Origin of the sequence: Providencia sp. PROV141 (assembly GCF_028481645.1) — a bacterium.
GTDB lineage: Bacteria > Pseudomonadota > Gammaproteobacteria > Enterobacterales > Enterobacteriaceae > Providencia > Providencia rettgeri.
On record NZ_JAMPPR010000018.1, the window covers coordinates 57,672 to 114,139 of the forward strand.

Here is a 56,468-nt window from a genome sequence, read left to right on the forward strand (position 1 = left end):
GGAAAGCAAATTCTACCAAGCTGGCTAACTATCAATGAGCAACCACATTTAATGGGCGGATTAGCATCATCACCTTTTGATAGCGAAGGTGTTCGCACTTGTGAACGCAATATCATCGAAAATGGTGTTCTACAAACGTGGTTGATGACCAGCTATTCAGCAAGAAAACTAGGTTTACAAAGCACTGGCCACGCAGGTGGCATCCATAACTGGCGTATTGCAGGCCAAGGGCTTTCATTTGATGCATTGCTGAAACAAATGGGAACAGGGCTAATCGTTACAGAGTTAATGGGCCAAGGGGTGAGTGGGATTACAGGCGATTATTCTCGTGGTGCTTCAGGTTTTTGGGTCGAAAACGGTGAGATTCAGTATCCAGTGAGTGAAATTACTATTGCTGGAAACCTAAAAGATATGTGGGCGAATATGGTGACTATCGCTGATGATATTGAAACTCGCAGTAATATTCAGTGTGGTTCGGTATTGATCCCAGAAATGAGTATTGCAGGAGAGTAACTCCTTTTGTTCTTCCTCTGTGTTGTGTGAAACAAGGCGCCTTATACATTTGTTATTGGGCGTTTTTTATTCTATAAAATAGTATTTATCACTGTCACTGCGGTGTCGTCGCTCTGTCGTCATGCTGTCGTGGTCATGATTGCATTATGCTGACAGTATAGCCATCTCCTAAGATCATTCGATTTTTAAGGTAGGTTATGATGGAAAATAAAATTAAACAATTGAGATTAGCGCGAGCTTGGTCTCAAGAACAGCTCGCTCTACTATCATCACTGAGCACAAGAACTATCCAACGAGTTGAAAACGGTGAAGTACCTAGCTTAGAAACACTCAGTGCATTAGCATCAGTATTTAATGTGAGTGTGTCTGAACTGACATCTACACCTTTACCCGAAAGTATTGAGCTAGATAATCGGATAGAAGAGGCTAAAAAGCGGGTAAGAAATGAAACAAAGTTACTTAAAAATATAATAACAGCGATTATTGTATGCGTAATACTGTATACCGCTAATTATATTTATGCACCAGAGAGCTATTGGCCTATTTGGGTTAGTGCTATTTGGGGCGGGCTGTTAGCGATAAAGGTAATCAAACTATTTTTATTGGATAAGCTCTTTCACCAATGGGAACATAATAGATTGATAAATATGACTAAAAAGCACTAGCTTATATCCTTACTACCTATTAAAACAAAAAAGGCACTCAATTGAGTGCCTGAATAGGTTAGAAGGCTTACTAGAGTTTTTTAAATAAAACTTTTTTCGCTAAGCCTTCTTTAATTCAGCCGTTGTCGTGATTAACGGTGGAACTCACCAGCCGCTTCTGGCTGATAAACGATTTCAAGTACACGAACACGTGTTTGAACACCGTTTGGTAGCTCCCAGCTGATTTCATCGTTTACATGCAAGCCCAACAAGGCTGCACCAATCGGAGCCATCACAGACAGTTGCTCCGCACTATCTTTCAGTGACGCAGGGTAAACTAAGGTACGTGTGCGTTCTTCGTTGCTGATTAAATCTAAAAAGCGAACGGTACTGTTCATCGTGACCACATCGGCAGGAATTTCTTGTGGGCTAAGAATATCCGCACGGTCAAGTTCATCATTGAGCGCTTCGGCAACCGGTGTGCCCGCATAAGCCGGCTGTTCCATCAGTGCATCTAAACGTTCAGCATCTAAATCATTGATAATAATTGTTGGCTTTGTCATACCACACTCCAATAGAGACATACAAAGCAAACACCCCCCACCCATAAGGTAGGGGGTGTCGCTAGAAATAAGTTTGTGTAAAATATTAGGCGCTATACGCTTTAAAGGGAAGAGATCATGATCACGATCTCTAAGCCTGCCTAGATAAAAATCTACTGATTGATATGCTATAGCTAGCTTGAAACTCTGCTATTTTTCATCATTTCATCAACTATTCTTCGTCAAACCTGTTTTCGAATAGGTTGATAATTGCGGACAAGGCCTGATTTTCATCCGGACCGCTAACCTCGATATCAATCTTACTGCCTTGTTCTGAGTCTAACATCAACATCGCAATAACGCTATCGGCCTCCGCCTCAATTTGATTATTATTACGCAAAATAACTCTAGAGTTAAATTGTTTAACTAAATCATAGAGTAACATGGCGGGTCGTGCATGCATCCCAAGCCGATTTTTGAGCGTTATTGTGGCTTTTACGGTCATTGCTGTTATTTGCGCTTTTCCAATGTTCTGTGGCGTGACTGCACATTTTTACCACGGGAACGGAAATAGTCAGCAAGTTGTTCTGCGACGTATACTGAACGGTGTTTCCCCCCCGTACAGCCAATCGCGACAGTTAAATAGCTACGATTATTGGTTTCTAGCATCGGTAGCCATAACTCTAAATAACTACGAGTTTGGTAGATGAAGTTATGGACTTCAGTATGCCTATCTAAGAATGCAGCAACGGGCCGGTCAAGACCTGTCATTGGGCGTAATTTCGGATCCCAGTGTGGGTTTGGTAAAAAACGCACATCGAATACATAATCGGCATCAATAGGAATACCATGTTTGAAACCAAAGGATTCAAACACCATTGTCAGCTCACGCTCGCGTTTGCCCATCAAACGTGTTCTTAGCATTTCCGCTAATTCATGAACGGACATTTCTGAAGTATCAATAACTAAATCAGCACGAGAGCGTAAAGGTTCAAGTAGCTCATTTTCCTCATCTATTGCGCTTTCAAGCGAAAGATTTTTACTTGAAAGTGGGTGCAACCGACGAGTGTCACTGTAACGACGTATAAGCGTGTTACGGTCGGCATCTAGAAACAATAATTGAGGAGAGAAGGTTGATGGTAATTTATCAATCGCTTCTTCGAAAATCTCTGGATTGTCGGGCATATTACGCACGTCGATGCTTACCGCTGCTGAAATATTACGATCAGCCAGTGAATTCGCTAACTCCGGCAGTAATACAACCGGTAGGTTATCTACGCAATAGAAACCCATATCTTCCAGCGCACGTAAGGCAACGGATTTCCCCGAACCGGAACGGCCGCTGACTATCATCAGCACCATGAGCTTGCTCCCTTTTGTTTCCTAATAATGTGTTTCTTGAAAAGCAGTACTTGCCAATTAATATTACTTAGAAACCATAACAATATCATTTGCATATGGCAAGATACATAATTTATCACTTACTCTGTAATTATGCTGTATAGCTCTTCATCACTTTGTGCACTGCGCAGGCGTTTACAGAGCGTTTTATCAGCTAGTTTTTTGGCGATAAGCGACAACGTATGCAGGTGCGTTTTACATTGGTCTGATGGCACGAGTAAAGCGAAAAGCAAGTCAACAGGCTGATTATCAATTGCATCAAACGCAATCGGTTCTTCTAAATGTAAAAAGACACCGACAGCACGGCTACTTTCACCTTCGTTCAGCTTCCCATGAGGAATGGCAATACCGCCGCCAATACCTGTTGTGCCAACTTTTTCTCTGGTTAATAACGCTTCAAATACCGTATTTTCAGGTAATTCCAATTCAACGGCAGCCAGCTCACTAATAATTTCTAAAGCTCTTTTTTTACTGGTGCACACAATATTATTACGTGTACAGGCTGATGATAAAACAACGTTTAACTGGATTTCTATATCACTATTCATTTTATTGTTCACTTAGGACTACAAAACCAGATGATGTATTCCATCATCTGGTTTGAAACATTATTCGGCTAATTAATAAGCCGCATCAATGTATTAATGTTGTCTCAGTTTTTCTTTGTGTTTGGTTAATTGGCGCGACAGTTTGTCTACGAGTATATCTATAGCAGCGTACATATCGTTTTCTTCCGCTGATGCGTGGAGCTCCGCTCCATTGACTTGCACGGTTGCTTCTGCAATTTGCTGAACTTTTTCAACTTTCAAGACAACTTGGATACCATTAATACGATCAAACAATTGTTCCAATTTTTTGAGTTTTTTCTCAACAGTCTCGCGCAATGCAGGAGTAACTTCAATATTGTGTCCAGTAATCTGAAATTCCATACAATCTTCCTTATTTTATCAATTAAACCAGCTGCTTACGCTGGTTAGAGGGCGGAATGGATAACGATTCTCGATACTTAGCAACAGTTCTGCGAGCGACTTGAATGCCTTGTTCTGCCAGCATACTCGTCAATTTACTGTCACTCAATGGTTTTGCTGGGTTTTCAGCAGCAACCAGTTTTTTCACCAATGCTCGAATTGCGGTTGAGGAGGCTTCGCCGCCTGTGTCCGTATTAACATGGCTGGAGAAAAAATACTTCAACTCAAAAATGCCTCGTGGGCTATGGAGAAACTTTTGAGTTGTTACTCGTGAGATAGTTGATTCATGCATGTCCACTTGATAGGCGATATCGGCCAGTATCATCGGTTTCATGTATTCCTCACCTAGCTCAAAGAATTCTTGCTGCTGTTCTACAATACAAGTCGCGACTTTTAAGAGTGTCTCGTGGCGACTCTCAAGGCTTTTAATCAACCATTTTGCATCTTGCAGATGACTACGAATATATTGCGAGTCATCTTCATTTGCTGAATTATTTAGCATTGAAGCATAATGGTTATTAATACTTAGTTTAGGGATGCTATCTGTATTTAACTCAACTTGCCAGTGCCCAGCAATTTTTTTCACTAAAACATCAGGAATGACGTATTCCGATTCCCCAGTATTGATGGATTGGCCGGGTTTTGGATTCAGCGTTAAAATCAGGTCTATCGCAGTTTTTAGTGCATCTTCTTTTAAGCGAGTTAATTTACTCAACTGGCGAAAATCACGGTTAGCCAGCAAATCAATATGGTTACTAATAATGCGCTTTGCATCTTGTAGCCCATCAGTTTGCTGAGGATACAGCGACAATTGGATTAATAAACACTCTTTTAAATCTTGTGCTGCAACACCCAGTGGGTCGAAATGCTGAATACGCTTTAGGACAGCAATGACTTCTTCTATGGTAATTTCAGGGTTATCAATCCCTTCATGTATATCAGAAATTGCTGTTGTCAGATAACCGGAATCATCTATTGAATCAATAATGGCGGTGGCGATTGCCCTGTCTGTGTCAGTAAACGGGGTCAGTTCAGCTTGCCACGTTAGGTAATCTTGCAACGTTTGTGTTGTTTCACCTTGATAAACAGGTAGTTCATCAAAACTATAATCGTTACTGGTCCCTGACGGTGTTCCTGCCGTATATATTTCATCCCAATCAGCGTCTAAAGGGAGCTCATCTGGCATATCATGATTTTCAAGAGCGTCTTTGGTGTCGAGTTCACTGGTATCGGTATTTTCATTTAGGGAGTCAATAGATTCGGACTCAGAATTTAACTCTTCTTGTTCAAGAAGTGGGTTGGTTTCCAAGGCAAGTTGAATTTCTTGCTGAAGCTCAAGTGTAGACAGCTGCAACAAGCGGATAGCTTGCTGCAATTGAGGGGTCATTGCAAGTTGTTGACTGACTCTAAGCTGCAAACTTTGCTTCATGAATCTGTTTTATTCTCCCTAAAAAATGACAACACGATAATTTATAACCGGAAGCCTTCACCCAAGTATACACGTTTCACTTGTTCGTTCTCTAAGATCATGGTTGGTGACCCATGAGCAATTAAGTGCCCCTGACTGACAATATAGGCTCTTTCACACACATCTAAGGTTTCCCGCACATTATGGTCGGTAATTAAAACGCCGAGGCCGTAATCTCTTAAGTGCTGAATGATTTTTTTGATATCTAAGACGGAAATAGGGTCAACACCCGCAAAAGGTTCGTCTAATAAAATAAATTTTGGGTTAGCAGCCAGTGCACGCGCAATTTCCACACGGCGGCGTTCCCCTCCGGATAGCGACTGCCCCATACTGTCTCGAAGATGGGTGATACTAAATTCTTCCATCAATTCTTCAGCACGTTCTTTACGTTGCTGGGAACTCAAATCTTCGCGAATTTCTAACACAGCCATTAAGTTATCATAAACGCTGAGGCGGCGAAAAATTGAGGCTTCTTGAGGAAGATAGCCAATTCCACGGCGAGCACGTTCATGTAGCGGTAGAAGGCTGATATCTTCACCATCGATCATAATTTTGCCAGCATCCCGCTGAACAATACCCACAACCATATAAAAGGTCGTGGTTTTACCGGCACCGTTTGGTCCCAACAAGCCAACGATTTCACCTGATTTAACTTCCAGGCTGACATCTTCAACGACCTTACGTTTTTTATAGGCTTTAGCTAGATTTTCAGCGGTTAGTGTCGCCATAACAGTTATTTACTCTTACTTGCTGATGAATTTTTATTCGCTGCAGGGCCTTTTTCTTGCAATTGGGCTGGCAGTATTACAGTGGTGACGCGTTTGCCTTTATCACTAAATGCTTCCATTTGCTGCGTTGGCACTAAATAGGTAATTTTGTCACCTTGAATATTGCTGTCTAATTGCTCAAGATAGGCATTGCCTGTTAAGGTGACGAGCTGTTTATCGACCTCATAACGGGCTTTGCTGGCATGGCCTTTAATCGGTTTGCCATCATCCTGTAATTGGTAAAAGGTAACCGGGGTACCAAAGGCCTCAATCACAATTTTATCCGAGTCACTACTTGGACGTGTTACAACCACTTTATTGGCTCTGATATCAATAGAACCTTGTTTAATAACAACATCATCAGTAAAGGTGGTGACGTTTTTTTCTAAATCAAGAGATTGTTTGACCGAATTAATCGTCATTGGCTGCTGCGTATCACTTTTTAATGCCATCGCAGGTAGGCTAAGAGCCAAAATTGCACTGGCAACAGCTCCTTGAATAAAACGTTTCTTAGTTACTTGATTCATTTTAATGCTCTTCTGGTTGTAACACATAATGAGTTTTAACATCTTCGATTAATTCAGCCGTTCTTGTACGAAGGTTTCCCTTCATTTTCATACCGGTAGAATTGAGACCTTGTCCAATAATGGTCACTTTATCATCAGATGAAACGTCTTGTGTTGTCAAATTGACAACTGCACTTTCAGTTGTAATTCGTTGGATCTGCGAGTCTTTGGTCAAGCTATCAACCTGAACATCGCTATATAAATAGAGAATTCTATCGTTCGTTAACCTGGCCTTGAAAGCCTTAACCGTCCAGGTTGGCTCGCCCGCTTCGTTATAAGTGGTTAGAACCGGTTTTGAAAACCACGTGATTTTTCCTTCAGTGTAGTTATCTATTTTATCTGAAACGAGTTTATACGCTAAATTACCCGTTGGATTATAGACAAAAGTCACTGAATCATCAGTTTGATAATTAGGTTGCCCATCATTAATTACTTTATCCTCTGGGTTGTCAGAATCACTACCCGCTAAATTCCAACCGATAAGCCCTAATACAACCAAGGATAAAATAATAATTAACCACTTCTTCGCATTGCTCATGAATTCAATCTATTCGTTATATTGATAAACCTTTTGCTTCTTCCAGTTTGCCTTGAGAAAGCAAAATAAGGTCACAAAGTTCGCGGACTGCGCCTTTTCCTCCGCCAATGCGAGTCACATAATCCGCTCGCGGTAATAACAAAGGATGGGCATCCGCGACCGCGACGGATAAGCCTACTTTGGCCATAACAGGCCAGTCAATCAGATCGTCCCCAATATAAGCTATTTCTTCAGCTGATAATTGTAGTGTATCTAACAGTTCGTGATACGCCAAAAGCTTATCGCTTTGACCTTGGTAAAGATATGTAATGCCTAATGTTTGAGCCCTATCTTCAAGAAGCTTCGCTTTTCTTCCTGTAATGATGGCGACCTCAATACCGGAAGTTAATAAGCAACGTACTCCATAGCCGTCACGGACATTAAAGGCTTTGAGTTCTTCGCCATTATTTCCCATATAGACCAAGCCATCAGACATGACACCATCAACATCGCAGATCAATAATTTGATTTTTTCTGCTTTGGTTAAAACAGTATTGGCAACAGGGCCATAGCAGGTTTCCAACAAGGTAGACGTCATGGTATTTCCTTATGTTATACAACACCTGCTTGTAGCAGATCATGCATATGTAGCACACCAACTAATTTGTTATCATTTGCAACTAATAACGAAGTCACATGCCGAGATTGCATTAAATTAAGCGCTTCAACCGCTAACATGGTTGGTGATACTCGAATTCCACCGGGGGTCATTAAATCAGCAATTTTAGCGTTATTCAGGTCGATTCCCATATCAAAGATACGGCGTAAATCCCCATCAGTGAAAATACCTTCAATATTCATATCATCATCACAAATAACGGTCATCCCCAGTTTCTTGCGGGTAATTTCCACTAAAGCCTCGCGTAAAGACGCACTTTTAGGAATATGGGGGATTTCATCACCCGTATTCATTAAATCACGAACGAGGAGTAAAAGTTTGCGCCCAAGTGCGCCACCCGGATGTGAAAGTGCGAAATCATTCGCAGTGAAGCCGCGGGCGGTTAATAAGGCTATCGCTAATGCATCTCCCATCACGAGTGTAGCTGTTGTACTCGTGGTAGGAGCAAGCCCCAATGGACAGGCTTCTTGAGGGACTTTGATACATAAATGAACATCTGCATATTTTCCCATATTACTTTCAGGATTGTTAGTCATACAGATTAAAGGCACTTTAATTCTTTTTAAAACAGGGAGTAAGGCTAAAATTTCTCCTGACTCACCAGAATTAGAAATGGCTAACACAACATCGTTATGAGTAATCATCCCAAGGTCACCGTGGCTGGCTTCTCCTGGATGAACAAAAAATGATGGTGTTCCTGTACTCGCTAGTGTAGCGGCAATTTTACGGCCAATATGCCCCGATTTCCCCATTCCCATTACGACGACTTTGCCTTCACAGTTAAAAATAAGCTGGCAAGCGAGGTCAAAGTCAGTATTGATATATTGTTCTAGGTTTTTTAAACCTTTGTGTTCGATATGGAGAACTTCTTTACCTACTTTCTGAAAATCGAAGTTTGACATTTCTAGTTCCATGCGTAGCTTTTAAGTTAATCGGATTAGCGAAATTAAATTGTATAACGAATACTTGGTATCAGTAAGTATTTTGTCAGTTAAGCTATTTTTAATGTTAGTTTTATACTTAATGAGTATTTTTGGGCACTTCGATGTAGAATTTAATACGTACAAGACGGTTTCATTAGCATCTTGAACCAAAAATGGATAGGCAAATTCGCGTATCCTCAAGCTAGGTAACATCACAACATTCTAAGAGCTATCTGCTGTTAATAGTGAAAGCTTTTGCTGACTATAAGTAAATTATATTGTTTTTTCTCTGTTTCGCTTAGATAAAAACAGAGTTGTAACACTAAAAGTCATATTTTCGACGCTATAATACTATAAATTCTATTTTGTTGTGATATTTGACGATTTTCAGTTTATCTTTCGGTAACATCTGAACGGATAAAATATATTTACGCGTGGTGTATAACGAGTTATTTAACAATGCAAGCACAGACAGACAATTTAATTGAAGTACGGAACATGTCCTTTACTCGAGGAAATCGGAAAATATTTGAAAATATTAATCTGACCGTTCCTCGTGGAAAAATTACGGCAATTATGGGGCCATCAGGGATTGGTAAAACCACATTACTGCGCTTGATTGGTGGGCAATTACGGCCAAATGAAGGTGAAATTTGGTTTGATGGCGATAATATTCCAGCGCTGTCACGCTCAAAGCTGTATCAGTCTCGTAAAAAGATGAGCATGCTGTTTCAATCCGGGGCGTTATTCACGGATATGAACGTATTTAATAACGTGGCTTTCCCTCTACGTGAGCACACTAACCTGCCAGAATCATTGATCCATACGACGGTGATGATGAAACTAGAGGCAGTTGGCTTACGTGGTGCTGCTCAATTAATGCCATCTGAGTTGTCAGGGGGTATGGCACGGCGCGCCGCGTTAGCGCGTGCTATTGCACTTGACCCAGATTTAATCATGTTTGATGAACCTTTTGTCGGCCAAGATCCCATTACGATGGGTGTTTTGGTTAAATTGATTGATGAGCTTAATCAAGCACTGGGTGTCACTTGTGTCGTGGTTTCCCATGATGTTCCAGAGGTATTGAGTATCGCAGATAATGCTTATATTGTTGCGCAGCAGCATGTCATTGCTCAGGGAACGGGTGAAGAATTGCGAGAAAACCAAGACCCTCGTGTGCGACAATTTCTTGATGGTATTGCTGATGGGCCTGTGCCATTCCGTTTTCCCGCCAATGATTATCTGGCTGATTTATTAGGGTAAAATAAGATGATATTAAAGGCGATAGCAGGCTTCGGGCGCCGATGGATTGATATATTTTCCGCGTTTGGTCGAGCAGGTTACATGCTGTTTCGCGCCTTACTCGGTAAACCAGAGTTTCGTAAACAATGGCCATTATTGATGAAGCAATTGTACGCCATTGGTGTGCAATCATTACTTATCATTGCTGTTTCCGGTTTATTTATCGGAATGGTATTGGGGTTACAAGGCTATTTGGTTCTCACCACTTTTAGTGCTGAAGCTAGCTTAGGTATGATGGTCGCACTTTCATTGTTACGTGAGCTAGGCCCTGTTGTAACCGCATTATTATTTGCTGGCCGTGCGGGCTCTGCATTAACAGCTGAAATTGGCTTAATGAAAGCGACAGAACAGATTTCTAGCCTTGAAATGATGGCAGTTGACCCTCTAAGGCGTGTCATCGCGCCACGTTTTTGGGCTGGTTTTATTAGTATGCCATTGTTATCTCTAATTTTTGTTGCTGTCGGCATTTTAGGTGGCGCACTAGTTGGGGTTGACTGGAAGGGGATTGATGAAGGCTTTTTTTGGGCTTCAATGCAATCTTCCGTTGATTGGCGACTAGATTTAGTAAACTGTGTGATTAAAAGCTTAGTCTTTGCTATCACAGTTACTTGGATCGCATTATTTAATGGCTATGATGCCATCCCAACTTCGGAGGGGATAAGCCAAGCGACAACTAGAACAGTTGTGCATGCGTCATTGTCTGTTTTAGGACTGGATTTCGTACTTACCGCACTGATGTTTGGGAACTAAGTCATGCAAAGTAAAAAAAGTGAAATATGGGTTGGTTGTTTTATGTTGCTGGCGATTGCCGCAATTATCTTTTTGTGTTTAAAAGTTGCTGATTTAAAATCGATAGGAAGCCAATCCACCTATCAAATTTCAGCATCTTTTGAAAATATTGGTGGCTTAAAAGAAGGCTCGCCAATCAAAGTGGGTGGTGTGGTGATTGGGCGAGTTGCCAGTATCACGCTAGATAAAAAGAATTATGTTCCTGAAGTTAAAATTGATTTATTAAGTGAGTACGACAATATTCCTGATTCGAGCTCACTGTCAATTCGGACGTCAGGTTTGTTGGGTGAACAATATATTGCGATGAATATTGGCCCTGATGACGAAGAATTAGGTATCGCAATCTTAAAAAATGGCGGGCGTCTTGAAGATACTAAGCCGGCTATGGTATTAGAAGACTTAATTGGCCAGTTTTTATATAAAAGTGGTGATAGCCAAGGTGCAGAGCCAGAGTCAACTGCGCAGTAATTTGATGCTCCCTTTGAAGAATAAAGGAATGAATTATGTTTAAACGTTTAATGATGGTTGCTATGTTGGCAATCGCGCCATTTGCCATGGCAGTAGACCAAACCAACCCTTATAAGTTAATGGATGAAGCGGCGGCGAAAACGTTTAACCGCTTGAAATCAGAGCAACCGAAAATTAAGCAAGACCCCGAGTATCTTAGAACAATTGTTCGTGAGGAATTATTACCTTATGTACAAGTTAAATATGCTGGGGCTTTGGTGTTAGGAACCTATTATAAAGGGGCAACTCCAGCACAGCGTGAGGCTTATTTCAACGCATTTGAAGATTACCTTGAGCAAGTCTATGGTCAAGCTTTAGCAATGTACCATGGCCAAACGTATCAAATAGCCCCAGAACAACCGTTGGGAGATAAAAACATTGTTGCCATTCGCGTGACTATTGTTGATACCAATGGACGTCCTCCTGTCCGTTTAGATTTCCAATGGCGTAAAAATAGCAAAACAGGTTACTGGCAAGCTTACGACATGATTGCAGAAGGCGTGAGTATGATCACGACTAAGCAAAATGAGTGGGGTGATATTTTACGTAAGCAAGGTGTCGATGGTTTAACAAAACAGTTAGAAATCAGTGCAAAAGCGCCAATTACTTTAGAAGAGAAAAAGTAATATGAGTCAGTTGTTAGCATGGGAACTCAATGAAACAACACTTTATCTCACCGGGACGTTAGACCGTGATTCGCTAATGTCGTTTTGGGATAAAAAAGACTCATCGCTGGAACGCATTGAAAATATAGATGTTTCTGGTCTCAAGCATGTTGACTCAACAGGCTTGGCGATGCTAGTTCGCTTAAAAGGTGAATTCCAAGCTAAAAACCGTTCACTGAATATAACTGGTGTCAGTGATAACTTGAATACATTGATTGAGCTATACGGGGTTCAAGAGATTATCCTCAATTAGGTTAAATATCCTAAATTGGGTCAAGTTATGTAAAAATAAGCGCCTCTATGTGCTTTTCGGCACGAGAGGCGTTTTCTTTGGTTTAAGTGTTAAGCCTAATCCTTTAGGATAGAGGATTGAGCTCTGACTGTTCTTATTGCGATGTCTCTGTACGCTATGCATGCAATTTGCACTATTTAGAGTAAAATTATAAATCACAAATAATTAATAAATTGAGTCATTATGGATACCAACGAAATTAAGCAAGTATTGATGGAAAAATTGTCTCTGAATGAGGCTATTGTTACTGGTGATGGTAGCCACTTTCAGGTTATCGCGGTCGGTGACATGTTTGACGGTATGAGCCGTGTTAAGCAACAGCAAGCAATTTATGCGCCTTTAATGGAGTATATTGCGGATAACCGCATTCATGCTTTGTCTATTAAAGCGTACACCCCTGCGCAATGGGAGCGCGATCGTAAACTTAGTGGCCTTTGATTACAAAGCCTAAGCGAACAGACTGTAAAATTCGACATACGAGAATACTTGAATGGATAAGTTTTTAGTTAAAGGACCAACCCGTTTACAGGGTGAGGTCACTATATCTGGCGCAAAAAATGCGGCATTACCAATTCTGTTCGCTGCTCTGTTGGCTGAAGAGCCAGTAGAAATACAGAATGTCCCTCATTTGAGGGATATCGACACAACGATTAAATTACTGAATCAACTTGGTACTAAAGTAAAACGCAATGGCTCAGTGTACGTCGATGCAAGTACTGTAACGACATACTGTGCACCTTATGACCTTGTTAAAACCATGCGTGCATCCATTTGGGCTTTGGCGCCATTGGTTGCTCGTTTTGGTCATGGTGAAGTTTCTTTACCAGGTGGCTGTGCTATCGGTGCTCGTCCAGTTGATTTACATATTTCAGGTTTAGAGCAATTAGGCGCAAAGATTGTTTTAGAAGATGGTTATGTCAAAGCAACGGTCGATGGCCGCTTAAAAGGTGCTTGCATTGTAATGGATAAAGTCAGTGTGGGTGCGACAGTCTCTATTATGACGGCTGCGACTTTAGCTGAAGGAACCACAACAATTGAAAATGCGGCACGTGAACCTGAAATTGAAGATACCGCCAATTTCTTAAATACTCTTGGTGCAAAAATTACTGGCGCAGGGACTGATCGTATTGTTATTGAAGGTGTTGAACGTTTAGGTGGGGGCGTTTATAAAGTACTGCCTGACCGCATTGAAACGGGAACATTTTTAATTGCAGCCGCGGTTTCGCGCGGCAAAGTCATCTGTCGTAATGCACGTCCAGACACTCTAGATGCGGTATTAGCTAAATTGCGTGAAGCTGGGGCTAAAATTGAAATCGGTGATGACTGGATTAGCCTAGATATGGAAGGCAAACGCCCGAAAGCAGTGACATTGCGTACGGCACCACACCCAGGGTTCCCAACGGATATGCAAGCACAGTTTAGCTTACTTAATCTTGTTGCTGATGGCGCTGGCATGATCACTGAAACGATTTTTGAGAATCGTTTTATGCATATCCCTGAGCTAATCCGTATGGGTGCTCATGCTGAAATTGAAAGTAATACTGTGTTATGTCATGGTGTTGAAAAATTAACCAGTGCACAGGTGATGGCAACAGATTTACGAGCTTCTGCGAGTTTAGTTATAGCGGGCTGTATTGCGGAAGGGACAACGACAGTTGACCGTATATATCATATTGACCGTGGTTATGAGCATATCGAAGATAAACTACGTGGTTTAGGTGCTGATATTCAGCGCGTACACTCAGATGATTAATACTTTGATAAGGTAAATGGGTTGGTGGCTTCATTTACCCATTCGATGAATCAAAAAAGGTTGTTCGGTATCGAACAACCTTTTTTACGCAAGTGTATTTCTAATGACTACCCAGCCTGTTCTTCAGGAATTTCTTCGATAATCACATCAATATTTTTAATTTCGCCATCTCGTAAAATCTGTACTGCCGTTTTACTTCCGGGACGAATTTCTGCAACTAAATCCATAGTTTCTGCGGCTGAAATAGCTGGTTTACCATCAACCGATAAAATAATATCCCCTTGCAATATACCTGCCTTAGCCGCGGGTCCATTTGGGGCAACTTGGAAAATTCGCAAGCCTTGTATTTGATTGATATTATTGTTGTTTGACCTAATTTGAGGTAATTCGCGTGCGGTGATACCAATATAACCGCGGATCACTCGGCCATCACGAATTAGCTTATCCATGATTTTGGTGGCTAGCGCGGTAGGAATAGCAAAGCTTAGCCCTTCAGAACTAATGCCTTGACCTGCAGTGAAAGAAAGCGTGTTGATGCCGACTAACTCACCTTCGGTATTAATTAATGCTCCGCCAGAGTTACCTGAGTTGATTGAGGCATCGGTTTGAAGAAAGTTTTGCCGGCGAGTGGAGCTTAATCCAACGCGACCTGTTGCACTGATAATCCCCTGAGTAACGGTTTGACCTATGTTATAAGGATTTCCAATTGCCAGTACGACATCACCAACATGAGTGACTCGTTGCGTATTAATTGGAATGACAGGTAAGTTATCAGCATCAATTTTTAATACGGCGAGGTCAGTCAATGGGTCTGAGCCAACTAGAAGGGCATCAAAAATAGCACCATCTTGTAAAGCCACTAAAATTTGGTCTGGGTTATCAACGACATGTTTATTCGTGATGATGTAGCCATTTTGGCTCATGATCACACCTGAACCGAGGGATTTTAATTCACGTCCGGATTGGGAAAAGCTGCCTTTTGAACTGCTATAAACATAGACCACCGCAGGTGCAGCGCGGCGTACTGCTTTATTATAGCTGACGGGTTCACTATTTGTTTTACCATATAATAAGTCGGCTAAACCTTGAGGGCGCAACGAAGGAACCGCAATGATAATAATCAATGCAGTCAACAGGCCAAGCATGACAGATAAAGTTAGCTTCTTCACCATAGGATATAGAATATTTAGTTATTGCTTAAACATGTTCAGAGCATAACATAAAAAAACAGGTACAGCAGAGTGATACTGTACCTGTTTTATTGGTTTTCAGATGGTTTTTGATGAATTAATTTTTCATCAGTAAATATAATGTTTCACCATCACGCAAAACTTTCATGGCTAATACCGGAGGTTTAGCATCGATAATCTTACGGAATTGTTCAATCGTCTCAACACGAGCGTCATTGACACCAAAGATTAAATCGCCTTTTACTAAGCCAATGGCAGCCGCCGGTGATTTTGGTGCGACGCTATCAACTTGAACACCCTTGGTGTTGCTTACCGTTGCATTAGAAATCGTTGCACCTAATAAAGATTCACTCAATTTTTCGGCTTTAGTTGCAGAGCCTTCGTCGTTCTCGAGAACCACTTTGACTTCCATTGGTTTACCTGAGCGAATCAAGCCAATAGTAATTTCCTTACCAATTTGGCTAGTACCGATTTTAGCTCTTAACTCTGCAAAGCTATTAATACGTTTACCATCAACAGAGACGAGAACGTCACCGGATTTAATACCTGCTTTAGCTGCGGATGATTTAGGTAAAACTTCGCTCACGAAAGCGCCACGCTGTGCATCAATATTGAATGCTTTAGCGATATCGGAGTTCATTTCAGTACCTTTGATACCCAAGATCCCGCGTTTTACTTCACCATGCTTAATTAACTGCTCGCTAAGGTTTTTCGCCATATTACTTGGGATTGCGAAGCCGATACCGATATTACCGCCGCCAGGTGCTAAAATAGCGGTATTGATACCGATTAATTCACCGTTTAGGTTAACGAGTGCGCCACCAGAGTTACCACGGTTAATGGAAGCATCGGTTTGGATAAAGTTTTCTAGGCCTTCAAGGTTTAAACCGCTACGGCCTAATGCAGAGATAATGCCTGATGTCGCTGTTTGGCCTAAACCAAATGGGTTACCGACGGCGACCGCAAAATCACCCACACGTAATTTGTCGGAGTCTGCAATACTAACAGCTGTTAAATTTTTGATATCTTTTGCATTACTGATTTTTAATAACGCGATATCTGTTTGTGGGTCTTTACCAATTAAGTTAACGGCAATTTCACGGCCATCGTTTAATTGAATTTGAATTTTGTCAGCGCCATCAATAACATGGTTATTGGTTAAAATATAACCTTGCTGAGCATCAATAATGACCCCCGAACCTAAGCCTTCAAATGGGCGTACGCTTTGTTGCTGTTGTGGTACATTTGGGCCAAAAAAGAATTTAAGTTCTTCTGGAATTTGTTGGTTTTGTACGCGCGTACCTGACACGTGAATATTAACTACAGCAGGCAATACTTTTTCAAGCATTGGAGCTAAGCTAGGCATGTTCTGGCTTTGTGCTGTTGCAGGTAAAGTTGCAGGTAATGCTGCGCTACTTACGGCAGGGATAGCCGCTAAAGATAACCCTAAGCTCATTGCTACCGCGGTAAGAAAAAAGTTTTTTCTTTTCATAATTTAGTCGATTCTCTCAAGAATAAATTATCAACTCATTGTGAATACAATTTTAGAAGAAACACAATGCGTTGAGATAATATTGGTTGGTATCAGATTCAATTTTACTGATGACTATGACTACCGATTATGCGCAAAAGTTCCCCTTACGGGTAGCGAATATCCACTCTTTTACATCTATTTACATGCAACTTAAGTGAAACCATAACTTCTATACAGTAGGTAAATAAATTATTAAATTATATTTGGATGGAAATCTTGTTCAGAATTATTAAATAAAAATTTAATCATGAAAGATACACGGAAAGCGACTAAATTTAGTGCATTTGGTAGGAAATCACCAGTAAGTGGAGCTTACTGGTGATAAAAAATAAAAACTTACTTTTCTTTCTCTTCAATAGGCCGGAAAAGACCCGATGCACCATCTGAGTAATCTCTTGGTGGCATTTTAACTGGCGCTTGATCGTTATCGGCTTCAGATTCGGTTAAACGATAGTTAAATGGGTTATCTTGTGCCGGCATGTCAGGCATTAATTCAGATGAACTTTGTGCCATGTGTTGATAAAGCTGACGGTAATCACGCGCCATTTTATCTAATAATTCTGCGCTGCGGGCAAAATGACTGACCAGTTCTTTGCGGTATTCTTCCAGTTCAGTACTTTTTTTGTCTAATTCAGCTTGTGCTGTTTTTTGTTGGCGAAGTTTCGGATTACCGTAGCGCACAACTAATGCACCGATGATAAAACCAACAATCAATCCTATTAATGCATACTCCCAGGTCATGCTGACTCCTTCATTACTTCAATGTTCACAGATTCAATGTCTGCAGAAATTATGCGTCGTTACCGTTACTATACCTTAAATAATTCAAGTTGCATGTAGACGTCAAGTAAAGTATCCCAACATATTGTAAATTGGGCGATTAAATGATGATAAAACCGGCAAGTCTCGAATTAAATCGTAGCAACTTTAGAGTAGAATCTTAACTCGAATTTCCTTACTCTATAGCGATTCGTTAACCGAAAGTTAAATGATAACTGAATCTGGTTATAATAAAGGCAGTGTATATCAAATAACGGTAAAAAAACCGAAAATTTTTTAAGGATTATTCAGTTAATGTCACCGATGACCCCTACAATGCGTTATCAACAAGCGCTGGCGGATGGCAATTACCAGCCAGATGACGTACAAAAGCTCGCTGTAGAACGCTTAGATAAAATTTATCAGCAGCTTGTTAATGCCGCTACTCTCACTTCACAAGATAAACCATCTGGCTTAAAACAACGGTTTAGCCGTCTTTTAGGCAAAACACCCGTAGTATCTGTAGCGTCTGTCCAAGGGTTGTATATGTGGGGCGGGGTGGGGCGTGGAAAGACGTGGCTAATGGACATGTTTTACGAAAGCTTGCCAGGAACGCGTAAACTGCGTTTGCACTTTCATCGGTTTATGAAAAAAGTGCAAGAGGATTTAATGGCATTACAGGGGCAAGAAAACCCGCTAGATATCATTGCAGATGAGTTTAAAAAACAAACAGATGTCTTGTGTTTTGATGAATTTTTTGTGTCAGATATTACAGATGCTATGATCCTTGGCACTTTACTCGAAGGGCTCTTTGCTCGAGGCATCACGCTTGTCGCTACTTCAAATATCATCCCTGATAATCTCTATCGAAATGGCTTGCAACGAGCACGTTTTTTACCTGCTATTGAGCAAATTAAAAAATACTGCGATGTGATGAATGTCGATGCAGGTATTGATTACCGTTTAAGAACTTTAACGCAAGCGCATCTTTTTTTATCCCCGATTAACGCTCAAAATCGTCAGCATTTAGATGAGGTTTTTGTTAAATTGGCTGGTAAGCAAGGGGATGAATATCCAGTTTTAGAGGTTAATCATCGTAAAATGCAAGCGATTCGTTCTGCGGAAGGGGTGCTAGCGGTAGAATTTAAAGTATTGTGTGAAGAGCCTCGTAGCCAAAATGACTATATTTATTTGTCAAATTGCTACCACACAGTGTTGTTGTACAATGTACCTGTGATGGGAACAAAAGACGAAAATCCAGCACGTCGTTTTTTAGCGTTAATTGATGAGTTTTACGAACGAAAAGTTAAATTAGTGATTAATGCTGAAGTACCAATGGAATCGTTGTATCAGGGGCAATTGTTAGCATTCGAATATCAACGTTGCTTATCTCGATTGCAAGAAATGCAAAGTGAAGAGTACTTGAAAATACCGCATTTAACTTAAGGTTAGTGATAAAGCTGAGTTGTTAGCGAACAAATCGCCTAAATCGCATAATTTAAACACAAGATGCGATGTTTATTTGAGCAAACGTAAAAAAAATGCATTTGGGGTCGATTTTTGTTTCTGACTTCTCTATAATCTTGCGACCCCACGTTACAGCGTTGTTTTTTATTTCCCAAAAAATAACGCATTAATGCCAGTTAGGCTGCTCGAAGGGGTAGGTTTACTGGACAAAGAGTCGTGTGAACCTCAGAAAGCTTATGAACATGAGTGTTCACCAACGTGTAACTTCAATATTGGGTAAGTTTTAATGAAAACTTTTACAGCTAAACCAGAGACCGTAAAACGCGACTGGTACGTTGTTGATGCAGATGGCAAAACTTTAGGCCGTCTTGCAACTGAAATTGCTAGCCGTCTGCGCGGTAAGCATAAAGCGGAATATACTCCGCACGTGGATACTGGTGATTACATCATCGTTCTGAATGCAGAAAAAATTGCTGTTACCGGCAATAAACGCGAAGACAAAATCTACTATCGCCATACTGGCCATGTAGGTGGAATCAAGCAAGCAACTTTCGAAGAAATGATTGCTCGCAGTCCTGAGCGTGTGCTTGAAATCGCGGTTAAAGGCATGTTGCCAAAAGGACCTCTGGGTCGTGCAATGTACCGTAAACTGAAAGTTTACGCAGGTAATGAGCACAACCACGCGGCTCAACAACCGCAAGTTCTTGACATTTAATCGGGATTATAGCAATGGCTGAAAATCAATACTACGGCACTGGTCGCCGCAAAAGCTCATCTGCTCGTGTCTTTATTAAGCCGGGTAGCGGTAACATCACAATCAATCAACGTACACTGGAACAATACTTTGGTCGCGAAACTGCGCGCATGGTAGTTCGTCAGCCGTTAGAATTGGTTGAAATGTTGGAAAAACTGGATCTGTACATCACTGTTAAAGGTGGCGGTATTTCAGGTCAGGCAGGCGCAATCCGTCACGGTATTACACGTGCACTGATGGCTTATGATGAGACTCTTCGTTCTGATCTGCGTAAAGCTGGTTTCGTTACCCGTGATGCGCGTTCTGTTGAACGTAAAAAAGTGGGTCTGCGCAAAGCACGTCGTCGTCCACAGTTCTCCAAACGTTAATTTATTACCCTTTGGGTATAAAATTGATGAAAAAACCCGTCTTAATGGCGGGTTTTTTATTGCCTATTGTTTTACTTACATTTTTATTATTAATGATAGATAACAGTGTCTAATTATGACGCTTTATAAAAGAACGAATATAAACTAAAGAGAAAAATAACAATTTAGTTTAAAATAATCATTAGTGAGCAGTACTGGGATCTTTTTAATTGAATGCAACTCAAACCTTGGAGTTAACTTAAGGGATTTTATTCTTTATTTTTAAATTTTGCATTGTTAAAAATCTAAAACTTTGGGCTTTTAATCTTTAAAATGAAATAAATCTATGATTTTTTCGATGCAGCCCCCCTAAGTTGTACAAAATCTGTTAGAATACGCCCCTGTTTTTTTATTTCGCATTTCTCGCCTTTACTGTGCGGGAGGGTTGTGTTGACTTCCAATATGGATAAATGAAAGTTAAACACAGGGGATTTTAAAATGGGTAATGGGTAATTAAAAATTAATTACATTTCGTCCATTTTGTATTTTGGAGGTTTTAATGGCTGTCGCTCCTAATAAACGCTCGGTAATGACATTGTTCTCTGGCCCTACTGACATTTTTAGCCATCAGGTACGGATTGTTCTGGCTGAAAAAGGGGTAAGTGTTGAAATTGAACATGTCGAACCCGGTCATCTGCCTCAAGATCTGATCGATCTCAACCCATACCAGAGTGTTCCAACATTAGTCGATCGTGACCTGACTCTCTATGACCCACACATTATCATGGAATATCTTGATGAGCGTTTTCCTCATCCACCATTAATGCCTGTTTACCCAGTTGCACGTGGGACGAGTCGTCAATTGATGCACCGTATTCAAAGCGATTGGTATTCATTAATGAGCAAAATAGAGAACGGTAGTGCGCAAGAGGCAGCAAATGCCCGCCGTCAACTATCTGAAGAGCTGATCGCGGTTTCACCTGTTTTTGCTGAAATGGAATTCTTCATGAGCGAAGAATTTAGTCTTGTAGATTGCTATTTAGCACCGTTACTATGGCGTTTACCTGTACTGGGTATTGAATTGAACCCATCTAGTAGCAAATACTTGCAGTTGTATATGCAACGTGTATTTGCACGTGACGCATTTTTAGCATCGTTGACTGAATCTGAGCGCGAAATGCGTTTGTCTACAAGAGGCTAAAAGAATGATGGAAATGACAGCAATGTCACCACGTCGCCCTTATTTGTTACGTGCGCACTATGAGTGGTTGCTCGATAACGATATGACTCCGCATTTGGTGGTTGATGTCACCGTTCCTGCTGTTAACGTTCCTATGGAATTTGCTCGTGATGGGCAAATTGTATTGAATGTTGCGCCAAGAGCTGTTGGTAATTTTGAAATAACCAATGAAGAAGTGCGTTTTAATGCTCGCTTTGGTGGAATACCTCGCCAAGTTTATGTCCCAATGGCCGCAATTATGGCGGTGTATGCACGTGAAAATGGGGCTGGAATGATGTTCGAGCCTGAAGCTGCGTATGATGCAGAGTTATCAGCGGGTTTTGAACAAGTTGAAGAGCTTGAAGACAACATTACTTTAGTTCATGAAGCTGAATCTGTGGATGAAAATTCACATGAGCCATCGGGGGATGAGCCACCACGACCACCAAAAGGTCGGCCTTCATTAAGGGTTGTCAAATAATCCATTAGTCAGGTTAACAGCATATTAATCAACAGAGGGCAAAACCCTCTGTTTTTTTATATCAATGAGAAATTAAACTTCTAGAAATAATAAAATACCTTCGGCAGCATTGCGCCCATCAGCAACAGCAGTCACAACAAGATCTGAGCCTCTGATTATGTCCCCTCCGGCAAATACTTTTTCATGAGAAGTTTGAAAAGGAAATCGGCTATTACGATTTGCTAAAATATGACCATACTTATCACGCTTAATTAACGGTTTTTCTAACCAACTTTGGTTATGAGGAGCAAATCCATAAGCGACAATTATGGTGTCGGTTTCGATAAAAAAGGTTGAATCTTCAACAAGTTCTACTTGATAACGACCATTTTCTAATTCGCCATTTTGTGTGCGAGTGGTATAAACACCTATTAGTTGTTGCTGCTCATTAACGACAAATTCAGTGACTTGCATATTAAAATGGAACTGAGTGCCTTCTTCTAACGCATGGGCGACTTCTTTTTGTGAGGCTGGCATACTTTGTTCATCTCTACGGTAAAGACAGCTAACCTGCTTTGCGCCTTGACGAATAGCGGTACGTACACAATCCATCGCAGTATCTCCACCTCCTAACACGATAACTCTTTTTGAGTGTAAATTAACATAGGGTTCGTCTTTAGAGATGGGAAGTTGCATTAAATGGCGCGTATTTGCGATTAGATAGGGAAGTGCTTCAAAAACGCCGTGGATCGATTTTTCAGGTAAGTTGCCACGAATAGCCTGGTATGTGCCAGTACCAAGAAAAATGGCGTCATAATCGCAAATGAGCTCATCTAGAGAGACATCTGTACCTACGTCGGTATTTAATTGAAATTGAATGCCCATTTCTGTAAATATTTCCCGTCGTTGAACCATCAGTTCCTTTTCTAGCTTAAATGACGGAATACCAAATGTTAGTAGCCCCCCTATTTCAGGGTGTTTATCAAAAACGACAACATTTACACCATTTCGAATAAGCACATCTGCGCAAGAAAGACCCGCCGGGCCTGCGCCAACAATGGCGACACGTTTGTTAATGGGGTTAATATGGGAAAGGTTTGGGCGCCACCCCATCGCAAAAGCCGTATCATTAATATACCGTTCAATATGACCGATAGTGATAGAACCGGTTGTATCATTAAGTACACATGCTAATTCGCACAGTTTTTCTTGTGGGCAAACGCGTCCACAAATTTCAGGTAAACTGTTGGTATGATGAGATAATTCAGCAGCTTCGATAATTTTCCCTTCAGCAGCAAGACTGAGCCACTTTGATATTGGATTATGTAGTGGGCATTTCCATTCACAAAACGGGCTACCACAAGATAGACAGCGGCTCGCTTGCTGTTGTACATCAACGGCATTATCGGGTGCATAGATTTCAGTAAACGCTATTTTGCGGATTGCCAGCGCTTTTTTGGGCGGCTCGCGACGTTGGGAACCGAAAATATTTGAATTCATGGCATTCCTTACTGAATTTTGTCTGATTTTACTTGAGATAGCAGGGGCTTTTTCTTTGATTTTAGCGATCTTGCCTAAGGAACAATAGCGTTATTGTTTTGATTTTTATGTAATTATGATTAAAAACTATCCAAGGTAAATTTTTACTTTAGCTAACACAAAGAAAATACCTGATTGTTTTTTATCATTAATAGTAAAAAATGGCTATTGAATGAGCAGGATCGACATTTCGAGTGAATAATCATCCGAAACTGCCTTGTTTGATATATGATTCAAAGAGAATTTAACTAAGGGGTGGTTATGAAAGTACTTCGCGGCCTTGCGCAATACTATGTCGATTTAATGATGAAGCTCGGGTTAGTGCGTTTTTCCCTATTACTCGCATCGGCACTGGTTGTTCTCGCCATGATAATGCAAATGGCAGTGACAATTTTTTTAAGAGGGCATGTTGATAGCCTCGATATGGTCGGGTCAATTTTCTTTGGGTTAATCATCACTCCGTTAGCCGTTTATTTTTTGTCAGTGGTGGTTGAGCAACTTGAGGAATCTCGGCAGCGTTTATCGCGAATGGTTGATAAACTTGAAGTTATGAGAAAGCGTGATGCTGATTTAAATACTCAATTACAGGGAAATATTGAACAGCTTAACCTTGAAATTCAAGAGCGAGAAAAAGCTGAGCGTGCTCATTTAGAACTCCTTGAACAACTAAAGCAAGAAATGAAATATCGTGAGCAAACACAAATTGAACTTGAACAGCAATCTGTTTTACTTCGTTCATTTCTTGATGCCTCACCTGACTTGGTTTATTACCGCAACGAAAATAATGAGTTTTCAGGTTGTAACCGAGCAATGGAACTGTTGACTGGAAAAAGTGAAAAACACTTAGTTGGGTTAACTCCGTTAGATATTTATGATGTTGAAATTGCCTCTAAGGTTATGGAAACCGATGAAAAAGTTTTTCGTCATAATGTTTCTCTTACTTATGAACAATGGTTGGTATATCCAGACGGCCGTAAAGCTTGTTTTGAACTCCGTAAAGTGCCTTTTTATGACCGGGTTGGCAAACGACATGGCTTGATGGGCTTTGGGCGCGATATAACGGAGCGTAAACGCTATCAGGAGGCGTTAGAGAACGCGAGCAGGGAGAAAACCACCTTTATTTCTACAATCAGCCACGAGCTTCGTACACCCCTTAACGGCATTGTCGGCTTAAGCCGAATTTTATTAGACACAGATTTAACTTCGGAACAATCTAGCTATTTAAAAACGATTCATGTAAGCGCTGTCACGTTGGGTAATATATTCAATGATATTATTGAGATGGATAAAATTGAGCGTCGTAAGGTTCAGTTAGATAACCAACCAATCACATTATCTGAATTTGTGAATGATTTAGAGAATTTGAGTGGGTTATTAGTGCAGCCGAAAGGGCTTAAATTTGTCATGGATGTCGCTCCTGCATTACCAAAAACAGTTTTAACCGATGGGACTCGTTTACGGCAAATACTCTGGAATTTAATTGGTAACGCAGTTAAGTTCACACAAAAAGGTGAAGTGAAGCTTAGTATTTGGCAAGACGCTGAAAATAAATTGTTTTTTAGGGTTCAGGATAGTGGCATAGGTATCCCGAGGGATGAGCTAGATAAAATCTTTGCAATGTATTACCAGGTAACAGATTCTGCTGGCGGTAAACCGGCTACTGGAACGGGGATTGGGCTTTCTGTATCTCGTCGTTTAGCACAAAATATGGGCGGCGATATTCAAGTTGAAAGTGAAATAGGGCAAGGCTCTACTTTTACTTTATCCATTACAGCGCCTGTGGTTGAAAGTGACGTTATTGAACAGCAAGAAAGTGAAGACGATTACCCATTGCCTGCATTACATATTTTACTCGTAGAAGATATCGAACTGAATGTCGTTGTTGCTTGTTCTGTACTAGAAAATTTAGGCAATACCGTTGATGTGGCAATGAATGGTAAAGATGCCCTGGAGATGTTTGCTCCTGGTGAATATGATTTAGTGTTATTGGATATCCAATTACCTGATATGACAGGCCTTGATATTTCTAGACAACTCAAACAGCAGTACGATAAGCAAGATTTACCACCATTAATTGCATTAACTGCAAATGTTCTGAAAGACAAAAAAGAATACTTTGATGCAGGTATGGATGGTGTATTGAGTAAGCCATTATCAGTTCCAGCACTGACCCAGATTATTGAGCAATTTTGGGGGGAGCAATCCGCTCGATCAGAAGAAGCACCGAGTAAACATGAGGCTTCAAGTGTTGATGAATCAAAATTAGATTGCGATATGCTAGAGCAGTATATTGAATTGGTTGGCCCTAAGCTTATTTATGACGGGCTAGATGTCTTTGAAAAAATGCTTCCAGGTTACTTAGCTATTCTTGATTCGAACATGGTGGCTAAAGACCAAAAAGGCATTGTGGAGGAAGCCCATAAAATCAAAGGAGCGGCAGGCTCTGTTGGCTTAAAGAACTTACAGAAAATCGCACAACAGATTCAATCTCCTGATTTACCAGCATGGTGGGACAATGTACAGGAATGGGTGGATGAGTTAAAACAGGATTGGAAGGCAGATATAGAAACTTTGAGAAACTGGGTTGATCAGCGTACAAAAAAATAACCCCAACCGAAGTTGGGGTGCGCGAATACTGCGCCAACACCAGGGAAATCATTGATTTGCATATGTTTTTTGTATTTTGCAAATCATTAAATTAGGTATATCACTGTAAAGGGCAACATCAAGATACCAAAATTTAGCGAATCTGTTACAAGATTCATTAAAATCTGTGATGAAGATTGATGTTTGTGCACCTTAGCGCCTGAGAGATAATTTACTACAAATGGAGGAAGATATGAAATCAATTGCGGTTATTTTAAGTGGCTGTGGTGTTTTTGATGGAAGTGAGATCCATGAGTCAGTATTAACTATGCTAGCTTTGAGTCAATATAATGCTGAAGTTCATTTTTTTGCGCCTGATGACTTTCAATCAACTGTTATTAATCATATTAATGGTGAGTTAAAATCAGAAAAACGTAACCAAATGGAGGAGTCTGCACGCATTACACGTGGAAAAATATCGCCTTTATCCTCAGCTGATGCTTCAAAGCTGGATGCCCTCATAATTCCTGGTGGTTTTGGTGTGGCAAAAAATTTATGTGATTTCGCAGTTAAAGGAAGTGAGTGTGAAATTAATAAAGAACTATTAAGTTTAGTACGCCAAATGCACCAACAAAAAAAGCCGCTAGGGCTGATGTGTATTGCTCCTGTGATGCTTCCTAAAATGTTAAATACATCAGTAGTACTAACTATTGGTGATGATAGTGAAACGATTGCTCAAATAGAACTTATGGGTGGGAAACATATTAAATGTGCTGTTGATGATATTGTAATTGATGAAGTTAACCGAGTTGTTACAACACCTGCTTATATGCTGGCTCAATCAATTTCTGAAGCAAATACGGGTATTAATAAGCTTGTTAAGAAAGTATTGGAAATGGCGTGATTATTTGAATGCGAACTATTGTTTCTAAATTATGGCACTGGTTAAAGAAGATCACATTTTCATTACTTGTGGTGTGGATTTGTTCAGTCGTTTTATTTAAATACATACCAGTGCCTTTTTCTGCGGTAATGATTGAACGACAAATCACTGCATGGATAAACTTAAATTTTTCTTATGTATCTCATTCTGAATGGGTAGATGAAAATCACATTTCTCCGTATATTTATTTAGCAGTAATTGCTGCGGAAGATCAAAATTTTCCTCATCACTGGGGTTTTGACCTTGATGCAATAGAGCGTGCTTACAAACACAACTTGAGTAATAAACAAACAATTAGAGGGGCTTCAACGATCTCTCAGCAAACAGTGAAAAACTTATGGTTATGGGATGGAAGAAGCTGGTTAAGAAAGGGGTTAGAGACAGTAATGACTCCTATTATGGAGCTCTTATGGTCAAAGCAAAGAGTATTGACAGTTTATCTTAATATAGTTGAGTTTGGAGATGGTGTTTTTGGTGTGGAAGAGGCTGCAAATAAATTCTTTAATAAGCCAGCCAGCAAGCTTTCAATGAATGAAGCAGCGCTATTAGCTGCAGTTTTGCCTAATCCTCATAGATATAGCGTGAAAAGCCCATCTTCTTATGTTCTCAAAAGGCAGGCTTGGATCTTGAATCAAATGCACTTATTAGGAGGTAAGAATTATCTGAAAATAAACCAATTAATGGATGAATAAGAAAAAAGCCATGGTTTTTAACCCACGGCTTTTGTTTTTATAACAATATATTATTGTTTATGATTAATTAAGATAAGTGAAAGCGGTCGTAACTCGACGAACACCGTCTGTTTCACTGGCAATTTTTGCCGCTGCATCACCTTCTTGCCTTGTTAAAACACCTAGCAAGAAAACCTCACCGTTTTCAGTAATAACTTTTACACTACCAGATTTAACACTATCACTAGCAAGGATTTTCGATTTCACTTTGGTTGTTAACCACGTGTCCTTTGAAGCTGTACCCAAATCAACAGGCTCACCGCTACGAACTTCATTATAGACTGCGATGGTGCCATCAACGTTAGAGGCTATTTGTTTTGCTCGTTCAGCCCAAGCCATATCAGGGCTTTGGCCAGTTAACAGGACATTACCTTTATAAGCGGTCGCAATGATACGAGCCTTACCTGTGATGTCCTTATCTTTATTTAGCTGCCCACTAACTCGAGCTTCTAAGGTTCCATCGTCAACTTGCTGGCCAACGCTGCGAGGATCTGTGGCACTTTTCGTTGCAACAGCAGCAGAACCTACGACTGCAGCCCCAATACAGCCTTGTAATAAAACAGTACTGATGACTATGGCAAAAATCGGTATTAATCGCATTTTGTCTCCTTAATCGTCCTGATGTGGGAAAAGAGTATTGTCTATAAGGTCACACAGACAATTTACAGTAAGAAGATGAACTTCTTGAATTCGAACACTTCGTTGGGATGGAATACGGATTTCAACATCTTGAGGGCCTAGTAAGCCTGCGAGTTCCCCTCCGTCATAACCTGTTAAGGCGACAATTGTCATGTCCCTTGTCACCGCAGCTTCAACGGCCTTAATAATATCACTACTATTACCATGGGTTGAAATTGCCATCAAAACATCACCATGTTGGCCTAATGCTCTAACTTGTTTCGCATAAATTTCAGATGGTTGCTTACTACCCGAAATCGCAGTTAGCACGGCATTATCGGTATTAAGCGCTAAGGCGGGTAAGCTAGGGCGCTCAGTTTCAAAGCGATGGATCATACTCGCAGCAAAACGTTGTGCGGTAGCGGCGGAAGCACCGTTACCACAACATAAAATTTTGTTGCCATTGAGTAAAGATTGAACCATCATCATTGCGGCTCTTGATATGGCATCAGGCAGCGCTTCAGCCGCTGCTATTTGAGTTTGGATGCTTTCAGTGAAACAAACTTTTATTCGGTCTAGCACGAGTTTTTCCTTTGTCGCCTCGATATAATTCAAATCATTTTTGTGTTGCTATTATATTTGAATTATAGCTTTGTTGACTGCATGATCAGTATATAAAGCAGACTATATCATTGGTTAATAAACATCATTTTCATTAAATGCATTTTGTATCCAGTCAAATTGGTTTCCCGTGATGGCGCAGATATCAAAACGGCATGCGCTGGTTTCAAAACTTTCTTGCCTTTGTGAGAGCCAAAATTTGGCAGCAGCTAATAGCTTTCGACGTTTGCGCCAGTTTACTGATAAAAGTGCATCTCCGTAATCACAATTTTTGCGAAAACGAACTTCAACAAATACCCAACCTGTATTATCTCGCATAATGAGGTCAATTTCTCCGCCTCGGTTTCTTGCATTACGTTCGATAAATGTTAGTCCCTGCTGTTTCAGGAAAGCGAGCACTTGATTTTCATAGTACCGGCCTGTTAACCATTGTATGGCTTTTGGCATAATTTTCATGACGTCCTTGTCTGAAAAAAGATGAAGTATTGAGCGATATTATTGCGCGGAAACCACTTTACCTTGTTTAAATTGCAACCAAGGTAATTCTCGGAACACCACACAGTTTGGTGTGGTACTCAAGGTTCCTGACGCACCATTAATACGAAATTGCCCTGATTGTTGCAGCTTGTCGTAATTGTTGGCTAAAGACCATGCGTCAATACCCATGGCATATAAGCGGAATAAAGAGTAATCATTGTTCAGCTTTTGTTGGGCTTGTTTACGCAAGTTATTGTTTGCACCTGCGAGTAAAGGGATTTCGCTAAATTTAACGCCATCCATTTCAAAGCGGTAGTCTGCGCCAGACCCTGCTTGGTTACTGCGAGAGCTTGCATAAAGTGCAGGGCGAGAACGAGAACTAATTGCCATTTCAATCATTGGCTTGATCAAGGTGAGCTCATCACGAGTGGCAACAATATAAACACCGTCAATCGCACCGGTTGAATCGACATATTGTGAATCTATCGATTGCGCTCCGGTATTCACTGGTGTTCCTGTCATACGGATGCCAGCACCACGATTAATTGACTCTTTTAATGAAGGGATGGACCCAAAGGTTTGCATTAAAACGGTTCCCCCCCCTTTTTCTTGCCACCCTTGAGCAAAGGCTTTGGCTATCCTATCGCCGAAAGCATTAGCGGGAACTAACACCAATGGCATTTGTTTGCCTTCAGCTCTCATATAAGCGGCCGCATTCTGCGCTTCATCTTCTGGTGATAATGAAAAGTAGCAAAGATTTGGTCGAGGCTGTAATTGGTTTGCATCGAGTTCATTGAGTGCGAGTACACTAACAGGTGCGCCCATTTGGGTAATAACTTGAACGTCACTTTTTAATAATGGCCCAACAATCAGATTAAAACCTTCATTTTTTGCTTGTTCAATAAGCGCAGGCATTTGTTTATTAGTGGTATCAAACACCTTGACGCTTTGGGTATTCACAGGGGCTGCATCGATACGTAAAGTGGATGCCACTATATCGCTATCACTAGCAGTAGGGGCATTACCTGTTGTTGCCGCAACTTGTTCATAAATTTGGTCGAGGACATCATTTCCACTACTTGGGGGAGCTATAGTTGCTTGAGAGGGGGACCCTTGAGGCAGACCTTTTTGCGCATCCATAAAGCCTTGCATAATCGCTTGGCCGAATACTTGTCCTTGCCCACTCATGGGTAAAAATAAAGCAATCTTAGGATTTTTACCCACTTGAGGTATCATCGCTTGCAGTAAAAGGGTTGGTGTTGTCGTCGCTCCAGGGTTATTTGAGTAACGCATTTTCCAATCGTTGTAGCCAGCAAGTAAGGCATCTGTGTCATCTCGGTTATTTTGATAAATATCTAAAAGATCGACCCAGCCTTGGAGAATATTTTCATCGGTACTAATTCCATGAATTTGTTCTGGCGTTAACTGTGTTAACATCTGCCATAACCCATCAATATTAGCTTGGCGTTCAGCGGCTGTTTTTAATAAAGGTTCTTGGCTAATGTAGGCGCGTATCGCCTCCATTGAAGGCTTACCTTGTGCTGCATCAATGATTGCTTGGTAACGGCTAGCATCATCAGATGTGCTTTGCTCAGGTGTTTTTTGGGTTGACGGAAAATATTCCGAGACAATTTGGCACCCAGACAGAGCAAATGTGGACAGCATTGCTGTGCAGATTAACCCTTTTTTCAAATGCAAAAAAATTGAAGGACGCATACTGTATCCAATGGTGTATTTTTCAATTGCTTAATTTTAAACCGGCTATTCGGATGAAACAATGAACCAACCTAATCAAGCTGTGGTTATGGCATCCACGCTGTATATCGTTCCTACCCCAATTGGTAATTTGAGGGATATCACGCAACGCGCGTTGGATGTTCTTAAACATGTTGACCTTATTGCTGCAGAGGACACTCGGCATTCAGGCATTCTATTACAGAATTTTGCGATAAATGCACGGTTGTTTGCTCTGCATGATCATAATGAACAGCAAAAGGCAGATCAATTAATTAGTCGACTTCAACAAGGTGATAGTATCGCATTAGTCTCCGATGCGGGTACACCTTTAATTAATGATCCGGGTTATCATCTCGTCAATCGTTGTCGTGAAGCGGGTATTCGTGTTGTACCTTTACCGGGGCCTTGTGCTGCTATCACTGCGTTATCCGCCGCGGGTCTACCTTCAGACCGTTTTTGTTATGAAGGTTTTTTACCGGCTAAAACGAAAGGCCGTAAAGATGTATTGCAATCACTCGAACAAGAAACCCGCACGCTGATTTTCTATGAATCAACCCACCGTTTGTTAGACAGTTTAGCAGATATGGTGGAAGTCTGGGGGCCAGAGCGCCATGTTGTTTTAGCGCGTGAAATCACGAAAACGTGGGAGTCTATTGAAGGCCGCCCTGTGGGAGAGTTACTCGCTTGGGTAAAAGAAGATGAAAATCGTCACCGTGGTGAAATGGTGTTGATTGTCGAAGGGTACAAAAAGCTCGCGGATGACTCCGCAGTTTCCCCTGAAGTGGTGAGAACATTAAATTTATTACAAAAAGAATTACCTCCTAAAAAAGCGGCAGCGATCACGGCTGAAATTTATGGCCTCAAGAAAAATATGCTGTATAAATTGATGCTTGATAATCAAGTTGGTGAATGATTCTTGAGCAAATAGACGAGTTCATTTATATAAGTGGTAAATGAAAGTCGTTAGAGTCTGTACAAGACTCAGCAAAGTGCCTATAATTCGCCGCGGAGTTGGCCAGACAACCGCTGCTTTATCGTAGTCCCTTCGGGAGACGGGTAGAGGGGAGGAAAGTCCGGGCTCCATAGGGCAGGGTGCCAGATAACGTCTGGGAGGCGCGAGCCTACGACTAGTGCAACAGAGAGCAAACCGCCGATGGCCTGTTTACAGGATCAGGTAAGGGTGAAAGGGTGCGGTAAGAGCGCACCGCGCGACTGGCAACAGTTCGTGGCACGGTAAACTCCACCCGGAGCAAGACCAAATAGGGGTTCATATGGTGCGGCCCGCATTGAACTCGGGTAGGTTGCTGGAGCCAGTGCGCAAGTGCTGGCCTAGATGAATGGTTGTCCATGACAGAACCCGGCTTATCGGCCAACTCCCATTTTTTCGTCATATTTAGCGCAGTCACTGCGTTAGCTTCATTCAGCCACACGGGTCACATACTTTTGTATGCTCCCCGTGCTGTCTTCACTTCGCTGCCTTGTTACAGCACTAACTATTTAGAAAAAATCTGAGTTTATAAGGCTTTAAGCTGTCCGGTGTTGGCGTCACTCGTCAACCCTAGTCACATACTTTTGTATGCTCCCCGCGCTGTCTTCACTTCGCTGCCTTGTTACAGCACTAACTATTTAGAAAAAATCATAATTTTTAGTTTTATATAAAAACTCTTCTTTTCTGGTTTTTCTTGCATCAAACCATCAACATCACAACCCTCTGATGCAAATCAATGCGCTCTGTAAATATGTAAATACAATAGTGGTATTTATAATGCATGTTAAAGAGATGTGCGGACATGAAAGAAAAACCACGTGTAAGGTATCAACGTCGCCCGGGTACTACAGGGGGTAAGCTTCCTTGGAATGATTGGCGTAATGCATCAACATGGCGTAAATTTGTACAGTTAACGCTATTGGCGATCAATATTTATATTGGCATCACTTTCTATTTTTGGGTGCGTTACTACGAAACTGGAGGGGCAACAGTTCACCTTCCTCGCCCTGGTGGAATTGAGGGGTGGCTGCCGATCGCGGGGTTAATGAATTTAAAATATACCTTGGAAACGGGGAATTTTCCGCCAATTCATGCGGCTTCAATGTTTCTGCTTGTTTCTTTTATATTGATTAGCTTACTGCTCAAAAAAGCATTTTGTTCATGGATGTGCCCGATAGGCACTATATCGGAATATACGGGAAAAATAGGCCAAAAACTGTTTGGTTATCAAAAACAAATCAGTTTACCTAAATGGCTAGATATTCCCTTAAAAAGCTTAAAATATTTATTGTTAGCCTTCTTTCTCTACATTGCGCTATCCATGCCAGCGCAGATGATCCAATACTTTATGATGTCACCTTATGGGATCATCATTGATGTTAAAATGCTCGATTTCTTTCGCTATATTAGCTTGTTTGCGTTGGTCAGTGTTGCGGTTTTAGTGGTGGTCAGCTTGTTTATTCGTAATGCTTGGTGCCGCTATTTGTGTCCTTATGGTGCATTGCTAGGGCTGTTTTCGTTATTTTCACCGTTTAAAATTCGGCGAAATGTGGAAAGCTGCATTGATTGTGGAAAATGTGCCAAAAACTGCCCATCCCGCATCCCTGTTGATAAATTAATTCAGGTAAGAACGCTTGAATGTACCGGGTGTATGACTTGCGTTGAGTCTTGCCCTGTTGCATCAACGCTGGATTTTTCATTGCAATTGCCAGCAAAAAAACATCAATTTCGGTTATCGGGTAGGATGATGGCTATTTTAACCTTGGCAATTTTATTTATCGTTATTGGGATTGCTATGTATTTTGGCATTTGGGATAGCCCAGTACCCGATAATTATTGGTTTCATATTATTCCAAATGCAAGAATGATAGGTCATTGATGCACAATAAAAAACCCCGCTACATATGATAATGAGCGGGGCAACTTGTTGTTTTGTCATGATGACAGATTCTGTACTGCTTATTTATACTTATTTCTCGCTTATATTTATTTTCTTATATACTACTTACTACCCATCAGTTAACCGCTTGCTTAACCATCTGCAATAACTGACGCACATCTTCAGGGCGCGTATTGCCCGTATCTTTATCAATGATTGAACTATAAATATGAGGAATGATTTTCTTCACACCTGCATCAAGGGCTATCTGCAAAATTTCTGCAAAGTTATCTAAATCAATGCCGCCTGTAGGCTCTAAAGAAAAATCAAATTCAGCACAAGCTTTGGCAATGGCTCTATATTCTTCAATATATTTTAACCCTTCCATATTAAAGAACTTAACAGAGTCGGCACCCATGTCTTTTAGCATCATGATGGCGGTTTCAATCGGTACAATGCCATCTGGCGCTTGAGAACTTAGCGGGCCTGTGGAAATTTTAACCATACCAACGGTACCTGTTGGTGAAATCAATGCGTTAACGAAGGTTTCGTTTTGGCCTAATAATGCACGGCTAATCGGTGCGCCAGTAAATACTTGGTTAACATGCTGTGGTTGAACTTCTTTTGAAATTAAAGACACCATCGTTGATTGATTTGGATCGCCAGCGCCAAGGCCAACCGATAATGCATTATCGGTTTCTTGGGCATAAATACGCATATCAGCAATCGCGCTTTCTAAGTCAGTGTAATTTTTAGATAAAACACCGACGACGACAAAGGTTTCTGCTGCAGCGTAGATATCTTTTGCATTCTGATGGCTGCCTGCCAATACGTTTAAACAGACGCGGTCACGATAAAAATTTGGTGACAATTTCATTTTAAATTCCTTCTACTAACAAACGAATATTCTGAGAAATAACATCAAGTTGTTCAGTGCTAACACTGCGAATGTCAGCTTCCACTTTTCCTTCGTTGGCTTTGTATTCACGGAAGTAAATCGCGGTATCGCCTTGTTTGAGTTCAGCCATGATTTGGTAAGTGGTTTTGCCTATCGCTTTTTCATCAAAGCTAATTTCAGTACGAGCAATATCACGTCCAGCGCCATCCCAGACGACTTGAGCAGAGATACCTTTAATCGCATTTAAGTCACTGATGAATTTAGCCATGCGGCTGACCATCTCTGCCCCTGTTTCTTTGGTAGCGGTGAGATATTGTTCGATGGCGAGTGTCAGACCAAGAATGCCTTCCTTACCCACTTTCATCGCACGGCCAATACCTTGGCTTTGGCGTTTTACCCACTCAACATATTGTTTTTTACCAATAACTAGACCACTTGTTGGGCCTTCAATCGCTTTTGCGCCACTATAAATCACAATATCGCCACCTGCTTGGTAGTAAGCTGTGAGCTCTTCTTCAGCGGCAGCATCAACGATCAGTGGTAGCTGGTGGTCATGAGCCACTTTGGCGGCTTGTTCCACGGTTAACATGCTTTTTTGTACAGTATGATGCGATTTGATGTACAAAATAGCAGCGGTATTGGGGGTGATTTTTGCAGCTAACTGGGCGGCATTGCACTCATTAGCAAAGCCCGCTTCGACCACTTTACCGCCACCTAAGCTCACCATTGTGTCGACAGGGGCACCAAAATTAACGTTATGGCCTTTAGGTAAAATAATTTCGCGAGGAACCACTTTGTCGGATGAATGCAAATTAAGCAGTAAATCATCATCATCTTGCACAATAACAGCGGCAACGGCTTGAGCTATCCCAGCGGAAGCACAAGAAACCACTACAGCGGCTTCTACATTCAATAAATTTGCAATATATTCGCCAGTTTTATTAACTAAGTCTTTAATTTCAAAGTAATTATTTAGCCCATAAGCAACGCGTTCAACAACTTCCGGAGTTGGCGTTGAAACTCCCAGAATTGTCATGCGGCCAGAGGCATTAATAACGTGTTTTAACTGATATTTATCATAAATCGATTGCATGTTCTGATTCACCTTGTGCATGAATAATGTGTTTTCCACCGACGATAGCAGCCAATGGAACGAAGCGGTGAGTGCCTATACGGTGTTCGCCTTCTGCATCCGTGAGCTCGGTTTGCTCTTCTTTAAGGTCAAAAAGGGTAATGTCGGCGTCAAAGCCCGGCCTTAAATAGCCTTTCGCGGGTAATGATAAGAAATTAGCGGCTTTTTCGGTAACGCAGCGAAGCACTTGTTCCGCACTAAAGCCCATACACAGGAATTTGGTCATTACAAAAGCGAGGCTATAAACAGGGCCATTAACGCGGTTGCGGTGGTAAATATCAGAACTGATAATGTCAGGATAAGTGCCGATGCGCATGGCTTGTTCGGCAACTTTAAAGCTAAAGCTCTCACCACCATGGCCAACATCTAATATGACTCCGCGTGCGAGGGCGCGAGCAATTGAGGGCTTTAGGTAGCCATCTTCGCCTAAAATTTTATTGGGTTTACCATTAAAGCAGTGAGTGATGATATCGCCGCGTGTCAGTAAATCAGCGACTTCATCAATGTCTGGTGGGTTATTACCGATATGCACCATCAATGGAAGATGGTATTTTTTCTGCATCTTTTTGGCTTTAACCAGTGGTGCAATACCATTTTCGCCCACAACGCTTTTACTCATGCGGGCTTTCATTCCGACCACAAAGCCTTGGTGGCGCTCGATAGCGTCTTGAAAGCAGGCGTCATTGATGTTGTTCATATCGGACAATTCATTTTGTGCAATGATGCCAATACGAGAAATATTTAACAGAGAAAAGACATTCGTTTTCGATTTTTGTGTCAGTTGATAAAATTTATCAATATCATCAGCACCGACACTGCCTGCATCAACCAGTGAGGTAACTCCGCCAGCGGCTCCTGCTAAATCAGGGTCATCGAAGTAAATAGGTGATTCAACAAAGCAGTGTGCGTGTGAATCAATCCATCCGGCGCTGACATAAGTTTTACCTTGGAGATCAATAATTTTGTCAGCTTGCTGGTTGCAGGCTAACTCAGGGCCTGCCGCTTCGATTTTTCCATCCTTGATAAGAATATCGATAATCGATCCATCGATACGCTTACCTTGTTTGATGATTAGAGTGTACATAGTTGCCCTCTTTATACTCATATTCGATGCTCGTCATACTTCAAACCGCAGCGTTGTTGGCAGCACTTCCGCTACCCTAGTCACATACTGGTGTATGCTCCTAGGGATATCGTCGTTTGCCGCCTAGCTGCAATTTGAATTATTTAGAGCATGCTTAAATAATTGAATATTTGTTCTAAATAATACCAATCGCAGCGTTGTTGGCAGCACTTCCGCTACCCTAGTCACATACTGGTGTATACTCCTAGGGATATCGTCGTTTGCCGCCTAGCTGCAATTTGAATTATTTAGAGCATGCTTAAATAATTGAATACTTGTTCTAAATAATGCCAATCGCAGCGTTGTTGGTTACTCTTACGCAACTCTTTGAACTATTTCGAGCCTGTTTTTAATCATGTTATTCAGTAACCCGGAGCAGATGCTCCGGGAGGATACTTGTTAGGCGACGATTGGGAAGAAATAACCGAATAACATCGCACCTAAAATAGCGCCACCGGCAACCGGTTTTTGCCATACATAGAAAATCAATGCGCCGATTAAAGAACCAATCCCAATTGGAATAGAAGCTGCCATGGCGGCTAAGATAATCAATGGGCCTAAGAATCGACCTGAAGTATTACCCGCACCCATCATGACGTCTGCACCAAAGGTTGAGTTGGCTTGGGCAATGGTGAATTTACGTGCAAAGACAATCAGTAAACCGATTAATACACCAAGGAATAAACCCGTCACTAATGAAAGCCAGAAGTTAGTGACTAGAATATCCCACCCCGCAGCGAGGAATAGGGCAGGAACACCGAGCCCAATACCAGTTTGCAGCGCTCCACCAATATCTAAAATACCGACTAGTGATCCTTCGATAATGCGAGCAAATAAGAAACTTGCACCGAATGCGGCGACTGCACCGTAAACCCCTGTATCTAAGCCTGCACGTAACATGGCGACGAACGCCACTTCGTTAAATGCGCCAAAGCCGTAGACGACATACATGTGGGTACCTGCGAAGATCCCTGCGGATAGCAACCCAACAAAAATCGGAAAGGACCATTCTGCGTACCAAAAATCTTGTTTGTTAATTTCAGTTGTCATGATTATTTCCCGCTCAGCAGACCGTGGACGTATTCAAGCCACAATGGTTTATCTAGGTTGAAAGAGGTGATCATCTTCAGGTCGAACTCACGGAAGAAGCCGCTGAGAACGAACAAGAGAACCACGGTTATCATCATTGTGCGAGTGATACGGTTCCAGCCGTTGTCATCAACGCCTTTACCAATCAAGATACCTAAAACTAAACCAGGGATAGCATTCCCCATGATTAACTGGGCACAACCACCAAATAATGTTGCCCAGAAACCTGAACGACGCCCTGCATCCATGGCGGCTAACCAGAAGATGACTGGCATCACCGTGTTAACTAACAAGTTAGCGGCGGGCACTAGTACGTTAATGGCTGTTGTTTGCAGTGCAGCCGGAACTGCGGAAGCGGTTGTGTTTAAGAAGGCGACAACTAATGCCCCGATGATGGCACAAGCAATCGCCATTTTTTTCGGGTTATGCAGTGTGTCAGCAACACTACGGTTTTTGGTTAACAGCGCTGCCGCACCCCAGTTTGGGATGATGCGGTGGTCAACGTCTTGTGTAAATGCCCCTGCAGCAACTGATGATGCCCATGCATTAAAGAAAAATCCTAAGCCAAAAGAAAAGTGAGATGCTGGGTCGCCTTCACACGCGTTCAGCTCACCCAATGTACGGAATGCCCCCATGCCTTGTATGGTTGGTGCGTGGAACATACGCGCAGCCCCTGCGCCTAAGCCAAAGCCGCAGAGCCCACCGATGATCAGGGACATGCCCAATATTTCTAGAAAAGATGCAGTTTCACTCATGGAATTAACTCCAGACCTGATTGCTATTATTGTTCTGTAAATGGTATTTCGTTGACAGAAAGTAAAGTGACATCCAGCGAAACGTCGAGTACAACACGAAAATGTTCACGTTTGCGTGGCAAAAAGAGAAAAAGAAATTTTTCTGTCCGCGAATGAGAGTGAGCACTAATCACTTCAACATCCTTTGGTTCAATTCGTAGGATGATGTCTGTGCTGTTTTTCAGTACGGTTTTTTGAATTGAATTTAAGGCGTCAGCTATCGCTTTTTGCTTAGTGTCGCCTTGCCCTGTAACCCGTACAACCGTTTCGATAGATTTTTTCATTAAGCGTTGCCGTATTTTTTATTGAATGCTTTTACTAAGCGCTCGCCTAACTCTTCCTTGTCCATAAAACCGAAACCTAATACATTGCAACCGTCTGCAATTGCGGTTTCTCCCTCTTCAATGGAGCGCATCCCATAGCGAGCTTTATAGCCATACTTAGTTTGAGCCGTGATTGCACCAGCGCCACCACTTCCACAAAATGAGATCCCTAAATCGGCTTGTTCTGCGTTCATCACATCGCCAAGTTTCATGTCAGCGGCGACACCTGGAACAACAATCGCTTTACCGCCAGCAGCTTCAACACCCGCGGCTACTTTTTGGCCTTTACCTAAACGGTCACCGATAACAACAACTATCTGTTTCATAAAATATTCTCCAAATCCTACCAAATTAGTAATTAATCATTTGAACGTGCAACTTCAAAGTGAACAGAGAGTAAATAGGTCTCTTCAGGTGCTAAACCGGGAAGTGTGTCAACAACCCGTTGCGCGAGCGTAATCGAATGTTCAGAGATTTCATCAAATAGGCTGATATCAACTTCTGGTAAGGCTTCACCCGTTTTTGCTCTACCGACCATGGCACGTAAATGAGACTCCAACATCTGTTGTTGTACATCCGTGGTATAGCAATCCTCCTGCTTGAGCCAGTCAGTAATCACTGCTAGCAGTTTTTGTGTCACCTCATCAATATCAAGGTTATGTTCTAACATTTTAAAAACGACAACTGATTCACTCATAACTATTTAAAATCCAAAGTAATATTGCAAGTTAGACTACTCTGTTCCTTCATGTCTTATACATTAGACGTTTATTGGGATTTTTTGCAGGCAGTGAATTTCCACTTCAAAGTGGAAATTATTTGGAAATAAATATTAGCTGGATTGGTGTGTTTTTTGTTCTATATGGAAATTAAGTGGAAAAATTGACATCGATCAACTATCGAAAAAGGATAAAAATAACAATACTTCGAATAAAATATGTTGTTTATCAATTGATTATTTTTTTACATAAAAAATGGAATTGAAAAAAAGAACTGGAAAGAAAAGTGGAAACAATAAATGGAAACTATGTTGTGTTGATTGTAATAACTTCCACTTAGTTACTCTGTGCGTAAAACAGGCCGTTTAGGATAGGAAAATATTTGCGAGAGTTGTGGTTAGGATCACGTAAAAGTCAGCAATTTCCACTTTTCCACTACGAAGTGGAAGTTGCTATCAGATTAGAGGATACGTGCTAAGCTATCTTTAGCTATCACTTGGAATTCATTGAAATTTTTTACACTTACTAAGCGGCGAGTCGTTTTTTCCTTTACAAAGGTAACGAATAAATCATAAATAGCCATCGCTTCTTCATAGTCTGTTTTACTAATAGCTAACAAGAAAATGACATAAGCGTTCTCTTTGGTTTCTTTATTCCATTCAATGCCTTTCGGGGCCACAACGGTTGCAACCACCGTTTTATTGGCAAGTAAGCCTAAAGAGTGGGGTAATGCGATGCCTTCTCCGAGCAATGTGGAAACAATTGATTCACGTTCTTGTAGTGATGGATAAAAATCGGAGGTTACATAGCCTTCTTGCTGTAATTTATGGCAAACCATTTGAAATAGCTCTTCTTGGCTAATTTTTTCATTAATGACCATAAAGAACCGTTCATCAAAAAAACGCTCAATAATATAAGGGCGGGTTTGATCAACCATAGCTAAGCGGCCAACTTGCTCTAGCTGATAGGGCGTTGGGAAAGGCGCGATTTTAATAACAGGCTTGTTTTTCTCTGAAATTCGTACTGTGGTTATCACGAAATCTTCAGTGACTTCATCCAAGGATTCATACTCTTGTAATGTTAACCCTCGGCTAAATTTGAGTTGTGGAAACTCACGCATGATTTTAGATTCAACCACGCGAAACGTGGAGTTTCCTGCATCGGTGACTACCAGTACTTCTGTTTGGCGAATTGACCCTGCGCCATAGTTACGTTCGAGGCTAACACCAATATGAACTGCAAGGTAACCCAGTTCATCTTCACTGATTGGATGAGGAAGTAATTGCTTACTTGCGCTGGTTAATGCACTGAGTGTGACGTCATAGGCAAACGGATAATATTGTTTAATATCAGATAATAATGGATTTGGCGTGGAAATATGATACTGCAGGCGTGTGATTAAGGCCGCAAGATGCGTATTGAGATCTTTTTTGAGCTTTTCATCATTTCGTAAGTCATAATTATATAATTCATTAATATAATTTAAAATATATTCACATAGCTCATTATGAGTACCACTTTTTTGCGCACTAGAGTCTTGGTTACTAATACGTTGGGCAACAATTTGGTCATGCAAATAGCTCAGTTCTGCCCCAGAAAGATCATTGCCAAGAAAGTAGATCAAACCGTTGGAGATTTCATCGCACGCTTTACGGATCACTTCTTCACTATCATCGTTTTTGACCGCAGTGGTGAGCTCATGGCCGCGAGTTATACGCAAAATAGTGACCGCACAATTAAAAACTAGGTATAAATGGCCTTCATTGCTAATCCGAATATCAAAACGATTCAAACTGTTATGTAATACTTTATCGATATATGACAGGTCTAAATTATCCAGACAATCGGGGCGGAAAGTGGTTAAATCAGGTGCTATCTGTGCGCAATAACGACGCCATAAAGTTTCAGTCATACAAGCTCGAACCGCCCACTCGCTACCATTCAAACGAATACCTTGGTGAGGAATACTTTCTAATGCAATTTGGTATTTTTGTAGCTGTTCTCTCACCGCACCCATATCTTGTTGTAAAGTGCCTCGGCTGATAAACCATTCCTCAGCGATATCATCAAGCTTTACGGGAAGTGATAGCATTAAGAGCTTTAATAGCAGTGCATCAATGCGCTCTTTGCTCGTTCGAGGGATATGATTGTCTTCGTCATTTTGCTGAGTAAAGGTCGCAAATAGGGCTTCATCTTCAATGTTCAACCGGTAACCACGACCTCGTTCATACACAATATGTGCACGATATGGCTGTATCAATTCATTGATTTCATTGATATCAGAACGAATAGTTCGAGTAGAAACGGAAAAATTTTTTGCTAATTCGTCCTGAGGAACAACCTCATTCAGAATTTGAGCAAAAATTTGATTATGTCGTTGTTGAGTGAATAGAGCCACGGAAACACCTTTAAAATCAAAACGAAAAAGCATTTGAGCAAGAAAATTACGTGTTTTTTGCTCGCTAATGGCAGGACTCTAACACAAGCGTGTCAATATGTAGGATATGTAAATCATGAAATTTGCGAATCCGTTCGCAAAATTCATGCTGTTATAGCAGGAAAATGACTAGTTTTGTTCCCCAAGGTCGATTAGCAGGCCTCTAAACGGTTTATCTGCACTAATGATGATTTGATTATCATCTTGGATAAATGCCCCATCATTGCAATTCATCCTGAGTTGTTCGCCTTTTGGTGTTCGTAATGTTGCTCCACCATGTATAGACTGAAGGAATGAATTTTTTCCTTTTAGCGTGATCGCTGTTGATTCATTGGCTGCTAAGTGAATTTGAGTGATCCAAATTTGTTGACGTAATTGAATGCTTTGATCTTCCCCGTCAGGAGAGGCGATAAGCTTACTCTCATTTTCACTAATGGCTATTTTTTGCAAGGGTAAAGATTCTTGCTGTGGGCAAGCATTTAGCCACAGCTGCAAACGCGTTAGTGGTGTTTTAGGGCACACATTTTGTTCACTGTAGCTAAGATCTGGGCGTGGTGAAAAACGCACACATTCACCTTCATCCGCTTGGATGGTATTACCTAGACTATCTCGATATTCTGCATGCCCTTTTAGGATGATATTTAAGATATCGACATGTGGGTAGGTTCTTGGCTGTAGCGCATTTTGTGGCGCAATAACCTCTTGATTCAGCACTCTGAGTGTTTTAAAACCCATAAAATCTGGGTCAAAATAATGGCCAAATGAAAAGGAATAACGCGCTTGCAGCCAACCATAATCAGCTTTTCCGCAATGGTTAGCGGGTCTCAGTGTCATCATAATGGTTAACCCCCATCGAAAATAAATAAGTTAATAATCTATTGTTATAATAAATAGCTGGACGTTGAATTGTTAGCCAGTTAATCTGTTTCCCTTGTTCAAATTTCCTGAAAGAGAAACTTCATGAGTAAAGAGAGAGCATTAACGCTTGAATCATTAAGGGTTATGGATGCAATCGATCGCCGTGGTAGTTTTGCTGCAGCTGCTGAAGAGTTGGGGCGGGTCCCATCTGCGCTAAGCTATACCATGCAAAAATTAGAAGAAGAGCTCGATGTCATTTTATTTGACCGTTCAGGGCATAGAACTAAATTTACGAATGTCGGTAGGATGTTACTTGATAGAGGAAGGATCCTACTTGAAGCTGCTGATAAGCTAACATCTGACGCGGAAGCCCTTGCAAAAGGATGGGAAACGCATTTAACCATCGTGTGCGAGGCTTTAGTTCCTGCTCATTCACTCTTTCCACTGGTGGAACGATTGGCGGAAAAATCAGAAACACAGTTATCTTTGATTACTGAAGTATTGGCGGGAGCATGGGAACGCCTTGAAAGCGGCAAAGCGGATATCGTCATTGCTCCTGATATGCATTTTCGGTCATCTTCAGAAATTAACTCTAAATCGTTATACACCATTAATCATATTTATGTAGCGAGCCCGGATCACCCCATTCATCAAGAACCTGAACCATTATCTGATGCGACTCGAGTGAAGTACCGTGGAATTGCAGTGGCTGATACCGCACGTGAGCGGCCTGTGATCACGGTACAGTTGTTGGATAAACAACAACGATTAACAGTGTCAACAATTGAAGATAAACACAATGCTTTATTGGCAGGCCTTGGTGTTGCAACGATGCCGTATCCAATGGTTGAACAAGATATTCGTGAAGGGCGTTTAAAAGTAGTTGGCGCAGAGTATAGCCATGAGACGAATATTATTATGGCATGGCGACGAGATAGTATGGGGGAGGCTAAGTCGTGGTGTCTCCGAGAAATCCCCAAATTATTCAGGGTGTAAACTCGTTATATTTTGAGCCGTAGGGGTGTTGGCTTCATTGAGTCACCCGAGTCACATACTTATGTATGCTCACGGGATGACTCAATTTGCCGCCTACCTACAACTCAAACTATTTAGAGTTTACGTATGTAGTTTGTGACTCGCGGTTTAATAGATATAAAATATTTTTAGGCCTGTTACCGTATAAATTATTTAGAAGTTAACCTGAGATTGAAAAATAAACCCATCAACATCAATTTACTGCCTACTGAGAATCGCTCACTTAAGTGATTTTCCCCCAACTGATTCAACGCCTTTTTTAGGCAAAAAAATACCTCCCGAGGGAGGTATAAGTTGGACAAACAAAATCAATAAGGTAATAAGGGTGATAATGAAATCGGAGTTACCATTTTTTGTTTAATAAATGGTCAATACTAAATTTCCCTGGGCCAGTCACAGCTAACAGTAAGAAACCGCCGGCAATAGTAAAGTTTTTCATAAACATTAAGCTATTTGGTGCAACGCTAAAATCGATATGGAACAGGAGTGCGGTTAATACCGTAAAGCCTGCTGTAAATAAAGCGACAGTTCGAGTTAAGAAGCCGAACAGAATTGCTAAGCCGCCGCCAAATTCTAATAAAATGGTTAAAGGTAATAAAAAGCCTGGAACGCCCATTGCTTGCATGTATTGTTGTGTTCCTGCGTATGCATCTCCCAGTTTTCCATACCCAGCGACAATGAACAGAATTGGCATCATAATGCGAGCTAATAATACCGCACCACTTTCTAAATTTTTCATTGAGATTCTCCAGACTAATAAGTCATTAAATATAAATTAGTTGCGATATATGTCGCTTTGTAGTGTTGTTTTCAGCACAAATAGGTAAGAAAACATTCGATGGACTTATAATAGTCATTTGCTTATTCAATAAAAAGCAAAGCTTATTCACAAAGATGGTCAAAAAATTTGAATGGTGATGAGGGGAAATGAGTTGAAGTGTCGTGGTTAGACTAACTTATTGATTTTAAGTTGAATTATTTCTTTCCTGCATTAATTGTACTTTGAATTGTTCTTACTATGCCCCACATTGTGAAGGCTTTTTTTCCTAATTGAAGTATGCGTTGTGGTTTTTTTAGTGAATAAATCGAAAGCAGGCCTGTTGCTGCAATAAATAAAGGACGGAAGGTAACGAAGGTTTTCCATGTACGGTCATAAGGGGCTGTCACATGCAGCCAATCTTCAGAGCTGGCAGCAAGGTCATTCCGTTGCTGCTCAATTCTGTTGAGTAACCGTTGTTTTCTTTCGGCAAGTAATTGGCGTTTATTTCTGGTCATTATCCTTACCTGCTAATGCATTTGCATCCTGGCTTAGTTGCTCCCGTGTGGAGCTCAATAAAGTAGACTGTTTCGCTTTTTTGAGCGCCCAAACAGCAAAGATAACGGCGAGTAGAACCAAACTCCCTGTCGTGATAGCCAGTGCTTGATATCGGTAAATAGGGTCTACAGACCAAAAAATGAGTCCAATTAGACACATCAGGCCAAAAGCAGTAAAAAGAAGTGCTAGCCCAACTAATAATAGCAGCTGGATAAAATTAACTTTCTCTTCTTCGAGCTCGACGGCAATGAGCTGAAGGCGAGTTTCAACAATATTAACGGTAATACTGGCGATGCGTTGCAGTATTTCAAGGACCCCTTTACCGGGGCCCTGACGTTGTTGATTTTGTTCCATAAGCAATTAACGTTTTGCGAGAAGTACGCCAAGAACTACACCAACGGCAGCACCAATACCGATACCAGTCCATGGGTTTTCTTTGACATAGTTGTCTGCGCGACCCGCAATTTCTTTAGTTTGTTCAGTGATCCTTTCGGTGGTTTGGCCGAGCCTAGCACGAGATGAGCAAAGTGCGTCTTTCGCTTTGGATTTCAAGCTTTCAATCTCTTCTTTCGACTTCTCGCCTGTATCATTCAATACGGCTTCAAGAGAATCTGCTAACGCTTTTAGTTCCGCGCGTAGGTCTTCTGATGAATGATTTGATGACATATAGAACCTCCTATCAATAGAAAAGAAACTTCACTGTATTAACAATAACTGTTTTTGCATTAAGTGCAATGAGTTATTCAATAATAAACCCGATATTAAGAAAAAATGTAAAAATTACAGATTTAAAAAATATCGTGTAATCAATTAATTAGAAATACAGCATGTGATGAGAAAGGAGGGAAGTAAAATTAAGTAAAATTAATAATGCGGGAACAAATTGGTTCCCGCATGTAGGATTAATTTGCTTTTTTGCTAGACAGTTTTTTCTTTACGACAACAGCAATACTACCGATTAACCCAAGGATTAATAAGCCTACAGGAATTAGCATTAATACATTCATAATGTGATGCTCATATTGTAGGAAGATTGGACTTTTACCAAAGCCATAACCGATAGCAGTTAAAATTAACACCCACAACAGACCACTTAACCAATTAAATACTTGGAAACGGCCATTCTGTAAACCTGCGAGACCTGCAATTGTTGGAAGTAGTGTTCTAACAAAAGCTAAAAAACGGCCAATTAATAAGGCAGCGAGGCCATGACGATGGAATAAGCCATGAGCGCGTTGGTGGTAGTGTTCGGGTAAGTGTGCTAGCCAGCCTTTAACAATACGTGTGTTCCCCAGCCATCGCCCTTGTATATAACCTACCCAGCAACCTAAACTGGCGCCAGCGGTTAAAATTACGATGGTGAGTGGATAACTTAATGTGCCTTTAGCGATGAGTACACCAACTAAAATCAACAAGCTATCGCCAGGTAAAAACGCTGCAGGTAATACCCCGTTTTCAAGAAACAAGATAGCGAACAGCATGAAATAAATCGACCACACTAACGCAGGGTTAGATAGGGTGACATAATCTTGGTGCCAAAGGGCGAAAAAAAGTTCTTTAACTAATTCCATTAATGTTTCCTAAACGGCAATAACAGCAACAAACTTGTTGTTGGGCAGGGAGAAATGGATTAAGTGAATGCCAAAGTGAAAGTAGTGTTTCCTCAGGCTGTTAGTGTAAAGCACGCTCACTTTAACAAAACAGAAAATAACTAAACAGCAAATTTTAAGCTTATTTTTAGAATTCATTTAAGTTTCGGCTGATTTTTACAAATTACTGTGTGGCATGTAACGATGTAAATTGCTTAAAAACGGCTATTAGCCTGCTTTTTGCTTAGAGTATGCGAAATATACTGGTTAATTTATCTTTTAATGTAAAAAAATAACGATAAAACAATAATGGCTAATTATTGCATTTTAAGACTATTTACCGTATCTTATCGCCATAGCAAAGGGGAGTAACTTCTTCTTGTCGGTTTATCGTCATTACGGTGTACTCATTACACCCGGTAGCCGAGCACCACAGTTCCCTGTTTTCGGGTTATTTGTGTTGTAAGTGAGACCTTGCCAGAAGGCGAGGTTTGCTCATAATTTACAACCAAAAGAAATAACTTGTGGTTAATGAATTTTAAGCGGCTGATGTCTTCTGGATATCAGCCGTTTTTTGTTTTTAAGGGAAAGGAAAATGCACTCAGTTGGTAACCCTATTTTATGGGGTAGTTTTGCCGTTATTATTTTACTTATGCTACTCATTGATTTGTTCTGGCAAGGGAAACACAAAGGCCAAGCAATGTCGATGAAACAGGCTGCGGCTTGGAGTATCGTGTGGGTAACGCTTTCGCTTCTCTTTGCGGCGGGCTTTTGGTGGTATCTTAATGAAAACGTGGGACGTGAGTTTGCCGATAGCCAAACAATAGCGTTCTTAACGGGTTATTTATTAGAAAAAGCATTAGCTATTGATAACGTATTTGTTTGGTTAATGCTCTTTAGTTATTTTGCAATCCCTGCAAATTTACAGCGTCGTGTGCTGGTTTATGGAGTATTAGGCGCTATCGTACTTCGTACAATTATGATTTTTGCAGGCAGTTGGTTAGTCACACAATTTAGCTGGATTTTATATGTATTTGGCTTGTTCTTGCTATTTACTGGTTTGAAAATGGCTTTTGCTAAAGAAGATAACTCGCCAATTACGGATAAACCGTTAGTAAAATGGGTTCGTTCTCATTTACGTATGACGGATGAATTGCATGGTGAAAAATTCTTTATTAAACGTAATGGTGTCCTGTTTGCGACTCCACTTATTTTAGTACTGATTTTAGTTGAAATTAGCGATGTGATATTTGCGGTGGACAGCATACCCGCTATTTTTGCGGTAACAACTGACCCATTCATTGTTTTAACATCGAATTTATTTGCCATTTTAGGCCTACGTGCGATGTATTTCTTGTTGTCTGGGGTTGCTGAGAAGTTCTCAATGCTAAAATACGGTTTAGCAGTGATTTTAAGCTTTATCGGTATAAAAATGCTGTTAATTGATATTTTTCATATTCCAACGCCGATTTCGTTGGGGGTGATTGCGTCAATCTTAGTCGTAACGTTAATCATTAATGCCATTGTTAATAAACGTAACGAAGCAAAAAGTTAATTTAACTTTTTCACTTTTAAATCCTCTACTGTAAAAGTAGGGGATTTTTTTTAACTCTATGAAAATACTCAACCATTTTACTCCTCTCATTCTACTATAAGAAACAAAACTCTATTGAGATCACAGTTATGTAAAATGTTTGTTAAACAAAGTCAATCATTGTGTATATTTTGAATAATTGCCTTTTCAGGCGACTATTATTCCTTATACTTGCTGTGCAAACACATTTAATTCCTAATAAAGATAAATAATATAGGTCTATTATGGATACAAATAAAACAGGGTTATGGCGAGTTATTAGCCAAGGTAGTCTAGTCAAGCAGATACTGGTTGGCTTGGTCGCGGGTATTTTGCTTGCATGGTTATGGCCATCTGCTGCAAAAAATGTCGGGTTGTTAGGGGATTTATTCGTTAGTGCGTTAAAGGCGGTTGCTCCGGTATTGGTATGGGTATTAGTGATGTCATCCATTGCTAACCATCGTCAAGGGCAAAAAACCAATATCAAACCGATACTGGTGTTGTATATTTTGGGAACATTTTTTGCCGCGGTTGTTGCAGTTATTGGTTCTTTCCTGTTCCCGTCAAGTTTAGTTTTAGCGGTGGGGGATACACAGTTAAATCCGCCGGGTAATATTGCCGAAGTGTTAAAAGGTTTGCTAATCAACATATTTGCGAATCCTATCGATGCACTGATTAAGGGTAATTATATTGGTATATTAGCGTGGGCGATCGGGCTGGGTATTGCGCTGCGCCATGCAAATGAAACCACAAAAAATTTAGTTCATGACTTTTCTAATGCAGTAACACAGCTGGTACGTGTTGTGATCCGCTTAGCGCCTTTAGGGATTTTTGGTTTGGTTGCTTCAACTATCGCAACGACAGGCTTTGCAACCTTAAAAGGCTATATACATGTTCTCGCCGTATTGATTGGCTGTATGTTGATTGTTGCTTTCATTGTTAATCCACTAATTGTGTATTGGAAAATGAAACGCAACCCATATCCATTAGTTTTCGCTTGTTTACGTGAAAGTGGGGTAACGGCATTCTTTACACGTAGTTCTGCAGCGAATATTCCTGTGAATATGGGGATGTGTCGTCGTATGAATCTGCATGAAGATACCTATTCTGTTTCTATCCCATTAGGCGCAACCATCAATATGGCAGGCGCAGCGGTAACGATTACTGTTCTGACGTTAGCTGCGGTACATACGTTAGGGATCCCTGTTGATATCCCAACGGCATTGTTATTAAGTGTTGTGGCTGCAGTATGTGCGTGTGGTGCCTCAGGGGTTGCTGGGGGCTCTCTATTACTGATCCCATTAGCTTGTAACATGTTTGGTATTTCAAATGAGATTGCGATGCAAGTCGTCGCGGTTGGTGTGATGATTGGCGTGTTACAGGATTCAGCAGAAACGGCGCTTAACTCTTCAACTGACGTGTTATTTACTGCGGCGGTGTGCTTAGCCGAAGATGAGAAACTGGCGAACGCGGAAGCGCGGTTGTCTCACCGTGATTAACGAGCAAATAAACTAAAGAAAAAGGCAGGGATCGTGAAAACAATCTCTGCCTTTATTTTTGAAAATACGATTAATTTCAGTGACAAACCTCACCAATAGAACAAGCACTCAAAGCTGATACGCGATTTTCATTCCTTGTTCAATGGCGCGGCGAGCATCAAGTTCGGCTGCTACATCAGCGCCACCAATAACATGGGCATTAATGCCACGTTCTGCTAATTGTATTTTTAATGGGCGGTAAGGCTCTTGACCTGCACATAAAATCACATTGTCAACGGGAAGGCATTGGGTTTTATCTTGATAGCGAATATGGAGCCCTTCGTCATCAACTCGCATGTATTCAACACCATTTAGCATATGAACACCACGTTTCATCAGTGACAAACGATGAACCCAACCCGTCGTTTTACCAAGACCCGCCCCTACTTTACTATTTTTACGCTGTAATAAGTACAATTGAGGGGCTGATGCCATAGGGACTTTTTGTGGGGGGAATACGCCACCTTTAGAATGAATTGTGGTATCAATATTCCACTCTTTATTAAATAGTGAAGCATCTAAACTGCTACTTTTCCCTTCTTGGGTTAGTAATTCAGCAACGTCAAAGCCAATCCCTCCAGCACCAATAATCGCGGCGCTTTTCCCAACCGAGCGTTGTTTGGTGATGACATCGATATAAGAAATGACTTTATGGTGATCAACCCCTTCAAGCTGGATTTTCCGTGGGATGACACCCGTTGCAATAATGACCTCATCAAACCCCGATAAACAGTCAACATCGGCTTGGTGTTCAAGGCGCACATCAACATTTAATAGTTCTAGTTGTCGGCAGAAGTAACGGATAGTTTCATGAAATTCTTCTTTACCTGGTATTTGCTTTGCAAGATTAAATTGCCCACCAATGTGGTTAGATTTTTCAAACAAAGTGACGCGGTGCCCCCGTTTTGCAGCGTATATTGCACAAGATAACCCAGCAGGCCCTGCGCCAACAATTGCAACAGATTTACTCAGAGGGGCTTTTTCGTTGGGGTAATCCATTTCTCTAACGGCTTGTGGGTTAACTAAACAACTGGCCAGTTTTCCACTAAAAATGAGGTCGAGACAGGCTTGGTTGCAGCCAATACAGGTATTAATTTCGTCTGCTCTATTTTCTGCCGCTTTGCGAACAAACGCTTCATCAGCAAGAAACGGCCGAGCCATTGAAACCATATCGGCTTGATGATTGGCAATAATATGTTCTGCAACAAAAGGGTCATTGATGCGGTTAGTGGTTATCAGCGGAATATTCACTTTTCCCATTAATTTCTGGGTAACCCAACTAAATGCACTACGTGGGACTTGCGTTGCTATCGTCGGTATTCGAGCTTCGTGCCAACCAATACCCGTGTTAATCATACTGGCGCCTGCATTCTCAATTTGTTTGGCAAGTAATTCGATTTCTTCCCATATTGAACCTTCTTCGACTAAATCCAACATGGAAAGTCGATAAATAATAATAAAGTTAGCACCAACGGCTTCCCGTATTCGCCGTACGATTTCAATAGGAAACCGAATTCGGTTTGTGTAGCTTCCACCCCATTTATCGGTTCTATGGTTGGTACGTTTGGTGATGAATTGGTTAATTAAATAACCTTCGGAGCCCATAATTTCGACACCATCATAGCCTGCTTGTTGAGCGAGTTTGGCTGTCTTCACAAAGTCATCAATCGTTTTTTCAACGTCATTAGTTGCGAGCTCTCTGGGGGCGAATGGAATAATTTCAGCTTGAATAGGGCTTGGGGCAACTAATTTGGGGTGTAGCCCATAGCGCCCTGCATGCAAAATTTGTAAGGCGATTTTACCGTCAGCTTGGTGGACGGCATCCGTGATTTGTTGATGAAATAACAGCTGTTTTTCATCATTTAGTACTGCACCATGTGCAGTAAGTGCCCCTTCAGGATTGGGGGTAATGCCACCAGTAATGATGAGGCTGACACCATTTTCAGCGCGTAAGCGGTAGAAATGCGCCAGTCGTTCGCTGCCTTGTGGGTGTTCTTCAAGCCCAGTATGCATTGAGCCCATCAAAATGCGATTTTTTAGGACGGTATGGCCTAAATCAAGCGGGGTAAAAAGGTGTGGGAAATTGCTCATTATTATACTCCCATTCGGGATTTCATTAACAGGTCAGATGAGTTAACTGTAGCGTAATGAAGCCACAATTTGGTAAAGATGTTAAAATTTTGTGATTTTTATCATATGTTTTCGGTTAAATAGCTGAGTGTCATAAAAAAATAGGCGTTTTTCTTTTTTTATGTCATAAAAAGAGATTAAAAAAAGAGACACAGAGCATAAAGAACAATATAGGAAAACCATGATGAAAGAGATTTGCCAAGCTATTACTTTAGAAGGTGAATATGTTCGCCTTGAGCCTCTATCTCACCAATATGATGCCGAACTGGCAGATATCATTCGACGAGATGGGTTGAATAATTTGTGGTATACCTTAGTCCCTGAGCCTGAGCATTTCTCTCAAGATGTGGAAAAGCGTCTGGAAAATTTCCAGAAAAAGGAATGTTTACCTTTTGTGGTAATAGATAAACGCAGTGGTCAGCCTGTGGGTATTACTTCTTATAACCGTGTGGACCATGCGGTAAGACGGGTTGAAATCGGCGCTACTTGGTATGGGGTCGAAGTACAACGCACCGCATTAAATACAGAGGCTAAATATTTGCTGTTAAAGCATGCTTTTGAGGAATTAAATTGTGTTGCAGTGGAGTTCCGTACGCACTTTTTAAATAGCCAAAGTCGTCGAGCTATTGAACGTTTAGGGGCCAAGCTCGATGGTATTTTGCGCAACCATATGAAAACTAAAACAGGTGAGCTACGTGATAGCTGTGTATATAGTATTATCGAGTCAGAATGGCCGTCGATAAAACATCACTTAGAATGGCAGATGGTGAAACCGCGCTGAGGCTAGGTGCCGGTAAGTCGCCCACCGAAAGGTGGGCGGCGTTCGCTATAAATACTCATGCATAGGTTTGGTCATAAACACATTGTTTGGCATTTTTTCTGTGGTGGTATAGCCTGCAGGGCTATTAATCAATGCCGGAATACGGTTCACCAAATTTGCACAAGTTAATTCTACAGTTGCTGGGTTATTCACTTCAATTGAGGTGTTGGGTTCACCAATGAATTGCCAGCTGTTTTTATCACACTCATCCGCCGTTAAGATTTTTCCAATACACTCTGTTTCAAGGGTAATACCTTCTGCTGTTTCGGTGATCACCACGGCAGATAAGCCCAGTACATCTCCTTTTTTGACGGTCATTTTGAGGGTGTCGGAGTAAATATCTTGTTGAGCAATTTGCGGTACACAGCGCTGAGTTTGGTTGATGATCGTCAGACCAAGCCGGCTACATAGCCAACCATTTTGTGTCCACATATAGGGAGGTGCATATTCACCACTTTCGATTTTCTGAGAAATAACATCGTAAGGTAAGTCGTTATAGTTACCAATTTGTTTGTCGAACTCATCAACGGTTAAACCAGTACCGTGGCCAACGGCGAGAGCGATACCATAATCTTCAACGTTATAGCAGCTAGAACCTTTGATTTTTACCAATTTGTGCATGGAGCCTGCTAAGGTGTCAATGAGTACGCCCCAATACATATCAGGGTAGCCACTACCTGCAAGGGTACAATTATTTTCTTTGGCTAGTGCATCGAGTTTTTGCGTAATTTCTGGTGATGAATTCCATGGATAAAGGGCTTCTTCTCCGGTTGAAATTGCATTCACACCATGGCGAGCAAATAAGGAGAATGCATCTTCTAAATCAGCCATGGTGCTCAATGTGGCGATGATGCCAACATCAGGCTTTAATGTTTCGAGGGTTTTATTTGCTTCATGTAGCGGTTGTACTTTTACCCCTGTTAGCGTCGTCCCTGCGATTTCGCCTATATCTTTGCCAATAACCGCTTCATTGATATCAAAAGCCGCCACAACGTCAGCGCCATGCTCTTGCAAGTAACGGATCAAAAATTTACCCATTTTTCCGCAACCATATTGAACTGCACGTACTTTTTTCATCATTTTTGTCCTATATGCGAATTATCTATAAACTATATTGTGAGATCTGAATATAAAAAATATTGTTTTATATCAATTATTTGAATAAAGAATTTTTAATAAATTTAGTTGCCATTATGATGTTGTTTTTATTATTAATTTGATATTGGTAAGCGTTAAATATAGATAAGGCGTGAGAAACTGATTTAAATAAAAAAGAGTAGGGCTCATTAAAATTGCAGAAAACGACTTTCAAATAATAGCAATTGCTTATGCTATCGCCTTGAATTATAAGAAGAGTGATTGAGTTGAGCATAATTTCAGCATACGGTTTCGAAATACTAGACCTAAGCTAAAACTACACGTATAATCCTCTCCACTTTGGCCCCTTAGCTCAGTTGGTTAGAGCAGTCGACTCATAATCGATTGGTCGCTGGTTCAAGTCCAGCAGGGGCCACCAAATTTTAGCTGTTAAATCAGCGCATTAAGCCACTTTGAAAGAAGTGGCTTTTTTGTTTTTCTAAAGTATATCACGCTAATTACCCCCAAATACTTTTGTAATTCATTTCAGCTTTTCATTTCTTTTTAACTCAGATATTTACTGGCTTTTTGAAATTATATGATTGATATTGCAATCCTTTTGGTGACCTAAAAATTGAAATCCTTTTCATATAGTTAAGCTTGATAGTTTCAGTAGCACCCTTGTACTAACAAAACATGGGCGAAATGTTTTTCATCTCCCAAATGTGCAAGGAAATTGTGTACATGCAGGTTATTTTGTATTAATTCATAACTAGACTTGATATAACCTATTTAGGTTATTTTAAAATTAAATTAATTTATGCATAAAGGGTGTGTATATGGAAAATAAGCTTAACAACAATGAGCAACAGAATGCGCTAGATATTCAGTTTATGACGCAGGCTTTGGCTTTAGCAACGGATGCTGCGAAAAATGGCAATGAACCCTTTGGTGCAGTATTAGTTAAAAATAATCAAGTCGTTATGACAGGTGAAAATCATATTCATACTGAAAGTGACCCAACCTATCATGCGGAGTTGGGTCTCATACGCCAGTATTGTTCTGAACATAAAGTCATGGATTTGTCCGATTATACGCTGTATACCAGTTGTGAGCCGTGTTGTATGTGTTCCGGTGCAATGGTATGGAGCCAATTAGGCCGGATGGTTTATAGCCTTTCTCATGATGAACTTGCCGAGATTGCTGGTTTTAATATTATGCTGGGGAGTGATGAAATCTTTGACAAAAGCCCCTTTAAACCTGAAGTGGTTAAAGGCATCTTAAAAGAGCAAGCGATGTCTATTTATACGCAATATTTTAAGCCAAATTCATAACCTTAGTCGGGTGCTAGAGTTCCTCACTATAATAATTTAAAAAGCAGAAGGCTTTAATCGCTTGTATCATTATCTATCAATGAAATAGGGTGGCTCATGCCACCCTAACCATGGTGAAAGTTAAAATAACTTTTTCTGTGGTGGACCGGAGAAATTCATTGTACCAATATGGTTCATTAACACTTCAACGACAACAGGTTGCTTCAAATCGACAGCTTGGCGGAGCGTTGATTGAAAATCGGTGGCTTTATCTATCGTAAATGCTTGAATCCCCATCGATTGAGCTAATTGACTAAATGAAGGGGTGAGTAACTCATTATAGTATTGGCGGCCTGAGAAATATTTTTCCTGAATACCTCGCATTACGCCATAACCTTGGTCATTCATAATAATCAATACAATCGGGAGCTGCTCTTGTGCCATGGTGGCCAATTCGCCTACGCCTAACATTAACCCACCATCACCAACTAAGCCAATAACAGGTACATTAGGGTTTGCTTTGGCACTGCCAATTGCCATGGCGAGTCCTAGCCCAATTG

The 56,468-nt window shown here is 41.0% G+C and carries 61 protein-coding genes, 1 tRNA gene and 1 other RNA gene (2 of these 63 cut by a window edge); 26 read left to right on the plus strand and 37 right to left on the minus strand.

All coding sequences use genetic code 11. The annotated features are described in order from the left end of the window. On the plus strand, nt 1-513 hold the 3' end of the coding sequence (gene pmbA / locus PSF09_RS12390; protein ID WP_272664349.1) for a metalloprotease PmbA. Its footprint begins 828 nt before the window's first position; 513 of the gene's 1,341 nt are visible here — the last part of the coding sequence; its start codon lies off the left edge, out of view; the stop codon is at nt 511-513. Nucleotides 514-710: 197 nt separating this feature from the next. After that, the gene (locus PSF09_RS12395) at nt 711-1,178 is read left to right on the plus strand and encodes a helix-turn-helix domain-containing protein (protein ID WP_272664348.1); all 468 of its coding nucleotides are present in this window, start codon (nt 711-713) and stop codon (nt 1,176-1,178) included. Nucleotides 1,179-1,309: 131 nt separating this feature from the next. On the opposite strand, the gene rnk is transcribed toward PSF09_RS12395, so the two are convergent. The 11 genes from rnk to kdsD form a co-directional block, all read right to left on the minus strand. Then, on the minus strand, nt 1,310-1,720 hold the full coding sequence (rnk, locus tag PSF09_RS12400; protein WP_004908251.1) for a nucleoside diphosphate kinase regulator: 411 nt from the start codon (nt 1,718-1,720) through the stop codon (nt 1,310-1,312). A gap of 211 nt (nt 1,721-1,931) precedes the next feature. Next, a complete protein-coding gene (gene npr / locus PSF09_RS12405) occupies nt 1,932-2,204 on the minus strand; it encodes a PTS phosphocarrier protein NPr (RefSeq protein ID WP_004258320.1) in 273 nt (90 codons plus the stop codon). Between the two features lie 5 nt (nt 2,205-2,209). Then, nucleotides 2,210-3,061 carry an RNase adapter RapZ gene (gene rapZ, locus PSF09_RS12410; protein ID WP_004258318.1) on the minus strand — a complete coding sequence of 284 codons (852 nt, stop codon included), beginning with the start codon at nt 3,059-3,061 and terminating at the stop codon, nt 2,210-2,212. A 119-nt stretch (nt 3,062-3,180) separates the two neighbouring features. Next, the gene (gene ptsN / locus PSF09_RS12415; RefSeq protein ID WP_004258311.1) at nt 3,181-3,648 is read right to left on the minus strand and encodes a PTS IIA-like nitrogen regulatory protein PtsN; all 468 of its coding nucleotides are present in this window, start codon (nt 3,646-3,648) and stop codon (nt 3,181-3,183) included. 93 nt (nt 3,649-3,741) lie between these two features. Beyond that, entirely contained in the window at nt 3,742-4,029 is a 288-nt protein-coding gene (hpf, locus tag PSF09_RS12420; protein ID WP_210835950.1) for a ribosome hibernation promoting factor, read from the minus strand. A gap of 22 nt (nt 4,030-4,051) precedes the next feature. Beyond that, the gene (rpoN, locus tag PSF09_RS12425; protein ID WP_272664347.1) at nt 4,052-5,497 is read right to left on the minus strand and encodes an RNA polymerase factor sigma-54; all 1,446 of its coding nucleotides are present in this window, start codon (nt 5,495-5,497) and stop codon (nt 4,052-4,054) included. Nucleotides 5,498-5,538: 41 nt separating this feature from the next. Then, a complete protein-coding gene (lptB, locus tag PSF09_RS12430) occupies nt 5,539-6,264 on the minus strand; it encodes an LPS export ABC transporter ATP-binding protein (protein ID WP_004908261.1) in 726 nt (241 codons plus the stop codon). 5 nt (nt 6,265-6,269) lie between these two features. Continuing rightward, a complete protein-coding gene (lptA, locus tag PSF09_RS12435; protein WP_004908264.1) occupies nt 6,270-6,830 on the minus strand; it encodes a lipopolysaccharide ABC transporter substrate-binding protein LptA in 561 nt (186 codons plus the stop codon). 1 nt (nt 6,831) lies between these two features. Next, complete coding sequence (lptC, locus tag PSF09_RS12440) at nt 6,832-7,407, minus strand: LPS export ABC transporter periplasmic protein LptC (RefSeq protein WP_210835951.1); 576 nt, start codon at nt 7,405-7,407, stop codon at nt 6,832-6,834. Between the two features lie 16 nt (nt 7,408-7,423). Further along, nucleotides 7,424-7,984, minus strand: a complete 561-nt coding sequence (gene kdsC / locus PSF09_RS12445) for a 3-deoxy-manno-octulosonate-8-phosphatase KdsC (protein ID WP_210835952.1) — start codon at nt 7,982-7,984, stop codon at nt 7,424-7,426. Nucleotides 7,985-7,998: 14 nt separating this feature from the next. Next, a complete protein-coding gene (kdsD, locus tag PSF09_RS12450) occupies nt 7,999-8,967 on the minus strand; it encodes an arabinose-5-phosphate isomerase KdsD (protein WP_272683964.1) in 969 nt (322 codons plus the stop codon). 480 nt (nt 8,968-9,447) lie between these two features. Between kdsD and mlaF the strand changes: the two genes are divergently transcribed. The 7 genes from mlaF (at nt 9,448) to murA (ending at nt 14,296) form a co-directional block, all read left to right on the plus strand. Further along, nucleotides 9,448-10,251, plus strand: coding sequence for a phospholipid ABC transporter ATP-binding protein MlaF (mlaF, locus tag PSF09_RS12455; protein WP_272683965.1), 804 nt, complete (start codon nt 9,448-9,450; stop codon nt 10,249-10,251). Between the two features lie 6 nt (nt 10,252-10,257). Further along, nucleotides 10,258-11,040 carry a lipid asymmetry maintenance ABC transporter permease subunit MlaE gene (gene mlaE / locus PSF09_RS12460; RefSeq protein ID WP_004908276.1) on the plus strand — a complete coding sequence of 261 codons (783 nt, stop codon included), beginning with the start codon at nt 10,258-10,260 and terminating at the stop codon, nt 11,038-11,040. A 3-nt stretch (nt 11,041-11,043) separates the two neighbouring features. Continuing rightward, the gene (mlaD, locus tag PSF09_RS12465) at nt 11,044-11,547 is read left to right on the plus strand and encodes an outer membrane lipid asymmetry maintenance protein MlaD (RefSeq protein WP_102137924.1); all 504 of its coding nucleotides are present in this window, start codon (nt 11,044-11,046) and stop codon (nt 11,545-11,547) included. Nucleotides 11,548-11,582: 35 nt separating this feature from the next. Further along, the gene (gene mlaC, locus PSF09_RS12470) at nt 11,583-12,212 is read left to right on the plus strand and encodes a phospholipid-binding protein MlaC (protein ID WP_004908281.1); all 630 of its coding nucleotides are present in this window, start codon (nt 11,583-11,585) and stop codon (nt 12,210-12,212) included. Between the two features lies 1 nt (nt 12,213). After that, complete coding sequence (gene mlaB / locus PSF09_RS12475) at nt 12,214-12,504, plus strand: lipid asymmetry maintenance protein MlaB (protein WP_210835954.1); 291 nt, start codon at nt 12,214-12,216, stop codon at nt 12,502-12,504. A 222-nt stretch (nt 12,505-12,726) separates the two neighbouring features. Further along, nucleotides 12,727-12,981, plus strand: a complete 255-nt coding sequence (gene ibaG, locus PSF09_RS12480) for a BolA family iron metabolism protein IbaG (protein WP_004258269.1) — start codon at nt 12,727-12,729, stop codon at nt 12,979-12,981. 52 nt (nt 12,982-13,033) lie between these two features. Next, nucleotides 13,034-14,296, plus strand: coding sequence for a UDP-N-acetylglucosamine 1-carboxyvinyltransferase (gene murA, locus PSF09_RS12485; RefSeq protein ID WP_272664344.1), 1,263 nt, complete (start codon nt 13,034-13,036; stop codon nt 14,294-14,296). 107 nt (nt 14,297-14,403) lie between these two features. On the opposite strand, the gene degS is transcribed toward murA, so the two are convergent. From degS to zapG, 3 genes are all read right to left on the minus strand, one after another. Next, nucleotides 14,404-15,468: an outer membrane-stress sensor serine endopeptidase DegS gene (gene degS, locus PSF09_RS12490; protein ID WP_210835956.1), complete on the minus strand. Its 1,065-nt coding sequence runs from the start codon at nt 15,466-15,468 to the stop codon at nt 14,404-14,406. Nucleotides 15,469-15,583: 115 nt separating this feature from the next. Next, entirely contained in the window at nt 15,584-16,978 is a 1,395-nt protein-coding gene (locus PSF09_RS12495; protein ID WP_198633922.1) for a Do family serine endopeptidase, read from the minus strand. 378 nt (nt 16,979-17,356) lie between these two features. Then, nucleotides 17,357-17,761 carry a Z-ring associated protein ZapG gene (gene zapG, locus PSF09_RS12500; protein ID WP_004908297.1) on the minus strand — a complete coding sequence of 135 codons (405 nt, stop codon included), beginning with the start codon at nt 17,759-17,761 and terminating at the stop codon, nt 17,357-17,359. Between the two features lie 333 nt (nt 17,762-18,094). On the opposite strand from zapG, the gene zapE reads away from it, so the two are divergent. The 5 genes from zapE to sspB all read left to right on the plus strand — a co-directional run bounded on the left by zapE (nt 18,095) and on the right by sspB (nt 22,047). Continuing rightward, a complete protein-coding gene (gene zapE, locus PSF09_RS12505; RefSeq protein ID WP_272683966.1) occupies nt 18,095-19,225 on the plus strand; it encodes a cell division protein ZapE in 1,131 nt (376 codons plus the stop codon). 307 nt (nt 19,226-19,532) lie between these two features. After that, nucleotides 19,533-19,961, plus strand: coding sequence for a 50S ribosomal protein L13 (gene rplM, locus PSF09_RS12510; protein ID WP_004258237.1), 429 nt, complete (start codon nt 19,533-19,535; stop codon nt 19,959-19,961). Nucleotides 19,962-19,975: 14 nt separating this feature from the next. Then, entirely contained in the window at nt 19,976-20,368 is a 393-nt protein-coding gene (rpsI, locus tag PSF09_RS12515; protein WP_004258235.1) for a 30S ribosomal protein S9, read from the plus strand. A 538-nt stretch (nt 20,369-20,906) separates the two neighbouring features. After that, nucleotides 20,907-21,548 (plus strand): stringent starvation protein SspA, encoded by a 642-nt coding sequence (sspA, locus tag PSF09_RS12520; RefSeq protein ID WP_004908304.1) that lies wholly within the window; start codon nt 20,907-20,909, stop codon nt 21,546-21,548. 7 nt (nt 21,549-21,555) lie between these two features. Next, nucleotides 21,556-22,047 (plus strand): ClpXP protease specificity-enhancing factor, encoded by a 492-nt coding sequence (sspB, locus tag PSF09_RS12525; protein ID WP_210835917.1) that lies wholly within the window; start codon nt 21,556-21,558, stop codon nt 22,045-22,047. Nucleotides 22,048-22,119: 72 nt separating this feature from the next. On the opposite strand, the gene PSF09_RS12530 is transcribed toward sspB, so the two are convergent. Continuing rightward, the gene (locus tag PSF09_RS12530; protein WP_272683967.1) at nt 22,120-23,526 is read right to left on the minus strand and encodes an FAD-dependent oxidoreductase; all 1,407 of its coding nucleotides are present in this window, start codon (nt 23,524-23,526) and stop codon (nt 22,120-22,122) included. A 300-nt stretch (nt 23,527-23,826) separates the two neighbouring features. On the opposite strand from PSF09_RS12530, the gene arcB reads away from it, so the two are divergent. From arcB to mtgA, 3 genes are all read left to right on the plus strand, one after another. Beyond that, a complete protein-coding gene (gene arcB / locus PSF09_RS12535) occupies nt 23,827-26,172 on the plus strand; it encodes an aerobic respiration two-component sensor histidine kinase ArcB (protein WP_210835907.1) in 2,346 nt (781 codons plus the stop codon). A gap of 232 nt (nt 26,173-26,404) precedes the next feature. Beyond that, nucleotides 26,405-27,055 carry an isoprenoid biosynthesis glyoxalase ElbB gene (gene elbB / locus PSF09_RS12540; RefSeq protein WP_272683968.1) on the plus strand — a complete coding sequence of 217 codons (651 nt, stop codon included), beginning with the start codon at nt 26,405-26,407 and terminating at the stop codon, nt 27,053-27,055. 8 nt (nt 27,056-27,063) lie between these two features. After that, the gene (gene mtgA / locus PSF09_RS12545) at nt 27,064-27,786 is read left to right on the plus strand and encodes a monofunctional biosynthetic peptidoglycan transglycosylase (protein ID WP_272664341.1); all 723 of its coding nucleotides are present in this window, start codon (nt 27,064-27,066) and stop codon (nt 27,784-27,786) included. A gap of 63 nt (nt 27,787-27,849) precedes the next feature. Here mtgA and dolP read toward each other — a convergent pair whose 3' ends face one another. The 4 genes from dolP to PSF09_RS12565 form a co-directional block, all read right to left on the minus strand. Next, entirely contained in the window at nt 27,850-28,425 is a 576-nt protein-coding gene (gene dolP / locus PSF09_RS12550) for a division/outer membrane stress-associated lipid-binding lipoprotein (protein WP_210835901.1), read from the minus strand. A 9-nt stretch (nt 28,426-28,434) separates the two neighbouring features. Beyond that, on the minus strand, nt 28,435-29,025 hold the full coding sequence (gene diaA, locus PSF09_RS12555) for a DnaA initiator-associating protein DiaA (RefSeq protein WP_004908326.1): 591 nt from the start codon (nt 29,023-29,025) through the stop codon (nt 28,435-28,437). A gap of 114 nt (nt 29,026-29,139) precedes the next feature. After that, nucleotides 29,140-29,520: a YraN family protein gene (locus tag PSF09_RS12560; protein WP_210835900.1), complete on the minus strand. Its 381-nt coding sequence runs from the start codon at nt 29,518-29,520 to the stop codon at nt 29,140-29,142. 39 nt (nt 29,521-29,559) lie between these two features. Continuing rightward, the gene (locus PSF09_RS12565) at nt 29,560-31,257 is read right to left on the minus strand and encodes a penicillin-binding protein activator (RefSeq protein ID WP_272664340.1); all 1,698 of its coding nucleotides are present in this window, start codon (nt 31,255-31,257) and stop codon (nt 29,560-29,562) included. Between the two features lie 61 nt (nt 31,258-31,318). On the opposite strand from PSF09_RS12565, the gene rsmI reads away from it, so the two are divergent. The 3 genes from rsmI to PSF09_RS12580 all read left to right on the plus strand — a co-directional run bounded on the left by rsmI (nt 31,319) and on the right by PSF09_RS12580 (nt 34,145). Next, entirely contained in the window at nt 31,319-32,191 is an 873-nt protein-coding gene (gene rsmI, locus PSF09_RS12570) for a 16S rRNA (cytidine(1402)-2'-O)-methyltransferase (RefSeq protein WP_272664339.1), read from the plus strand. A gap of 94 nt (nt 32,192-32,285) precedes the next feature. Next, an RNA gene (gene rnpB / locus PSF09_RS12575) (RNase P RNA component class A) lies at nt 32,286-32,659 on the plus strand. A gap of 409 nt (nt 32,660-33,068) precedes the next feature. Further along, nucleotides 33,069-34,145, plus strand: a complete 1,077-nt coding sequence (locus tag PSF09_RS12580; protein ID WP_272664338.1) for a 4Fe-4S binding protein — start codon at nt 33,069-33,071, stop codon at nt 34,143-34,145. Nucleotides 34,146-34,281: 136 nt separating this feature from the next. Here PSF09_RS12580 and dagF read toward each other — a convergent pair whose 3' ends face one another. The 10 genes from dagF to PSF09_RS12630 all read right to left on the minus strand — a co-directional run bounded on the left by dagF (nt 34,282) and on the right by PSF09_RS12630 (nt 43,497). Beyond that, nucleotides 34,282-35,022, minus strand: a complete 741-nt coding sequence (gene dagF, locus PSF09_RS12585; protein ID WP_272664337.1) for a 2-dehydro-3-deoxy-phosphogluconate aldolase — start codon at nt 35,020-35,022, stop codon at nt 34,282-34,284. A 1-nt stretch (nt 35,023) separates the two neighbouring features. Beyond that, nucleotides 35,024-36,136, minus strand: coding sequence for a DgaE family pyridoxal phosphate-dependent ammonia lyase (locus tag PSF09_RS12590; RefSeq protein ID WP_272664336.1), 1,113 nt, complete (start codon nt 36,134-36,136; stop codon nt 35,024-35,026). Then, entirely contained in the window at nt 36,120-37,259 is a 1,140-nt protein-coding gene (locus tag PSF09_RS12595; RefSeq protein WP_272664335.1) for an amidohydrolase/deacetylase family metallohydrolase, read from the minus strand. The genes PSF09_RS12590 and PSF09_RS12595 overlap by 17 nt, the downstream gene beginning before the upstream one ends. 438 nt (nt 37,260-37,697) lie before the next feature. Continuing rightward, on the minus strand, nt 37,698-38,348 hold the full coding sequence (locus tag PSF09_RS12600; protein ID WP_004908356.1) for a DUF4310 family protein: 651 nt from the start codon (nt 38,346-38,348) through the stop codon (nt 37,698-37,700). 2 nt (nt 38,349-38,350) lie between these two features. Continuing rightward, the gene (locus PSF09_RS12605) at nt 38,351-39,142 is read right to left on the minus strand and encodes a DUF4311 domain-containing protein (RefSeq protein ID WP_006659131.1); all 792 of its coding nucleotides are present in this window, start codon (nt 39,140-39,142) and stop codon (nt 38,351-38,353) included. Between the two features lie 26 nt (nt 39,143-39,168). Then, entirely contained in the window at nt 39,169-39,465 is a 297-nt protein-coding gene (locus PSF09_RS12610; RefSeq protein WP_004258180.1) for a DUF4312 family protein, read from the minus strand. Further along, nucleotides 39,465-39,830, minus strand: a complete 366-nt coding sequence (locus PSF09_RS12615) for an SFCGS family glycine-rich protein (RefSeq protein WP_004908363.1) — start codon at nt 39,828-39,830, stop codon at nt 39,465-39,467. The genes PSF09_RS12610 and PSF09_RS12615 overlap by 1 nt, the downstream gene beginning before the upstream one ends. Before the next feature lie 32 nt (nt 39,831-39,862). Further along, complete coding sequence (locus PSF09_RS12620) at nt 39,863-40,201, minus strand: PRD domain-containing protein (RefSeq protein ID WP_004908366.1); 339 nt, start codon at nt 40,199-40,201, stop codon at nt 39,863-39,865. Between the two features lie 482 nt (nt 40,202-40,683). Further along, nucleotides 40,684-42,654: a BglG family transcription antiterminator gene (locus tag PSF09_RS12625; protein WP_336298952.1), complete on the minus strand. Its 1,971-nt coding sequence runs from the start codon at nt 42,652-42,654 to the stop codon at nt 40,684-40,686. Between the two features lie 135 nt (nt 42,655-42,789). After that, nucleotides 42,790-43,497 (minus strand): pirin family protein, encoded by a 708-nt coding sequence (locus tag PSF09_RS12630; RefSeq protein WP_272664326.1) that lies wholly within the window; start codon nt 43,495-43,497, stop codon nt 42,790-42,792. A 123-nt stretch (nt 43,498-43,620) separates the two neighbouring features. On the opposite strand from PSF09_RS12630, the gene PSF09_RS12635 reads away from it, so the two are divergent. Beyond that, the gene (locus PSF09_RS12635; RefSeq protein ID WP_210835883.1) at nt 43,621-44,514 is read left to right on the plus strand and encodes a LysR family transcriptional regulator; all 894 of its coding nucleotides are present in this window, start codon (nt 43,621-43,623) and stop codon (nt 44,512-44,514) included. A gap of 382 nt (nt 44,515-44,896) precedes the next feature. Here the strand turns inward: PSF09_RS12635 and PSF09_RS12640 are convergent, their stop codons facing one another. From PSF09_RS12640 to PSF09_RS12660, 5 genes are all read right to left on the minus strand, one after another. After that, nucleotides 44,897-45,292, minus strand: a complete 396-nt coding sequence (locus PSF09_RS12640) for a DoxX family protein (RefSeq protein WP_210835881.1) — start codon at nt 45,290-45,292, stop codon at nt 44,897-44,899. Between the two features lie 236 nt (nt 45,293-45,528). After that, complete coding sequence (locus PSF09_RS12645) at nt 45,529-45,828, minus strand: YqjK-like family protein (protein WP_210835879.1); 300 nt, start codon at nt 45,826-45,828, stop codon at nt 45,529-45,531. Then, nucleotides 45,815-46,222, minus strand: a complete 408-nt coding sequence (locus tag PSF09_RS12650) for a phage holin family protein (protein WP_272664325.1) — start codon at nt 46,220-46,222, stop codon at nt 45,815-45,817. Before PSF09_RS12650 ends, PSF09_RS12645 begins: the two co-directional genes overlap by 14 nt. A 6-nt stretch (nt 46,223-46,228) precedes the next feature. Then, on the minus strand, nt 46,229-46,534 hold the full coding sequence (locus tag PSF09_RS12655) for a DUF883 family protein (RefSeq protein WP_210835876.1): 306 nt from the start codon (nt 46,532-46,534) through the stop codon (nt 46,229-46,231). A 236-nt stretch (nt 46,535-46,770) separates the two neighbouring features. After that, nucleotides 46,771-47,439 (minus strand): DedA family protein, encoded by a 669-nt coding sequence (locus PSF09_RS12660; protein WP_004908389.1) that lies wholly within the window; start codon nt 47,437-47,439, stop codon nt 46,771-46,773. A gap of 613 nt (nt 47,440-48,052) precedes the next feature. Between PSF09_RS12660 and PSF09_RS12665 the strand changes: the two genes are divergently transcribed. Together PSF09_RS12665 and sstT are read left to right on the plus strand one after the other, a co-directional pair. Next, nucleotides 48,053-49,012 carry a TerC family protein gene (locus PSF09_RS12665; protein ID WP_272683970.1) on the plus strand — a complete coding sequence of 320 codons (960 nt, stop codon included), beginning with the start codon at nt 48,053-48,055 and terminating at the stop codon, nt 49,010-49,012. 263 nt (nt 49,013-49,275) lie between these two features. Continuing rightward, complete coding sequence (gene sstT / locus PSF09_RS12670) at nt 49,276-50,529, plus strand: serine/threonine transporter SstT (protein WP_272664322.1); 1,254 nt, start codon at nt 49,276-49,278, stop codon at nt 50,527-50,529. A gap of 108 nt (nt 50,530-50,637) precedes the next feature. Here the strand turns inward: sstT and PSF09_RS12675 are convergent, their stop codons facing one another. Further along, nucleotides 50,638-52,659, minus strand: coding sequence for an NADPH-dependent 2,4-dienoyl-CoA reductase (locus tag PSF09_RS12675; protein ID WP_272683971.1), 2,022 nt, complete (start codon nt 52,657-52,659; stop codon nt 50,638-50,640). A gap of 223 nt (nt 52,660-52,882) precedes the next feature. Here PSF09_RS12675 and PSF09_RS12680 point away from each other — a divergent pair, with 223 nt between their 5' ends. Beyond that, nucleotides 52,883-53,479 (plus strand): GNAT family N-acetyltransferase, encoded by a 597-nt coding sequence (locus tag PSF09_RS12680; RefSeq protein WP_272664334.1) that lies wholly within the window; start codon nt 52,883-52,885, stop codon nt 53,477-53,479. Between the two features lie 45 nt (nt 53,480-53,524). On the opposite strand, the gene PSF09_RS12685 is transcribed toward PSF09_RS12680, so the two are convergent. Then, entirely contained in the window at nt 53,525-54,598 is a 1,074-nt protein-coding gene (locus tag PSF09_RS12685; RefSeq protein ID WP_272664320.1) for an NAD(P)H-dependent amine dehydrogenase family protein, read from the minus strand. Between the two features lie 359 nt (nt 54,599-54,957). Between PSF09_RS12685 and PSF09_RS12690 the strand changes: the two genes are divergently transcribed. Both PSF09_RS12690 and PSF09_RS12695 read left to right on the plus strand, forming a co-directional pair. Continuing rightward, nucleotides 54,958-55,034: transfer RNA gene (locus PSF09_RS12690), tRNA-Ile, on the plus strand. A 400-nt stretch (nt 55,035-55,434) separates the two neighbouring features. Then, complete coding sequence (locus PSF09_RS12695; RefSeq protein WP_210835867.1) at nt 55,435-55,929, plus strand: nucleoside deaminase; 495 nt, start codon at nt 55,435-55,437, stop codon at nt 55,927-55,929. 120 nt (nt 55,930-56,049) lie between these two features. Here the strand turns inward: PSF09_RS12695 and PSF09_RS12700 are convergent, their stop codons facing one another. After that, nucleotides 56,050-56,468 carry the 3' end of a thiamine pyrophosphate-binding protein gene (locus PSF09_RS12700; protein ID WP_272683972.1) on the minus strand. It continues 1,225 nt past the right edge of the window, so 419 of the gene's 1,644 nt are visible here — the last part of the coding sequence; its start codon lies beyond the right edge, outside the window — the gene reads right to left on this strand; its stop codon occupies nt 56,050-56,052.

What these genes read in the sequence shown, in the direction of transcription:
- PSF09_RS12395 (WP_272664348.1), top strand. Translation starts at nt 711, where the DNA reads ATGATGGAAAATAAAATTAAACAATTGAGATTAGCGCGAGCTTGGTCT.
- rnk (WP_004908251.1), bottom strand. Translation starts at nt 1,720, where the DNA reads ATGACAAAGCCAACAATTATTATCAATGATTTAGATGCTGAACGTTTA.
- npr (WP_004258320.1), bottom strand. Translation starts at nt 2,204, where the DNA reads ATGACCGTAAAAGCCACAATAACGCTCAAAAATCGGCTTGGGATGCAT.
- rapZ (WP_004258318.1), bottom strand. Translation starts at nt 3,061, where the DNA reads ATGGTGCTGATGATAGTCAGCGGCCGTTCCGGTTCGGGGAAATCCGTT.
- ptsN (WP_004258311.1), bottom strand. Translation starts at nt 3,648, where the DNA reads ATGAATAGTGATATAGAAATCCAGTTAAACGTTGTTTTATCATCAGCC.
- hpf (WP_210835950.1), bottom strand. Translation starts at nt 4,029, where the DNA reads ATGGAATTTCAGATTACTGGACACAATATTGAAGTTACTCCTGCATTG.
- rpoN (WP_272664347.1), bottom strand. Translation starts at nt 5,497, where the DNA reads ATGAAGCAAAGTTTGCAGCTTAGAGTCAGTCAACAACTTGCAATGACC.
- lptB (WP_004908261.1), bottom strand. Translation starts at nt 6,264, where the DNA reads ATGGCGACACTAACCGCTGAAAATCTAGCTAAAGCCTATAAAAAACGT.
- lptA (WP_004908264.1), bottom strand. Translation starts at nt 6,830, where the DNA reads ATGAATCAAGTAACTAAGAAACGTTTTATTCAAGGAGCTGTTGCCAGT.
- lptC (WP_210835951.1), bottom strand. Translation starts at nt 7,407, where the DNA reads ATGAGCAATGCGAAGAAGTGGTTAATTATTATTTTATCCTTGGTTGTA.
- kdsC (WP_210835952.1), bottom strand. Translation starts at nt 7,984, where the DNA reads ATGACGTCTACCTTGTTGGAAACCTGCTATGGCCCTGTTGCCAATACT.
- kdsD (WP_272683964.1), bottom strand. Translation starts at nt 8,967, where the DNA reads ATGTCAAACTTCGATTTTCAGAAAGTAGGTAAAGAAGTTCTCCATATC.
- mlaF (WP_272683965.1), top strand. Translation starts at nt 9,448, where the DNA reads ATGCAAGCACAGACAGACAATTTAATTGAAGTACGGAACATGTCCTTT.
- mlaE (WP_004908276.1), top strand. Translation starts at nt 10,258, where the DNA reads ATGATATTAAAGGCGATAGCAGGCTTCGGGCGCCGATGGATTGATATA.
- mlaD (WP_102137924.1), top strand. Translation starts at nt 11,044, where the DNA reads ATGCAAAGTAAAAAAAGTGAAATATGGGTTGGTTGTTTTATGTTGCTG.
- mlaC (WP_004908281.1), top strand. Translation starts at nt 11,583, where the DNA reads ATGTTTAAACGTTTAATGATGGTTGCTATGTTGGCAATCGCGCCATTT.
- mlaB (WP_210835954.1), top strand. Translation starts at nt 12,214, where the DNA reads ATGAGTCAGTTGTTAGCATGGGAACTCAATGAAACAACACTTTATCTC.
- ibaG (WP_004258269.1), top strand. Translation starts at nt 12,727, where the DNA reads ATGGATACCAACGAAATTAAGCAAGTATTGATGGAAAAATTGTCTCTG.
- murA (WP_272664344.1), top strand. Translation starts at nt 13,034, where the DNA reads ATGGATAAGTTTTTAGTTAAAGGACCAACCCGTTTACAGGGTGAGGTC.
- degS (WP_210835956.1), bottom strand. Translation starts at nt 15,468, where the DNA reads ATGGTGAAGAAGCTAACTTTATCTGTCATGCTTGGCCTGTTGACTGCA.
- PSF09_RS12495 (WP_198633922.1), bottom strand. Translation starts at nt 16,978, where the DNA reads ATGAAAAGAAAAAACTTTTTTCTTACCGCGGTAGCAATGAGCTTAGGG.
- zapG (WP_004908297.1), bottom strand. Translation starts at nt 17,761, where the DNA reads ATGACCTGGGAGTATGCATTAATAGGATTGATTGTTGGTTTTATCATC.
- zapE (WP_272683966.1), top strand. Translation starts at nt 18,095, where the DNA reads ATGTCACCGATGACCCCTACAATGCGTTATCAACAAGCGCTGGCGGAT.
- rplM (WP_004258237.1), top strand. Translation starts at nt 19,533, where the DNA reads ATGAAAACTTTTACAGCTAAACCAGAGACCGTAAAACGCGACTGGTAC.
- rpsI (WP_004258235.1), top strand. Translation starts at nt 19,976, where the DNA reads ATGGCTGAAAATCAATACTACGGCACTGGTCGCCGCAAAAGCTCATCT.
- sspA (WP_004908304.1), top strand. Translation starts at nt 20,907, where the DNA reads ATGGCTGTCGCTCCTAATAAACGCTCGGTAATGACATTGTTCTCTGGC.
- sspB (WP_210835917.1), top strand. Translation starts at nt 21,556, where the DNA reads ATGGAAATGACAGCAATGTCACCACGTCGCCCTTATTTGTTACGTGCG.
- PSF09_RS12530 (WP_272683967.1), bottom strand. Translation starts at nt 23,526, where the DNA reads ATGAATTCAAATATTTTCGGTTCCCAACGTCGCGAGCCGCCCAAAAAA.
- arcB (WP_210835907.1), top strand. Translation starts at nt 23,827, where the DNA reads ATGAAAGTACTTCGCGGCCTTGCGCAATACTATGTCGATTTAATGATG.
- elbB (WP_272683968.1), top strand. Translation starts at nt 26,405, where the DNA reads ATGAAATCAATTGCGGTTATTTTAAGTGGCTGTGGTGTTTTTGATGGA.
- mtgA (WP_272664341.1), top strand. Translation starts at nt 27,064, where the DNA reads ATGCGAACTATTGTTTCTAAATTATGGCACTGGTTAAAGAAGATCACA.
- dolP (WP_210835901.1), bottom strand. Translation starts at nt 28,425, where the DNA reads ATGCGATTAATACCGATTTTTGCCATAGTCATCAGTACTGTTTTATTA.
- PSF09_RS12560 (WP_210835900.1), bottom strand. Translation starts at nt 29,520, where the DNA reads ATGAAAATTATGCCAAAAGCCATACAATGGTTAACAGGCCGGTACTAT.
- PSF09_RS12565 (WP_272664340.1), bottom strand. Translation starts at nt 31,257, where the DNA reads ATGCGTCCTTCAATTTTTTTGCATTTGAAAAAAGGGTTAATCTGCACA.
- rsmI (WP_272664339.1), top strand. Translation starts at nt 31,319, where the DNA reads ATGAACCAACCTAATCAAGCTGTGGTTATGGCATCCACGCTGTATATC.
- PSF09_RS12580 (WP_272664338.1), top strand. Translation starts at nt 33,069, where the DNA reads ATGAAAGAAAAACCACGTGTAAGGTATCAACGTCGCCCGGGTACTACA.
- dagF (WP_272664337.1), bottom strand. Translation starts at nt 35,022, where the DNA reads ATGAAATTGTCACCAAATTTTTATCGTGACCGCGTCTGTTTAAACGTA.
- PSF09_RS12590 (WP_272664336.1), bottom strand. Translation starts at nt 36,136, where the DNA reads ATGCAATCGATTTATGATAAATATCAGTTAAAACACGTTATTAATGCC.
- PSF09_RS12595 (WP_272664335.1), bottom strand. Translation starts at nt 37,259, where the DNA reads ATGTACACTCTAATCATCAAACAAGGTAAGCGTATCGATGGATCGATT.
- PSF09_RS12600 (WP_004908356.1), bottom strand. Translation starts at nt 38,348, where the DNA reads ATGACAACTGAAATTAACAAACAAGATTTTTGGTACGCAGAATGGTCC.
- PSF09_RS12605 (WP_006659131.1), bottom strand. Translation starts at nt 39,142, where the DNA reads ATGAGTGAAACTGCATCTTTTCTAGAAATATTGGGCATGTCCCTGATC.
- PSF09_RS12610 (WP_004258180.1), bottom strand. Translation starts at nt 39,465, where the DNA reads ATGAAAAAATCTATCGAAACGGTTGTACGGGTTACAGGGCAAGGCGAC.
- PSF09_RS12615 (WP_004908363.1), bottom strand. Translation starts at nt 39,830, where the DNA reads ATGAAACAGATAGTTGTTGTTATCGGTGACCGTTTAGGTAAAGGCCAA.
- PSF09_RS12620 (WP_004908366.1), bottom strand. Translation starts at nt 40,201, where the DNA reads ATGAGTGAATCAGTTGTCGTTTTTAAAATGTTAGAACATAACCTTGAT.
- PSF09_RS12625 (WP_336298952.1), bottom strand. Translation starts at nt 42,654, where the DNA reads ATGCTTTTTCGTTTTGATTTTAAAGGTGTTTCCGTGGCTCTATTCACT.
- PSF09_RS12630 (WP_272664326.1), bottom strand. Translation starts at nt 43,497, where the DNA reads ATGATGACACTGAGACCCGCTAACCATTGCGGAAAAGCTGATTATGGT.
- PSF09_RS12635 (WP_210835883.1), top strand. Translation starts at nt 43,621, where the DNA reads ATGAGTAAAGAGAGAGCATTAACGCTTGAATCATTAAGGGTTATGGAT.
- PSF09_RS12640 (WP_210835881.1), bottom strand. Translation starts at nt 45,292, where the DNA reads ATGAAAAATTTAGAAAGTGGTGCGGTATTATTAGCTCGCATTATGATG.
- PSF09_RS12645 (WP_210835879.1), bottom strand. Translation starts at nt 45,828, where the DNA reads ATGACCAGAAATAAACGCCAATTACTTGCCGAAAGAAAACAACGGTTA.
- PSF09_RS12650 (WP_272664325.1), bottom strand. Translation starts at nt 46,222, where the DNA reads ATGGAACAAAATCAACAACGTCAGGGCCCCGGTAAAGGGGTCCTTGAA.
- PSF09_RS12655 (WP_210835876.1), bottom strand. Translation starts at nt 46,534, where the DNA reads ATGTCATCAAATCATTCATCAGAAGACCTACGCGCGGAACTAAAAGCG.
- PSF09_RS12660 (WP_004908389.1), bottom strand. Translation starts at nt 47,439, where the DNA reads ATGGAATTAGTTAAAGAACTTTTTTTCGCCCTTTGGCACCAAGATTAT.
- PSF09_RS12665 (WP_272683970.1), top strand. Translation starts at nt 48,053, where the DNA reads ATGCACTCAGTTGGTAACCCTATTTTATGGGGTAGTTTTGCCGTTATT.
- sstT (WP_272664322.1), top strand. Translation starts at nt 49,276, where the DNA reads ATGGATACAAATAAAACAGGGTTATGGCGAGTTATTAGCCAAGGTAGT.
- PSF09_RS12675 (WP_272683971.1), bottom strand. Translation starts at nt 52,659, where the DNA reads ATGAGCAATTTCCCACACCTTTTTACCCCGCTTGATTTAGGCCATACC.
- PSF09_RS12680 (WP_272664334.1), top strand. Translation starts at nt 52,883, where the DNA reads ATGAAAGAGATTTGCCAAGCTATTACTTTAGAAGGTGAATATGTTCGC.
- PSF09_RS12685 (WP_272664320.1), bottom strand. Translation starts at nt 54,598, where the DNA reads ATGATGAAAAAAGTACGTGCAGTTCAATATGGTTGCGGAAAAATGGGT.
- PSF09_RS12695 (WP_210835867.1), top strand. Translation starts at nt 55,435, where the DNA reads ATGGAAAATAAGCTTAACAACAATGAGCAACAGAATGCGCTAGATATT.